Source organism: Shewanella sp. Sh95 (assembly GCF_001308045.1).
Lineage (GTDB): Bacteria > Pseudomonadota > Gammaproteobacteria > Enterobacterales > Shewanellaceae > Shewanella > Shewanella xiamenensis.
Window position 1 is genome coordinate 1 of record NZ_LGYY01000138.1, and the last position, 57,671, is coordinate 57,671.

Here is a 57,671-nt window from a genome sequence, read left to right on the forward strand (position 1 = left end):
ACATATTGCTATGAACACTCATTCATTGATTTAATTCTTTGATTACTCGCCAAACGGCAGAGTAATTTCGATTAACTCAACACCTGTGAGTGTCCACACAGATTTGCTTGATAAATTGTTAAAGAGCGTTGACCATCGCATTATCACAAGTGATTTCAGCGGGTCAGGGCTGCGTATTTTACGCATTCCCGTTTTTGCGTCAAGTAGTTTTTTAAACTTTCTTTTCGCTCATCAAGGACTGAATCACTTGATGAACTGGCACTTGCAACTGCGTATCGCTGTCTGCCGTGTCAGTGGATGCGCATTATAGGCAGCGGAACTTTTTGTGCAAGCGCTTTTTTGTATTTTTTCGATCTTTTTTCAATAGTTTCAGTTAGTCACAAAGTACCCACTAGTTACCCCCAACGTTATCCACAAAAGGCAATTTTACTGCTTTATTTGTGAACAAAGCATGACTTGCCATAACTGGAAGGCTGGAGATTCAAATAAGCTTTATATAGATGCAGACAGATTCAATGATTTGTATCTGGCTTTGAGTAGGTATGAAAAAGGCGACTATTACAGACGCCTTTTAGAATTAGGTGCACGTGTTGAATTAGCTTAGCTTACCGTGACACTGCTTATATTTACGGCCAGAGCCACAAGGACAAGGATCGTTACGGCCAACTTTATCGCCATCGCGGATCATTGGTGTGTGCGCCATCATCTCGTCGCTACCATCATCCCCACCAACTAAGGCTTCGGCTGCTGCGTGCTGGTAGTCGCGTTGGATCTTAGCATCTTCTTCACGACGACGAGCTTCCATTTCTTCAACATCAGATTGGGCTTGCACTTGAACTTTAGACAACACGCTAATCACGTCATGTTTCAGCGTATTCAGCAATTGTTGGAACAGTTCGAATGACTCACGCTTATACTCTTGCTTTGGATTCTTCTGTGCGTAACCACGTAAGTGGATGCCTTGGCGTAAATGATCCATTGCGGCTAAATGCTCTTTCCACAAGCCATCGAGGGTTTGTAGCATCACTGCTTTTTCGAATTGGCGCAGTACTGAGGCACCGACCATTTCTTCTTTGGCTTTATAAGCATCTGACCAAGAAGTGATAATACGCTCACGCAGGCTTTCTTCGTGTAAGTCGTCTTCTTTATCGAGCCATTCTTGGATTGGCAGTTTAAGCATAAACTCTTGGTTTAGGCGCTGCTCTAACCCAGGAACATCCCATAACTCTTCTACTGATTGTGGTGGAATGTACTGATCGATTACCGCACCAATTACATCGTCTTGGATGTTTTTAATCGTGTCTTCAATACTTTCCGCATCCATCAACTCATTACGCTGGGCGTAAACCACTTGGCGTTGATCGTTAGCGACGTCATCGAATTCAAGTAATTGCTTACGAATATCGAAGTTACGCGCTTCCACTTTACGTTGAGCGTTTTCGATTGCACGGGAAACCCATGGATGTTCGATCGCTTCGCCTTCTTCCATGCCCAGCTTTTTCATCATGCCGGAGACGCGATCAGAAGCGAAGATACGCATTAAGCTATCTTCCATCGACAGGTAGAAACGTGAAGAGCCCGCATCACCTTGACGGCCCGCACGACCACGTAGCTGGTTGTCGATACGACGTGACTCGTGGCGCTCGGTACCGAGAATGTGTAAACCACCCGCGGCAACGACTTCGTCATGACGCACTTGCCAATCAGCTTTGATCTTGGCTTTTTGCTCTGGGGTAGGATTTTCCAGCGCCTCGATTTCCATATTCCAGTTGCCACCAAGCACGATGTCGGTACCACGACCCGCCATGTTAGTGGCAATGGTTACGGCGCCAGTACGGCCTGCTTGGGCAACAATCTCGGCTTCTTTTTCATGGAACTTGGCGTTAAGCACTTGGTGCGGGATCTTTTCCTTCACCATTAAGCGCGCTAACAGTTCTGACTGTTCGATAGAAACGGTACCGACCAATACCGGTTGGCCACGCTCGCGGCAGTCTTTGATGTCTTTAATGATCGCTTGATACTTTTCATTAGCGGTTAAGTAAACTAAATCCGCTAAATCCTTACGGACCATTGGACGGTTGGTTGGCACCACCACGGTATCTAAACCATAGATGTGTTGAAACTCAAACGCCTCGGTATCGGCAGTACCAGTCATACCTGCTAACTTCTCATATAAACGGAAGTAGTTTTGGAAGGTGATCGAAGCTAGTGTTTGGTTTTCGTTTTGAATACGAACGCCTTCTTTAGCTTCAACAGCTTGATGTAAACCTTCTGACCAACGACGACCAGGCATAGTACGACCAGTGTGTTCATCAACGATGATCACTTCGCCATCCTGAACGATATAGTCCACATCACGCTCAAATAAGGTATGAGCACGTAGTGCAGCGTTCACATGGTGCAGTAGCGAAATATTGGCTGCTGAGTAAAGTGAGTCGCCTTCGGCTAACATGCCACGTTCAATCAGCAGGTTTTCAACCTTCTCTTGACCGCGTTCAGTAAAGTGCACTTGTTTGGCTTTTTCATCAATGGTGTAGTCGCCTTCGCCCACATACTCTTCAGAGTCTTCTTTATCTTGACGGATAAGATTGGGGATAAGCGTGTTGATCTTGATGTATAGCTCAGAGCTGTCTTCCGCTGCACCAGAGATAATCAATGGCGTGCGGGCTTCGTCGATAAGGATTGAGTCGACTTCGTCGATCAGTGCATAGTGTAATGGACGTTGAACACGCTCTTGCGGTGAAAACGCCATGTTGTCGCGCAGATAATCGAAACCAAATTCATTGTTGGTACCGTAGGTAATATCGGCGTTATAGGCATCTTTCTTCGCCTGTTGGCTAAGGCCTGCAACGTTAATCCCAACAGTTAAACCTAAAAATTCGAACAGTGGACGGTTATTCTCAGCATCACGGCGTGCTAAGTAATCGTTGACGGTAATAACGTGAACGCCTTTGCCCGTTAAGGCATTTAAGTAAGCAGGCAGTGTTGCGGTTAAAGTTTTACCTTCACCCGTACGCATTTCAGCGATACGGTTACTATCAAGTACCATACCACCGAGTAACTGCACGTCGAAGTGACGCATTTCGAACACACGCTTAGATGCTTCACGCACGGTGGCAAACGCTTCCGCCATAATGCTATCTAATGAAGCGCCCGCAGCTAAACGCTCACGAAACTCTGCGGTTTTCGCTTTAAGCTGCTCATCGGTTAATTTTTCATAATCGGCTTCAAGCGCATTAATCTTATTAACTACTTTTTGTAACCCTTTAAGGGTACGGTCGTTGCGACTACCAAATACTTTTGTCAGTAATTTACCAAACATCTGAATCACTTATTTTCTGTAGGCCAAGTCCATGATGGAAACTAGAAGCCAATGTTTCAATTAACTTGCTTTGCGGTAGACAAACTTTTGTGGATCTATCTGCTGTCCGCCACGCAACACTTCATAATGCACATGAGCCCCTGTTGAGCGCCCAGTACTTCCCATACTGGCGATGGTTTCGCCTTTAGCGACCACATCACCTACAGCTACTGACAAAGCTTTATTATGGCCATAGCGTGTACGTAAACCGTTACCATGGTCGATTTCGACCAATTCGCCATAACCAAACATATTCCCAGCCCAAGTCACCACGCCTGCTGCAGTCGCGACAACTTTAGCCCCTTCCCGACCGGTAAAATCGATCCCTTTGTGCATGGTTCGACGACCGTTAAAAGGGTCATTACGTAATCCGTAGGGCGACGATAACCAACCTTTATCGAGTGGGAGCCCTGATACATAACGTTCAGCATCTATATGGTGGTTAGATGACACTGTTTCAAGTAGTGATAGTTGAACATTATTGTTGTCAATTCGTGACGCCAGTTTATCCATATCTTCGATAAGCTGACTAATTTCGATATTTGAGCCTAATTCGCTTAAACCACCAACCCCAACTTCAGATGAGAAATCAAAGTCTTCATCCAATTTGTTTTGTTTTGCGACTTGTTGACCTAAGGCCTCGAGACGGGTGATTTTAGCTTGCATGCGCGCGACATGGGTCGCCAGCATGGCTAGCTGTGACTCTGTGGCACTTTTAAGCTCTAAGACTTGCTTCTTTTGTTGTTCGCGTTGGATTCGATCGTTATCGACACTGGCTTGCTGATTTTCAAACCTAGCAGAGTTGTGTTGATAAATACCGGCACCAGTAGCTAACAATAGCATGGGAAGGATCAACCAGCGTTTACTGGGTTGCCAGCGCGTAACGCCATTCCGACCTTGAATAAATACTGTTACACTCATAGCCTAATTCAGCCATCTTATTATCATATGAAAAAGCCCCCTCAGGATCTCAGCCAATTACTACACCAATCAGGCACATTACCCGACATAGCTGAGAAAGCGGAACTACTTTTATATCTGGATCAGCACGTGAAGCAGATTGTCGCAGGTCCTGTTGCGGAGCAGCTGAAAGTCGCTAATTTCCGCCAGGGTGTTCTTGTGGTTGAAACCACTTCGGCAGCATGGGCCGCACGAATTAATTTCCAAAAGCCGAAACTACTCGCGCAGCTTCAAGCAGAAACGCTCCCAATCCTTACCGCAATTGAAGTTAAAGTCAACCCGAGATTAGCATTGTATGACGCAAAGCCGAAACAGGCGCATAAGGCACTGAGTCCAGCCGCTGCAGAACATATTGCCGCACTTGCAGAAAATGTGAGCGGGACACTAGGCGAAAAACTAAAACGGCTGGCCACATTGGCCAGCCGTAATAAGTAAACATCAGACGCAATTAAGCGAAGACCGCGCCACCAGGTACAGCAAAGCTAACGGGCACATCGGCTTCTTTCTCAAAGCTCACTAACTCCCACGCATCTTGCTGCGCCAATAAGGCACGTACTAACTGGTTATTCAGAGCATGACCCGTTTTATAGGCAGTAAACTCACCAAGAATGGCGTGTCCTGCCACATAGAGATCACCAAACGCATCTAAAATTTTGTGCTTAACGAACTCATCCTCATAACGCAGGCCGTCGGGGTTGAGGACGCGATATTCATCAAGTACAACTGCGTTTTCCATGCTGCCACCTAATGCTAGGTTATTCGCACGCAGATACTCAATATCACGCATAAAACCAAAAGTACGAGCGCGGCTAATGTCTTTAACAAAAGCTGAAGTAGAGAAGTCCATCACCACATGCTGTTGGCTGCGAGCAATTTCGGGGTGAGCAAAGTCAATTTTAAAGTTGACTCTAAAACCTTTGAAAGGCTTGAGCTCGGCCCACTTATCACCGTCTTCAACACGCACAGGGCGTTTAATCTTTAAGTACTTCTTAGGTGCAGACTGCTCTTTAATACCCGCAGACTGAAGTAAGAAGACAAATGGGCTCGCACTGCCATCCATAATTGGGATTTCAGGGGCGTCCACTTCGATTACGGCGTTATCAATGCCTAAACCCGCTAAGGCTGCAAATAAATGCTCAATAGTCGAAATACGAATACCTTCGTCATTGACAAGTGCCGTGCACATCGTGGTTTCGCGAACTTGTTCCGCCTTTGCAGGAATAGCAACGGCAGGACTCATATCGGTACGCACAAGTACGATCCCTGTATTGACTGGTGCGGGCATAATGCTCAAGGTGACTTTATTCCCAGAGTGCAAACCGACTCCGGTAGCTTTCACCATTTTTTGAACAGTTCTTTGAAATATCATTCAGTTACCCGTTTAGATTTCAATAATTAAGCCTAATATTTGCGCACACAGCGGCAGCAAAACGACCACATAGGTTCGACATAGTAACATAAGTTAGCTATGTCATACAAATGTCGTCATTGGGTGGTATTGCCGATAGAGCAATACATCACCCGATACGCTGGACTCAAATACCTGTTTTAATCAGCTTGCTTACGCAAAAACGCTGGGATATCTAAGTAATCCAATTCATGCTTTGTTGAAGGTGCTGGCGCAGGAGCAGGTGCTGGCGATGCAGGTAATACGTTACCCTTTGGCGCCGCATAGCTCACATGAGTTGCTTCTTCGACATAAGCTTCAACTTTTGGTTCCACAACCACAGGTTCTGGACGTGGTGCAGGCTTAGAAACCAATTGAATATCAGGACGCTTTTCAGCACCAATACCGGTTGCAACTACGGTTACGCGCAGTTCGTCGCTCATTTCTGGGTCGATAACCGCACCCACAACCACGGTAGCATTGTCAGAAGCATAAGCTTTAACATGGTTACCAACAGTTTCAAATTCTTCGATGCTCATGTCCATACCTGCGGTAATGTTAACTAACACACCACGGGCACCGGCTAAGTCGATGTCTTCTAATAATGGGCTGGCTACAGCAGCTTCAGCCGCTTCTTCTGCACGGTCTTCACCACGTGCAACACCAGTGCCCATCATGGCATTACCCATTTCAGACATAACGGTTTTCACGTCCGCAAAGTCGACGTTAATCAGACCTGGGCGAGTAATCAGCTCAGCAATACCTTGTACTGCGCCGAGTAACACGTTATTCGCTGCGGCAAACGCATCGAGTAATGACGTACCACGACCCAATACTTTTAATAATTTTTCGTTAGGGATAGTGATTAGCGAATCCACGTGCTTAGCAAGCTCAGCGATACCTTGCTCGGCATAAGCCATGCGCTTTTTGCCTTCGAAAGGGAAAGGCTTAGTCACGACCGCAACCGTTAAGATGCCTTCTTCACGAGCGATTTGAGCAACAACTGGCGCAGCACCTGTACCAGTACCACCGCCCATACCGGCGGCGATAAAGATCATGTCTGAGCCTTTGATCGCTGCACGAATGTTTTCGCGGTCTTCTTCCGCTGCGGCACGACCCACTTCTGGGTTGGCGCCAGCGCCAAGACCTTTAGTGACATCGCGACCTAATTGAATCGTTGAGCCAGCGCCAGATTTACGTAGCGCCTGTGCGTCTGTATTGGTAACGACAAACTCAACACCTTCAATGTTGTGTTTGACCATATGTTCGACAGCGTTACCGCCGCCGCCGCCAACGCCGATGACTTTAATCACCGCGTCGTCTGAGTGAGTGTCCATGATCTCAAACATTGTCTGATCTCCGTGTTGCCTGCGTTATTAAAATTCACCCTTAAACCAGCTTTGGACCCGATTCCAAGCACTGGTAACCCCTTGACGCTCAGGACGCTCGAATTGACGCTCAAGCACCCGTCTTGCACCGTAGTGGAGCAATCCAACCCCTGTGGAGTAAATAGACTGATCCACGTATTCGTATAACCCTTTAACTGGCAATGGTGAGGCGACGCGAACCGGCATACCAAAAGTTGCCTCCGCAATGTCCACCACGCCTTGAATCGACGCCGTACCACCTGTTAACACGATACCTGCGGCGATTTGATCTTCTAAACCACTGTCTTTCAGCTCCTTGAGCACTAACTCAAACAGCTCTTGATATCTTGGCTCCACCACTTCGGCCAGCGTGTGACGTGACATGCTGCGCGATGGGCGACCACCCACCGAGGGCACTTCGATACTGTCTTCGCGGCTCACCATGGAGCTGCGCGCACAGGCGAATTGCACTTTAATTTGTTCGGCATGTGACGACGGCGTGCGGAAAATCTTCGCAATATCGTTGGTCACTTGGTTACCCGCAACCGGCACAACTGCACAGTGACGTAGCGCACCATTGGTATACACGGCGATGTCCGTCGTGCCGCCGCCGATATCGACGATACACACACCTAAGTCTTTTTCATCGAAGGTTAATACCGCATCCGCCGATGCAATGCCAGAGAACACTAAGTCATCGACCTTCAAACCACAGCGCTCAACACTCTTAGTGATGTTCTTCGCCATATCATTGGCGCAGGTCACTATGTGTACCTTGGCTTCCATCCGCATGCCTGACATGCCGATAGGGCTGCGAATGCCGTCTTGTACGTCAATCGCGTATTCCTGCGGTAACACATGCAGAATACGACGTTCTGTCGGGATCTTCACCGAGCGCGCGGTGTGGATCACGTTGTCGACGTCTTCCTGTGTCACTTCTTCATCGTTAATCGACACCATGCCATTTTCGTTTTGGCAGGCGATATGTTTACCGGAAATGCTTAGGTAAACCGATGATACTTGGCAGTCTGCCATTAATTCCGCTTGATCGAGCGCGCGTTGCACACTGCGCACGATGGAGTCTAAATCGTTAACGCCACCTTTATCCATGCCCCTTGAAGGGTGGTTACCAAGGCCGACTATGCTGATTTCGCCATCGGGCAGAACTTCGCCTATGATCACTGCGACTTTAGAGGTTCCTATGTCCAATCCGACGATCAGATTTCTATCTTGGTTTTTGGTCATTAATTATCGGCTCTCTTGTTTGTGCATCGCCCCAGCCTACGGCCAACCCTGTGTCGTAGCGCAAATCCACTCTGGCAATCGGTTTATCTTGTTTCGCCAATAATGGGTAAACAGTGATAAACCTTTGTATCCTTGCCATTTTATCTTCTCGACCTAGGTCTAAAACAATACCGTTACCTAGTGTCGCGTGCCACGCATGACGTGGTGTTAAACTCAAATTGGCTAAGGTAAAACCATTAATCTTCAGTAGCGAGTTAACCTGCGCGTAGGCGGTTAACACTTCGGTCCCCATATCATCTGGCCCAGATAAATAAGGCAAATGCTCTAACTCAGGGTGCGATGGCGCTTCAAACACTTCACCATGCACATTGAGCCAAGCGGTACCATTCCAATGGGCGACCGGTTGTTGCTCCTGTAAATACACCCTGAGTTTCGCAGGCCATTCACGTCTCACTGACGCACGATACACCCAAGGTAAAGCTTCTAATGCCTGTTGCACTAAGGTGATGTCAGCACTAAAAAAACTCCGCTGCATTAAATCCTGTAGTGCAATTTGTATATCCCTATCTGTGGTGTAAGTCCGCTCACCTTTAATGGCGACCGCTTCAATGGGCAGAGTGCTGGCATCATTTAAAAACTTATGTAGCAGGTAGCCGCCAAAAACAAAACTACCAATGACTAACCATAAAAAACCAATCCCACTCCACAAGTACCAATTAACCCGTGACATCCTCGCCCGCCAGTGTCGCCTCTTATCACTCCAAGACACGTTTGTTTCCACCCTTCAACGACACTACTAAAAACCACAGAAAACCGGCCATTATATAGCGCTAAAACCTCGGATCAACATTTCCTTTAAATCCAAGTTGTCACGCAATTCATCAAGGTTTTACCTCGGTTGTCACAGCCGTGCTAAAGCCTAATTCAGTGGCGGCTAACTGGCGCGACAGGGCGCCTATATTACCCGCACCTTGGGTCAACAATAAATCCCCCTCCTGCAACACATCGGGTAGCACTTCGGCTAACTGATCTGGGCTGGCGATAAAGATGGGATCTAACTGTCCGCGCAAACGAATCGAGCGGCACAGTGCACGGCCATCGGCACCGGGGATCGGCGCTTCACCCGCGCTATACACCTCGAGTAACAGCAAGCAATCTACTTGAGATAACACTTCAATAAAGTCTTCATACAAGTCACGGGTACGAGTGTATCTGTGTGGCTGATAGGCCATCACTAAGCGTTTGTCTGGCCAGCCAGCACGTGCCGCTTTAATGGTCGCCGCCACTTCGCTGGGGTGATGACCATAATCGTCCACTAACATCACTTCGCCCTTTGGCGTCGCGAACTTGCCTAAGTGTTGGAAACGACGGCCAATACCCTGGAATTCAGCCAAGGCTTGAATGATGGCGCTATCATCGATTTCATCTTCTGTCGCCACGGCAATCGCCGCGAGCGCATTTAATACATTGTGCTGACCCGGCAGGTTTAGCAGCAGATCTAAATCTTCTTTACCTTTACGTCTGACGGTAAAGCGGCATTGGTGACCCTGCTGATGGAAATTCAGCGCCTGGACGTCGGCATCGTCACTGAAGCCATAGGTGATCATGTGGCGGCCAATACGCGGCATAATCTCGCGTACCACAGCATCGTCGATACACACCACAGCTACGCCATAGAATGGCAGGTTATGTAAAAAGTCCACGAAGGTCGATTTGAGCTTTTCAAAATCCCCACCGTAGGTATCCATGTGGTCGGCTTCGATATTCGTCACCACACTGACCATAGGTTGCAGGTGCAGGAAGCTGGCATCACTCTCGTCGGCTTCGGCAATCAGATAACGACTCGTGCCTAAGCGAGCGTTAGTGCCTGCGCTGTTGAGCAAGCCACCGATCACAAAGGTCGGATCGCGACCCGCTTGACCATACAAACTGGCAATCAAACTGGTAGTTGTGGTTTTGCCGTGAGTCCCCGCAATCGCCACACCATGGCGATAACGCATTAATTCCGCCAACATCTCGGCGCGGCGCACGATAGGAATACGCAATACCTTCGCCGCAATAATCTCTGGATTCTCAGGATTAATCGCGGTCGAGACTACCACCACATCAGCTTGCTGCACGTTATCGGCGCCATGGCCGATATGGATTTTAGCGCCCAGCAGGCAGAGTCTGTCCGTCACGGCGTTTTGCGCGATATCAGAACCACTGACGACATAACCTTCGTTTACTAATACTTCAGCTATCCCGCCCATGCCCGCGCCGCCAATGCCGACGAAATGAATACGCTTAATCCGGCGCATTTCTGGGATCATACTTCTTAGCTGTAAGTATCTTTCTGTCTTAGTCATACCTATCCTTTCTCGGCGAGAGCGATACACACTTGGGCCACCTGCTCGGTCGCATCCAACACGGCAACATCTCTCGCTCTTTGGCCCATTTGGGCTAATTCTGCTCTGTCATTGGCGAGTAACTGTAATTTACTCACCAGCTTATTCACGTCCAAGATGGCCTGCGGCAATAGGAAAGCGGCGCCAGCCTCAACCAATACTTGGGCGTTACGGGTCTGATGATCATCCACAGCATGGGGATAAGGCACCAGAATACTCGGAAGTCCCACCGCCGCTAACTCGGATACCGTCAGCGCGCCAGCGCGGCACAATACCACATCTGCCCAGCGATAGGCGGCTTCCATATCATCAATAAATTCGGCAACGTTAACGCCGCCCTCTTGTCCTTGCTGTTGATAAGCCGACTTCACTCCTGCCAGATTATCCTTACCCACTTGATGCCAAACCGTAATCGACTGCTGTTTACTGAGCGCAGCCACGACTTCAGGCATTAAGTCGTTAAAGACTTTGGCGCCTAAGCTGCCGCCTACCACCAAGACTTTTAAGGCATCATCCGCGGCTTGCTTAGGCTCGGCACCTAAGGCAATTAACTCGCGACGGATGGGGTTACCCACCACCTTTGCCTTAACCTGAGTGAAGGTATTTTTAAAGGCGCACAGTACTTGATTCGCAATTCGCGAGAGCAACTTGTTGGTCATTCCCGGAATGGCATTTTGCTCATGCAGCACTAAGGGCACGCCCGCTAATTTGGCCGCCACACCGCCCGGACCACTGGCGAATCCGCCCATGCCCAGCACCACATCGGGCTTGAACTCGGCAATCACGGCCTTGGCTTGCAGAATCGATCGCACCACTTTAAAAGGCGCCGCCAATTTACGTACTAAACCATTGCCACGCACGCCCTTGATGTCGATAAAATCGATATCGAAGCCATACTGAGGCACTAAGCGCGCCTCCATACGGTCGGCTGTACCTAACCAACGCACTTGCCAACCTTGCTGCGCTAAATATTTTGCCACCGCGAGTGCCGGGAACACATGTCCGCCCGTGCCGCCTGCCATGACTAAAATACGTTTACCCGCGTCGGTCATTACTTCAATCTCCCTTGCACGGCCTGAACTAAACTCATGCGCCGCTCATAATCGATGCGTAGCAATGTCATTGCGGCCGCCGTCATGACCCATAAACTACTGCCACCGTAACTCACAAAGGGCAGTGTTAACCCTTTAGTAGGTAACATACCAATGCTTGCGCCCACATTAACGACGGTCTGAAAACAGATCCAAATCCCAATGGCATAGGCCAGATAACCTTCGAAGGCTTTGTCCATCACCAGGCATAAATTGCCCAGACGAATGGCCCTTAATGCCACAAACAGCAACACGGATAGCACCGCGATAATGCCGATAAACCCTAACTCTTCACCAATCACGGCAAAGATAAAGTCGGTATGCGCCTCGGGGAGGTACTCCAACTTTTGAATACTGTTGCCAAGGCCCTGGCCGAACCAATCACCTCGGCCGTAGGCCATCAGCGATTGAGTTAACTGGTAGCCACTGCCAAACGGATCTTGCCAAGGGTCTAAAAACGATGTCACCCGGCGCATACGATAAGGCTCGAGCAGTACCAGCGCGACGAAAGCTAAAATGCCAGCAAAGATCAGCGCGAAAAAGTCCAGCAACCGAGCACCCGCGAGAAACAACAGTCCAACAGTGCCGACAAACAACACCACCACAGTGCCTAAGTCGGGCTGCATCAAAATCAAAATCGCGTAAATCGCAAATACCGCAATCGGCTTATAGAAGCCCTTAGCATTTTCACGCACTTCCTGATGACGGCGCACCAGATAGCCCGCCATGTACACAGAAAACGCAAACTTAGCGACCTCGGCCACTTGAATACGGATTGGACCGATTGATAACCAACGGGTCGCGCCGTTTACGGTAGTTCCCACGACCAGTACTGCCAGTAACATCAAAAATACAACCAGCAGCATGATAGGGCTCATCCGCTGCCAAGTTTGCATTTCAACCCTCAGCACAAATGCGGCAATCACTAAACATCCCAACAGATAACCCACATGGCGAGTCATAAAATGGAATGGGTTACCCGTCAGTGTTTGTGCCTCGGGCATAGAGGCCGACATCACCATTACAAAACCAAAGCCAATCAAAGACAAAACAGCAGTGAGCAAAGCCCGATCGTACAATTGCGCGCCCGGGACTTCGGTATCTCGTTGCCAGTTAGGCAGTGCATGCAGCACTCGCCCAAACAGGCTGAGCTGTCTTGCATCACTCGCCATCGAGTTGCTCCACTTGGCTTCTAAAATCATCACCACGGGCCATAAAGTTGCTGTACATATCCAGACTTGCACAGGCGGGCGACAACAACACAATATCACCCGAAGTCGCTAATTGAGCGGCCTTAGCAACAGCGGCAGCCATTGAATCAACCTTAATAGCGCCTTCTTTCAGCGCGGCAATCTTATTGCCATCTCTACCTAAGGTAATGAGGTGAGTCACTTTTGTTAACGGCTCGGCCAGTGGACTGAAATCCGCACCTTTACCATCGCCGCCAGCAATCAAAATAATGTCGCCGAGGTGATCGCTTAAACCATCAAGGGCCGCAACAGTAGCCCCCACATTGGTAGCTTTAGAGTCATTCACATAGGTCACACCACCTTTGACCCCAACCACTTCGCAGCGGTGGGAAAGGCCAGTAAAGGTGCGAGCGACTTTGGCCATCACTTGCTTATCCACACCCACGGCATAAACCAGCGCCATCGCAGCAAGTAAATTGGCATGGTTATGGCTACCAATCAGTGACACTTCGGTGATTGGCATGATTTCACTGTGGCCGTGATAAATCTTGCTGTCGCAAATGCCCCACTCGTCGCCTTCAGGCGGCGCTAAACCAAAGCTGTTTTGGTTCATGGGTTCAGTTGGGATAGTCAGCGCATCATCACGGTTAAAAATGATGGAACGACTTTGATGATACAAACGTAGTTTGGCCTTCCGATAGGCATCCATATCGCTGTACCTGTCCATATGATCTTCCGTCACGTTTAAACAGGTTGAGGCCACGCAATTCAAGCTATGGGTGGTTTCCAGCTGGAAACTCGATAACTCAAGCACAAAAATATCCGCATTCTCTTGCAGCAAATCCAGCGCCGGAGTACCAATATTGCCTCCCACAGCAACAGCAATGCCTGCTTCACGCAGCATTTCACCCACTAAGGTGGTCACTGTCGTTTTGCCATTTGAGCCCGTAATCCCAATCACACAAGGTTTACGATCGGCAATCTCACGGGCAAATAACTCAACATCACCAATGACTTCAATCCCCATATCCAGTGCCGCGCGCACTTCGGGAGTATCAATCGCAATCCCAGGGCTGATAATGATTTGCGTCGCCTGCACTAGATAACGGCAATCAAATCCGCCAGCAATTAATTGCACCTCAGGGAATGAACTTGCCAGTGTTTCGGCACCTGGAGGCTGGCGACGGCTATCCATCACCAACGGCGTAATGCCTTTTCCACACAAATAGCGCACTACCGAGAGCCCTGTGGCACCCAAACCTAATACTATGTGTGAATAATGACTTTGCATGAGTGATTACCTTAACTTCAACGTGGCTAAGCCGAGCAACACTAAGAAAATAGAGATAATCCAAAAGCGGACAATCACGCGTGGTTCAGGCCAACCTTTTAACTCGTAGTGGTGATGGATAGGCGCCATGCGGAATATCCGTTGACCGCGTAATTTGTAAGAACCGACCTGCAATATCACTGACACGGTTTCCATGACAAACACCCCGCCCATGATCACTAATAGAATTTCTTGGCGAACTAATACCGCAATCGCACCTAATGCAGCCCCTAAAGAAAGAGAACCCACATCGCCCATAAAGACCTGTGCTGGATAAGTGTTAAACCATAAAAAGCCTAAACCTGCGCCCACAATCGCGGTGCAAACGATCACCAGCTCACCAGAGCCAGGTAAATGCGGAATATGCAGGTAATTGGCAAACTGAGCATGACCAGACAGATAAGCAATCAAGGCAAATGCTGCTGCTACCATTACCGTTGGCATAATCGCCAAACCATCGAGACCGTCGGTTAAGTTCACTGCGTTGCTTGAACCCACGATAGTAAAGTAGGCCAATACGATAAACACAGCGCCAAGCTGTGGCATCACGTCCTTAAAGAAAGGCACGACTAACTGGGTTTCACCCGGGTTAGACGCTGTGGTGTAGAGGAAGAAAGCAATAATCAACGCCGCTAAAGATTGCAGAATATACTTCCAGCGCGCAATTAATCCCTTAGTATCTTTACGTACCACTTTGCGGTAATCATCAATAAAGCCAATCATGCCGAAGCTGCCTAAAACAAACAGCATCACCCAAACATAACGGCTACCAAGATCGCCCCATAACAGCACACTGATAAAGATGGCCGCAAGGATCAGTAAACCACCCATAGTCGGCGTTCCGCGCTTACTGAAATGCGACTCAGGCCCATCATTACGCACCACTTGACCAATTTGCATTAACTGCAAACGCTCAATAAGTTTAGGACCCCACCATAAACTAAATACTAATGCGGTTAACAAGCCCAAAATGGCTCGAAACGTCACATAGGAAAATACGTTAAACCCAGTGTGAAAACGGGTTAAATACTCGGCCAGATACACCAGCATCTACACTAACTCCCCACGCCCGAAGGCTACTGTTAGGCCATCCACGACCCGCTCCATTGCGGCACTTCGTGAACCTTTAACTAAAACCGTCACCTGTCCCGGCAACTGGTTGATGTGTTTTATGAGTTTTTCTACTAACGTCGCCACGCTGTCATGGTGCTCCGCCCCGAAAGCTTGGCTAGTATGCTGAGTCAAGGTGCCAGTACAGAACAGGGCATCAATCCCCTGTTGCTTTGCCAGTTGTCCCAGTTCAGCGTGTAAAAGGGGCGCATTGTCGCCTAATTCGCCCAAATCTCCCAGTACCAAACAACGATTTTCAGAAATTTCCTTTAACCAAGCGATAGCCGCCCCCACGGATACAGGGTTAGCGTTATAGCTATCATCGATTAAACGGACTCGGCCTAATTGAGTCGGCTGCATACGTCCCTTCACAGGGATAAGTTTGCTTAAGCCTTCGGCGATCTCTTTTAGACTTAATCCTAATGCGATACAAACACTTGCAGCAGCTAAGGCATTGCTGACTTGATGACGTCCCGCTAAAGGTAAGGTCACTTCGCAGGACTCACCCGCATAATTAAGGATAAAGCGGTAACAACCATCGCTATTGGCTTTATGGCCAGTCGCAATCACATCGATTTGGCGTTTCGCCGCGCCTTCCTGCTGGGAGAAGCTCAATTGCTTATAATGCTTGGCTTTAACACGCATCACATCAGCAAAGGCGTCGTCAGCATTAATAATCGCAGTGCCGCCTTGTTGTAGATGGTTATAGATTTCCGATTTCGCTTGGGCAACGCCGGCCTGTGAACCAAATCCTTCTAAGTGGGCACTGCCGACGTTATTGACTAACGCCACATGCGGACGGACCAAAGCAGAGGTGTAATCAATCTCGCCTTTATGGTTAGCCCCTAACTCAAATACCCCATACTTATCTTCGGGGGTTAAGCGCAGTAGGGTTAAAGGTACGCCGATTTCATTATTAAAATTACCCGCGGTGTAAAGTACTTGATGCTTAGCCGACAAAATAGTGGCAATCATCTCTTTCACGCTGGTTTTGCCGTTAGAGCCAGTTAATGCCACACAAATAGGATTCACTTGGTCGCGGACATAGGCGCCAATCGCGCCCATGGCCTTTTGGCAATCGGCAACAATTAGCTGCGGAATATCAAAGGCCAATTCACGTTCAACCAGTAATGCAATGGCGCCATTTTCAATTGCCGTGGCCGCAAAATCATGGCCATCAAACCGCTCACCCTTTAAGGCGACGAAAAGGGTCGCGGGGCCGATTTTACGGCTATCGCTGCTTAATGCTTGGATGGTGACATCGTCACCGACTCGATGCGCACCTAAGTATTGGCTCAGTGCCCCGAGGGAAATTGGGATCATTAGCGTTGCTCCGATAACTGACGTGCCAGGGCGCGTTCATCATAGTCATGACGCACACCTGCCGCCTCTTGGTAAGTTTCATGGCCTTTGCCCGCAAGCAAAATCACATCCCCAGATTTAGCCTGTGCGACGACTTGTTTAATCGCAGCCACACGGTCAACCTCGGTCAGCGCTCGCTCTGGGTGAGTCAGCCCTTGGATAATATCGGTAATAATTTGGTTAGGATCTTCGCTGCGGGCATTATCGCTAGTCACCATAATGCGATCGGCAAATTGCTCCGCCGCACGCCCCATTAAAGGCCGCTTACCCTTGTCACGGTCGCCACCGCAGCCAAACACGCACCAAAGCTCCCCTGCACAGTGACGACGCAGGGCATTAAGTGCCTGTTCAATCGCATCGGGGGTGTGGGCATAATCGACGACTAAGGTGATGTTGTCCGCGGTGGTAAAACGTTCCATACGGCCAGACACGGGCACTAAGTAAGGTACCTTGGCAGCTAATGCACGCATATCCATTCCCTGTAAATACAGGGCTGATAGTGCAGCGAGTAAATTCGAGAGGTTAAAGGCGCCTAATAACGGGGAACGAATATCGATTTCGCCCTCGGGCCAGACTAAGGTCGCCTGTACGCCTTGGTCGTTAAATTGGGCATTCTTAGTGTAAAACGTCGCATTGGTATGCGCTTCAATGCTAAAGCCCCACATCTTCGCAGGAACGTTTGCCAGCTCGGATAACCATGCGGCACCCACGGGATCATCAAGATTGACTAAGCCGTGACGCAGGGCGTTGAAACGAAACAGCATTTGCTTGGCCGCGGCATAGTTTTCCATATCGCCGTGGTAATCCAAGTGATCACGGGTTAAGTTAGTAAATACCGCCACATCGAAGGGCACGGCATCGACTCGCCCTTGGACTAAACCATGGCTCGAGACTTCCATCGCACAGGTATTTACACCTTTATCTGCAAATTCATGCAGTTGGCGCATTAAGGTAATGGCATCGGCAGTGGTATTGCCGCTATCGACTAACTCGCCCCACAGGCCATTGCCGAGCGTGCCCATCACCGCCGCTTTACCCTCAAGCAGCGTCACTAATTGCGCGCACAATTGGCTTGTCGAAGTTTTGCCATTAGTCCCTGTAATACCCACAATGGCCATAGATTGACCTTGGATAACAGGATAACGCACCGCAGCCACCACTGAAACGTGCTTCGCTAACTCATAGAAATAAATCTGTACCCCTTGCTCAGCGGGCATTGCAATTACTTTGCCCTGCTCTTGGGGATTATCCGTATGCACTAACACCGCAGCCGCACCTTGGGCTAAGGCTTTATCAATAAATTGACGACCATCTACCTTGTGTCCTGGCAGCGCTAAAAACACATCGCCGCGACGTATTGCGCGGCTATCTAGAGTCAAATCTTGGAAGGTTTGTTCACCCGCGTAGGGGAACCAAGGGGCGAGTAGATCCCTTAATAACATTATTCAGTTCTCCCGGCGAGACCCGCCAATTGCACCTGTTCTTTATCGGAAATGGGTTCAACATTTAACATTTGCAGTGCGCCTGACATCACCTTAGCGAAAGCAGGCCCTGCCACTGAACCACCATAATAGAGATCGCCCTTAGGTTCATTGACCACAACGACGATAGCGAGTTTGGGATTATTCACCGGCGCAACGCCTGCAAATAACGCAACATAATCATCACCATAACCACCGGCTACCGCCTTACGGCTGGTGCCCGACTTACCTGCGACGGGATAACCATCGATATGCGCAAGCGTACCTGTACCACCTTTTTCGGTGACACCCACCATCATTTGCAGCACGTCTCTAGCCACTTCTTCTGAAATCACCCGTTCACCTTCGGGCGGCTTTTTAAGTTTTAAAATCGATACTGGATATAAAGTGCCGCCATTGCCTAAAGTCGCGTACATCCGCGCTAATTGCAGCGTCGTCGCGGTTAAGCCGTAACCAAAGGATAACGTGGCACGCTCAAAGTCAGACCAACGGTGACGATCTTGGATAAGGCCTGCGCTTTCTCCCGTTAAGTTAATCCCTGAAAAACTACCTAATCCCATGGATTGATAAGTGCCGAGTAACTGCTGTACAGGAATCGACAGGGCTAATTTACTAATGCCCACGTTACTGGATTTGGCCAAAATACGCGCTAGCGTCATATCACCGTAGTTAGATGCATCACGCACTTGGCGTCCACCTAAACGCATCCAACCTGGAGAGGTTGGGATCACATCAGTGGATTTAACGGTGCCCGCTTCTAACGCCGCCGCAACAACAAAAGGTTTAATGGTCGAGCCGGGCTCGAAGGTGTCCGTCATCGCGCGGTTACGCATTCTGAAGGTTTGAAAATTATCACGGGAATTAGGGTTGAAGGAGGGCGTATTCGCCATCGCTAACACTTCACCCGTGTGGATATCGAGTACCACAATCGACCCTGATGTCGCTTGGTTCATTTCTGTGGTGCGCTTTAACTCTCGATAGGCAAGCTGCTGGATCCTATGGTCGATACTCAGGACAAGATCATTTGGGCTTTCGCCTTCTTGGACGATATCGAGGCGCTCAACCACATGACCATCACGTGACTTACGTACTTTCTGTTTGGATGGCGTACCAGTAAGCCAACTGTTATAGGCATTTTCAACGCCTTCAATACCCACATCATCGATATTAGTGATACCGATAAGTTGGGCAGTTATCTCACCACCGGGATAGTAACGGCGAGACTCAGACTTTAAAAATACCCCAGGCAATTTAAGCTGAGTTATGTAATCAGCCACCGCGGGAGTCACTTGACGCTTAAGGTAGGTAAAACGTTTAGTTGGATTGCTACGGACTTTATCGAGTACGTCTTCAACGGGTTCGTGTAATACGTCAGCCAGTGCTTGCCAACGACGCATATCTGTAAAGCCATTGCTATCGTTAACTTGCTTTGGATCTGCCCACACTGCACGCACTGGCACACTCACCGCCAGCATATCCCCATTGCGATCAGTAATTAAGCCACGCTGTACCTCACGACTGGTAGTACGTAACGTACGCATATCGCTCTCATGGCGAAGCTTATCAGGCTCAATAATTTGGATATAAGCAGCACGACCCACCAGGCTTGAAAACATCGCAAATACAAAACCAACCACGACGTATAACCGCCAATGGATCAGTTGTGGCTTTTGCTTTTTGCTTGCCTGTTTGGTTTTTGCTTGCCTAATCATATCTTCCCTATGTTCACGGCACCTTTACCACAACTTCTTCGCTGGGTAATGGGCGACTCATGTTGAGATCCTTCGATGCAATCCGCGTAATTCGGCTATGCTCCGTTTGGGATTGCTCTTCCAATAATAAATTGCGCCACTCGATATCTAACCTGTCACGCTCCTGCAATAGCAGATCCCATTCAGTAGTGAGTTTGCGACTCACATGGCTGGTATACACCACAGCCACTGCATTACTGAGCACGAGCAGGGCAAGTAACAAAATCCATTTGTGTTGCCAAAGGTCGTGTAATACAACCTGTGGTAGACTCAATGAGGGCTTACTCATTTGTTTGCCCTCTAGTAATCTAGTCGCTCGGCAATGCGCAATACCGAACTACGGGCTCTTGCATTGCGTTCAATTTCCTCATCGGATGGCATAATCGCCTTGCCAATGGCACGTAGTTTACGCGACTTATTAATCTGATCTTCAGTGATGGGTAAACCATGGGGCACACTCTCACCTTGACTGTGGCGGCGGATAAATCGCTTCACTATGCGGTCTTCTAAAGAGTGAAAGCTGATAATCGATAAACGACCCTGCGGAGCAAGCACGGTTAATGCACCTTCAAGTGCTTGATCAATTTGATCTAACTCACTATTGATATAGATACGTATTGCCTGAAACACGCGGGTGGCAGGATGTTTATTACGCTCTTTGTTTTTGGTGATCCGCGCAATTAAATCGGCTAAATCTTTGGTACGTAAAAACGGGGTTTTATCGCGGTCGGCAGCAATGCAACGGGCAATATGACGAGCATTTTTCTCTTCGCCATAGGTTTTGAATACCCATGCCATATCTTCAATTTCAGCACGGGCTAACCACTGGGCAGCGGTTTCACCTTGACTATTGTCCATGCGCATGTCGAGTGGACCATCACGCAAAAAGCTAAAACCACGTTCCGCATCATCGAGCTGCGGTGAGGACACGCCTAGGTCGAGTAACACACCATCAATCTTGCCAACCAGACCAAGCTCTTCGACGTAATCGGCTAACTGACCAAAGCCACCGTGTACGATTTGAAAACGGGGATCATCGGCAAATTGTTTAGCAGCTTCAATAGCCTGAGGATCGCGGTCGATCGCAATCAAGCGTCCGTTTTCACCCAGTCTTTGCAATACTTGTCTTGAATGACCACCGCGGCCAAACGTGCCATCAATATAGATGCCATCGTCTTTAATGTTTAAACCGCCAACCGTTTCTTCGAGCAAAACGGATAAATGGGCAAATTCTTGACTCATTAATTTCTTCTTATTTAATTATGCGACTCGTTAGAGTGAAAAATCCGCCAGACGCTCGTTGTTAGCAAGCTCCTCGCTTCGAATCGTTTCCTGACACTCATCAATTTGCTGCAGCCAAGCTTGCTCATCCCACAGCTCAAATTTGTTTAACTGTCCCACCAGCATGATGCGCTTATCTAAATTGGCATATTGCCTTAGCGGTGGTGGCAGTAATATGCGTCCGTTGCTATCGAGCTCCACCTCATGGGCATAGCCTAGCAACATGCGCTTAAGGGATCGTTGGGTTTTATCTGTATCCGAAAGCTTGAGCAACTTAGCCTCAATCAACTCCCATTCGTGGAGGGGATAAAGGAGCAAACACGCAGATTGAATATCGACTGTGATGACGATGCGGCCCTGGTGCTCTAGTTGCAAAGGTTCGCGGTATCGCACTGGAATAGCGATCCGTCCCTTTGTATCTAAGTTGATAGCACTGGCTCCACGAAACACGCTAATTCATCCTATCCTTTGCTTTTTGATCCACAAATATCCACTATTTCCCACAAATGCTAAGTTTAGGGATAGTCGACAAGCATTGTCAAGGGATGGGATCCTTTTATAAAGCCAGTCGGCAAGCGGGTTAGCAGCATGTTGACCCCATAACTTAGCGACAATGTTTTGACAAAATGAGCAGCTTAAAATCAGCTAAACGATGGAAACCATAGAAATAAAAAGCGGACAAAAAAACAGCAGCCTTTTGCTTTCAGGCAGTTGCAATGAAATTTCTGCCACAAAATTTCGGTAAATGTGGGATTTTCCTCATAGGTAAATCACGCTAGACTCACAACGCGTAACAAAACAAACCTAAAATTAACCTTTTTGTGATCCCGTAAAGTGTAAAATTTCAGCATAAATAGCTGAAATTTTATTTTTGGTTGTAGATTTATTCTGCAATTAGGTGAGTATTTTTATTTCACGATTGCGAGGAAGATCAAAACTCCCATGGGATTAACTCACAATAAATCGCCTATGACCGCAACTCAGATCCGCACCTACCACAAATGGTTTGCACTCCTCGCCGCCTTTCAATTGTTGATATGGGTTGCAACAGGTGCTTATATGGTATGGATGGATATCGAGTTTATCCGTGGCAAACCTTTGGCAAACAAGAACAATGCCGCAATTTTCCATGTAGAAGCTCCCGCTTATAGCTTGACGGATTTCATCAAAACTCACACAGATGCAACAGAAATCAATTTATATGCTCACCAAAGCACACTCTTTTATAGCGCCAAAATAGCGGGGAAATTACAGCGTTTTAGCACTGTGACGGGAGAATTATTACCCCTCTTAAATCAACAACAAGCACTCGACACCGCTCAGCAACTATATACGGGCAAGGCTAAGATCATCCATTCAACACTCCACCAGCAAACAGCACCGAATGAAATCTCCCTCCGCGCATTACCTGTATGGCAGTTGGAGTTGGACGATGCAATGAACTCGACACTCTATATCTCCGCGGTCACAGGACAATTGGTCAGCGCTCGACATAATTACTGGCGGCTGTTCGATATAATGTGGATGCTGCACATTATGGACTACAAGACTCGGGAGAATGTGCAGAATCCGTTACTCACGGTAATGAGTACACTCGCCCTATTGACCGCACTCTTTGGTATGGCGTTGAGCTATATCAGTTTTCGCAATACTAACTCCCAAGAGGAGCCAAAATGAGCTTCTCAAACAAACGGAATGCTGAGAGTAAACGCCATATCAGTTTAGTGATGCAAACTCTACACAAATGGCTATCACTTATTGTTGGCCTACAACTGTTGATTTGGATCGTAACAGGGCTGGCCTTTAACCTGATTGACGAGCGTTTTTTCGATGCGAACCCATATCGCACCACGCATCAAACAGCGAGTCCCACTACTGCACTCGCCCCCACGGCTAATCTACTGCAACAATACCAAGCAGAAGGCATTATCGAGCTTAAGTTGACTTCAGTACTTAGCCGCGCAGTGTATGCCCTCACAACAACTCAGCAAAACCGCTGGTTTTGGGCGGACTCACTCCAACCGCTATCCTTGAACGATGCCGATATACTCGCTATTGCCAAACAGAGTTACTCAGGCCCTGGTGAACTCAGCGCACCGCAAATCCTCACCCATGAAACGCCATTCGACGCCAGTGGCCCAATTGCAGTACTGACAGCCTCGGACGAAGTCGGCACTCGGATTTATATCGACACAGCCTCGGGCCTGATTCTTGCCCACCAAAATCGCCAATCGGATCTTAAAGATCTGCTCTTTATGCTGCATTTTATGGATTATGCTCCCGATAATGGCATTGGTTTTAACCACTTATTGGTACAACTCGTCAGCATTGCCGCGCTGTTATTAGGTCTTACGGGTATCTACATTCTTGGGCATAAATTCCATCAAAGTCAGTTATCACTCCCTTTCTTTAGACGTAAGGCCGCAACAGGAAAACTGGCGCTTTATACTCAGGACAATCAGCCTCTTGCCAAATTTACCGAGCTCAATGGCACTTATTTAGAAAGCATTAATCGAGGGAGTGAAAGGCTAAGAACCCAATGTGGTGGTGGCGGACGCTGCGGCCTGTGTAAACTAAGGTTTGTCGAGCAGGCGCCCAGTCCCAATGATTATGATCTGGATAAACTCACCATAGCAGAGCTTGAGCAAGGCATTCGCCTAAGCTGCCAACACAAGGCCAGCCCTAGCAAACTTGCACTCGTCACTAAGGCGCAACACAGATATTGGCCAAAGTCAGAGTGCCAGTAGAGTGTCGCGCATAGGCTTCAATCGGCGTATAGTCTAAATATTGAGCAGCCCCTGCCGATAAAGGGTTAAGTGGTCATAAACCAAGGAGGCGCTATGAGTGGATTGGACAGTCTTTACGCTATGCTGGCTCAGCCAGTAAAACCCGTACTAACCCCAAAGCGGATCGTTGATCAGGTGAGCAGTGCCACCGCCAATGCGCCCGATAGCCATGAAACGCCGCAGTCGCAATTGCCACCCACCCTAGATGCAAAAGTCAGGGAAAGACGTAAACAGGATAATGCCAGTCGCAATAAAAAACGCCGCGCAGCGGACAAACAAGATTTAAAAGAAGGAAAAGTACTTGAAGTCACTGACGATACCGCTGACACAGCGCAGCCAGCTAACAAACATATTATCGATATCGAAGTTTAACGTGCTGGCCGTTAAATAAATAAGGCGCAACCTCAGGGTGCGCCTTATGTGTTTCAAGCCTAAACGAAACTAAGAACGCGTTCTTGCCACCGCATCTTGCCAGCCAGCGTATAACCGCTCCCTTTTACTCGCATCAATATTCGGTTTGAAGTGTTTATCGATACAGGCCTTATGCTCCAGCTCAGTTACCGAGTGCCAAAATCCAACGGCCAGCCCAGCTAAGAATGCCGCACCCAAAGCGGTCGTTTCGCAAACACTCGGCCGTAACACTTCAACATCGGTAATATCTGCTTGAAATTGCATTAAAAAGTCATTCGCGACCGCGCCACCATCCACTTTCAAACGCTTTAGACTGACGCCACTGTCTTTGATCATGGCATCGAGCAAATCCTTGCTCTGGTAGGCAATCGACTCTAATGCCGCGCGGATAATATGATTACGGTTAGCACCGCGCGTTAATCCAAATAATGCACCACGGGCATTGGGGTCCCAATAGGGTGCGCCGAGCCCCACAAAAGCGGGGACTAAATACACCCCATTAGTATCCGCCACTTTAGAGGCAAAATATTCGGTATCGCTGGCGTCGCGAATAAGTCCCAGCTCATCCCGCAACCATTGAATAGTCGCACCGCCCATAAATACTGAGCCTTCGAGGGCGTAGTTCACTTCACCTTGCGCACCTACCGCCACTGTGGTTAATAAACCATGGGATGAACGCACGGCTTTGTTACCTGTGTTCATCAGCAAAAAGCAGCCTGTACCATAAGTGTTTTTGGCCATTCCCGGCTCAACACAGAGCTGGCCAAAGAGCGCCGCCTGTTGATCGCCCGCAATCCCCGCCAGTGGAATTTCACTGCCCTCACCGGCAATACGGGTTGTGCCATAGACACTGCAGGAAGGTTTTACTTCGGGCAACATGGCAGCAGGAATATCGAGCGCCTCAAGCAGCTTACTATCCCAACTCAAGCTATGGATATTAAACAGCAACGTGCGAGCGGCGTTGGTGGGATCGGTCACATGCACTTTGCCTTCCGTGAGTTTCCACAGTAACCAAGTGTCAACCGTACCAAATAACAGTTCACCTCGTTTGGCCTTCGCACGTGCATCCGGCACATTATCTAAGATCCATTTGATCTTAGTGCCTGAAAAATAAGGATCGAGTAAAAGGCCGGTATTCTCACGCACATAATCTTCTAAGCCGTGCGCTTTCAGTTGCTCACAGATCTCAGCGCTGCGGCGACACTGCCACACAATGGCATTGTAAACCGGTTTGCCTGTGGCCTTTTCCCAAACAACGGTGGTTTCCCGCTGATTGGTAATACCAATCGCCGCCACTTCATCGCTGTGAATCCCCGCTCGAGCCAACGACTCAATAAGCACTGAACTTTGGCTTGCCCAAATCTCCATTGGATCGTGTTCAACCCAGCCGGGATTAGGATAAAGCTGAGTAAACTCCCGCTGTGAAACACTGACAATATTGGCATCGTGGTCAAACACAATCGCTCTTGAGCTGGTTGTGCCTTGATCTAACGCCACTACATATTTTTTCTGCACACTCTTTCCTTTCTTCAAGCCAAATCAACGCCATTGAGATTTTATGGTCAACATTATCGCCACAAAATTCCCTTGGGGTGAATATATTCTTAATGGCTGTCTTTGACCAGCATCGGCCGAAACAGTGAATAAAATCAAATAAATCATTAAGAAGATACTCAGGTGTGTAGCGTGTCCGATGACATACTGTTTGCTAGGGCAGCACTATTATCCGTTTATCTAGAATAAGGACAGCACAAGTGCATACGCCCGCTTAATTGCAGCCAAAATGCCCCTAAAGCATCAATGCGCCCAACTCGCTTTGCAAATAAACAAATACCTTCTACGCTTTATATAATTAGAAAAATCTAATTGATAAAATTTAGATTATACAAAGACCAAGGCAGGTTCTTTGTTAACAATATCCATTCGGAGGAGTAGATAATGAAAAGAGTCATTGTAATTGGGGCGGGACTAGGTGGCGTATCGGCAGCATTTGAACTCAAACAGCGACTGCCTTCCGATTGTGAAATAGGTGTGATCAGTGAAGGGGCTGACTTCCAATTTGTTCCCTCAAATCCTTGGGTAGCACTCGGTGAACGTAAGCGCGAAGACATCAGTCTTCCAATTGGAACCTACTTAGCTAAACGTAAGATTAGTTATTCCGGTGAAGGGGTGACTCATATAGATCCCATGAATAGGCAACTCACCTTAGGGGATGGTACAACAGATAATTACGATTACTTAGTCATCTGTACTGGCCCAAAACTCGCCTTTGAAAACGTACCAGGTGCCGGTCCAGATGGTTTTACTCAATCTATTTGTACCATTGATCACGCCGAAAAAGCCTACGAATGCTTCCAACAACTGCTCGCTAAACCCGGCCCAGTGGTTGTCGGCGCACTACAAGGTGCAAGTTGCTTTGGGCCAGCCTATGAGTATGTGTTATCCCTAGAGAGCTTATTGCGTAAACACAAAATTCGTCAGCATGTACCTATCACTTTTGTCACCAGCGAGCCCTATGTGGGTCATATGGGCCTCGGCGGCGTGGGAGACTCTAAGTCACTTATGGAACACGAATTTAGAGAACGTAGCATCAAATGGATTTGCAATGCTAAAACGACCCACTTTGAATCAGGTATGGCTTATGTTGATGAATTAGATAGAAAAGGAGAAGTCGAATTTCAACATACCTTACCCTTCTCCCTTGCGATGTTTTTACCCCCTTTTAAAGGCAGTCCTGCGATAGCAGCAGTACCAGAACTGTGTAACGAGAAGGGCTTTGTACTCACCGACACGTTCCAGCGCTCACCACGTTATCCAGAAATCTATGCCGCTGGCGTGTGCGTAGCACTCCCACCATTGGAAAAAACTCCCGTACCCATTGGCGTACCTAAAACGGGTTTTATGATTGAATCTATGACCACTGCTATTGTGGATAATATTCTTTCCAGTTTAAAAGGCGAGCCTCCCAAGACCCATCCAACACTTAATGCTATTTGTTTGGCCGACATGGGAGATAAGGGTGCCGCCTTTGTGGCTCTTCCCCAAAATCCTCCCCGCAATGCTAACTGGACATCTATGGGTAAATGGGTACATGTGGCCAAAATTGCCTTTGAGAAATACTTTCTCTACAAAGTCCGCAATGGCACTAGCGAACCTATTTATGAAAAATATGTACTCGGCAGTTTAGGCATTCACCGCACCCACGAGCCTAAGGAACCGGAATAACAGATCAGCGTCAGACAAAAAAGCCCTGAAAATTCAGGGCTTTTTTAATCAAACTTGATATTACATCTTGTAGCTCATTTGGATACCAGCTAACCAAACATTACCGCTCGCTTCACCGTTAAAGTTAACAGTCGCTAGGTTTAACAGATTTTGCTGCTCGTTAATTGGCGCATCACCCGTGGCACGGATATAGGTCAGTGCAAAATCAACATTCAGGTTTTTAGTCGCCTGATAGCCCGCACCAACAGAGAACCACAGACGGTCTGAGTCAGGGATAGTTGTTGTACGCCATTCATTAGTTGCCGCCGTTTTATCTAAGGCCACACCCGCACGCACTAACCACTCATTGTTCACTTGATAAGTCGTACCTAACGCAAAGCGCCAGTTATCTTCAAAGTGCTCTTCTTTCACTAAGTCAGATTCTAAGTCGCCCTTTGGCTTAACTTCACCAGGGAAGTACGCCACTAACTGATCGAATACACTCCAATCAGTCCAGTTAACACTGGCGTGCATCGCCCAGTTGTCTGTCAATTGATGATAAGACGACAACTCGGCAAACGCAGGCAACTCAAGTGGTAAATAACCTTCGATTGACAGATTTTGACCACCATCATAAATCACCCCTGAAGCATGACCATCTAAGTCAAGCTGCACACCACTATGGTAAGCCAAACCTAAACGATGAGCAGGGTTAATTTGCCAGCTAGCACCGAGTTGCCAACCATAGCCAATGTCATCACCCTTCATGCTTTTCAGCTCAGTGCCACCCGACGGTAACATGCCTGCCACTTGTGGAGGTAAACCAGGTTTAATTTTATCCACCCAGCCCGGTAACGAAGCACCGATTTCACCTTCGCCATAAACGATACGCACACCACCACCAATACTAACAGCATCATTGATGCGATAGGCAATGTTTGGATTAAACTCAACAGTAGTGACCGAGGTCTTGTTACCAAAAATAGCCGCAGCATGGGTCGCAGGCAATTCAGTGGCGAGACCATAATTCGAGTTAACTGCCAGACCCCAAGTCCATTGGTCATTCAACTGATTGGAATAATAAAAGTTAGGTACCAAAGCGTCATCGGCTACGTCGATAGCATCACCGTTCATCACGATTGGATTTGGACCAAGCAGAGGCGAGCTTAGGCTCACGTCACCTTTCACATCTACATTGGGCATCACATAGATACCACCAGCAGATAACTGACGACCTTCTAAATAGGTCAGCATCGCAGGGTTGCGCGCTTGTGCCGAAGCATTATCAGCAATTGCGGCTTCACCGGCGAAGGCGCGGCCTAAGCCAGTTGCCGAGTATTCGGCAAGTTGAAAACCTGCGGCATACACTTGAGTCGTTGTGCTTAATAAGGCTGCAGTCACAGCCAAGGTCAGAAGACGTTTTTGCATTGTTATTCTCGAAAAATATTATTGTTATCTGTGCCAGTAACTTGGTCACAATGGCGTTCACACAAAATAGAGCAAACACTCCAGATTGAATGCACGGCAGTTTACCGATGCAGAAGATGTTTGCAACAAGCCGGAATAAAACAGATAAAAAAACTAGAAAAAACAACCTAATCAATATTTTTAGTGAGATAAATCACTTTTAAAACAAGAATAATCAGTATTTTTTCAACAAGATATTTGCTGAAAGCATTTTAAAAGCAACACCAAAAATACTTAAACCAATTTAAAAACAATACACTAAACCACAAAAAACCTATAAACACCTGTAAGCCATTTTACCTATTAAAATTCAGCATAAATCACTGGCATTCATTTTGTTTGCGAAACAGAAAAGCCGCCATCCATTTTAAATCAACAAATACAACACATTAGACATAAACACTTAAGCGTAGATAATAAAAACGCCTAGTTTTCGAACTAGGCGTTTAAGATTAACTTCTATTAAGGTACAAGTGTTCGCTGAATGCTTAACATCGCCAACTTGGGATTTGTGATTCGTATTCGCTGATCTGCATTCCGTGGGACAAGGTCAATCCAATGGCATCTAATCCATTCAGCAATTTATGTCGCGCCGACTCGGCCAGTGTAAAGCTAAACTCAGCCCCCGAAGGCGATGTCACCTTACAAGTGGTTAAGTCGACGGTGATTTGTGCGCCTTCTTCGCTCGCCACCTCATCCATTAACTGACGCACTTCATTCGCGCTCAGCTTCACCGGCAACAAACCGTTATTGATGGAGTTTCCATAAAAAATATCGGCAAAACTGGGGGCGATAATGGCGCGCAGGCCAAAATCCGCTAATGCCCACGGGGCGTGTTCACGACTAGAACCACAGCCAAAGTTTTCCTGTGCCAGCAGAATCGACGCACCGCTATAGCGAGGCTTGTTTAGAGTGAAATCAGGGTTAGGCACATCCCCGGCATCATCGAGATAACGCCAGTCGTGGAATAAGTGCACACCGAATCCATCCCGCGTCACCTTAGATAAAAATTGCTTCGGGATAATTTGATCGGTATCGATATTGGCGCTGTCGATCATGACCGCAAGCCCGGTATGGCAAGTAAAAGGTTGCATTAACTTCTCCTCTTGGGATGACGGTTAGTAAGGTTTACGGATATCGACAAAATGCCCAGCAATCGCCGCTGCAGCAGCCATCGCCGGACTCACCAAGTGCGTGCGACTACCACGGCCTTGGCGACCTTCGAAGTTACGGTTACTGGTCGAAGCGCAGCGATCGCCCGCCTCTAATCTGTCATCGTTCATCGCCAAACACATAGAGCAGCCCGGTAAACGCCATTCGAATCCGGCCTCGATAAAGATTTTATCTAAGCCTTCGGCCTCGGCCTGTGCCTTCACTTGGCCAGAACCCGGTACTACGATTGCCGTAACGCCCGCAGCCACTTTGCGCCCTTTGGCATGCTTCGCCGCGCTGCGTAAATCTTCAATCCGCGAGTTAGTGCAAGATCCGATAAAGACCTTATTGATCGCCACATCTGTCATTGGCGTGCCTGCAGTTAAGCCGATATAGTCCAGTGCTTTTTCCATGCTAGCGCGAATCGTTGGATTCACCTCATCGGCAGGATTAGGCACTGGCGCATCGATGGCAACGACTTGTCCAGGGTTAGTACCCCACGTGAGCTGCGGCGCGATATCGGCAGCATCCAACACCACGGTGGCATCAAACTCAGCGCCAACATCGGTTTTCAGCGCCTTCCAGGCGACGACGGCTTGTGCCCAATCTTCGCCCTTTGGCGCAAACTCACGACCTTCTAGGTAATCGAAAGTGGTTTGGTCCGGCGCGACCATGCCAGCCTTAGCGCCCATTTCAATCGCCATATTGCAGACTGTCATGCGCCCTTCCATCGACAATGCTTCAATGGCCTCACCACAAAACTCAACCACATAGCCAGTGCCGCCATCCATCCCAATCTTACCGATAATCGCCAGTACGATATCTTTAGCCGTTACGCCATCGGTGACCTGACCGCGGACTTCGATTTTCATGGTCTTGGCTTTTAATTGGCGCAGAGTCTGGGTCGCCAACACATGCTCCACCTCGGAAGTGCCGATACCGAAGGCCAAGGCGCCAAAGGCGCCGTGGGTCGCGGTGTGAGAATCACCACAGACGATCACAGTGCCGGGTAAGGTAATCCCAAGCTCAGGCCCCATAACATGCACAATTCCTTGATTAGGATGGTGAATATCATATAAGCGTACGCCGAAGTCTTTACAGTTTTGCGCCAAGGTCTCGACCTGAGTGCGCGCCATCGGGCTTAAGGCATCAAGACTAGCGCTGCGCGTTGAGGTGTTGTGATCCATGGTCGCGAAAGTTTTCTCCGGGGCACGTAATTTACGCCCAGCCACTTTTAAGCCACTAAAAGCTTGGGGAGAAGTCACTTCATGAACTAAGTGTCTGTCGACATAAATGATCGGTGCTTCACCCTCGGGAGTTGCTACAACGTGAGCATCCCACACCTTTTGATACAGGGTTTTCGGAGCACTTGATATTGAAGGATTAGTCATTACACACCTGCCTTAACTGCATCGGCGATAAAGTTGCCCATTTCGACCGTCGATTTAGCCTTATGGCGTTGGTCGCTACTTAATAGCTCACCGGTTAAATAGCCAGAATTCAGCGCCTTAGTCACAGCACGTTCAATCGCACTTGCCGCCTCTTCTTGCTTTAAGCTGTGGCGCAGCATCAGTGCCGCCGACAGAATTTGTGCAATCGGATTAGCAATACCTTTACCTGCGATATCCGGCGCACTGCCACCTGCGGGTTCAAACAAACCAAAGCCAGTGCTATTCATGCTCGCCGAAGACAACAAGCCCATAGAACCCGTCAGCATGGCGATTTCATCCGATAAAATGTCGCCAAACAAGTTAGAACACAGCATAACGTCAAACTCATCGGGGCGGCGCAGCAACTGCATGGTCGCGTTGTCGATATAGATATGTTCCAGCTCAACGTCGGGAAAATCGACCGCCACTTCTTCAACCACTTGGCGCCACAATACCGAGCAAGCCAATACGTTTGCCTTATCGACCGAAGTGACTTTTTTACGGCGTCCGCGAGCGGCTTCAAAGGCAATGCGCGCAATACGGCTAATTTCACGGCGGCTGTAACGCATGGTATCGAAGGCTTCTTCGCTCTCACCTTCACCTTGGCGCCCCTTAGGCTTGCCGAAGTAGATCCCACCCGTTAACTCACGCACGCAGAGAACATCGAAACCTCTTGCAGAAATATCACTGCGCAGCGGTGACATATGTTCTAAACCATCATGCAATTTAGCGGGGCGTAGGTTACAAAACAGTTCGAAGTGACCCCGTAGCGGCAACAGAGCACCACGCTCGGGCTGTTCATTGGGCGGCAGTTTCTCCCATTTAGGGCCACCGACAGAGCCGAACAGAATGGCATCGGCCGCCTCACAGCCCTTCAGTGTTGCCTCTGGCAATGGACAACCATGGTTGTCGATAGCGATACCGCCGACATCATATTCAGTGTATTCAATGTTAAGGCCAAAACGTGCCTCAACCGCCTTTAACACCTTACGCGCCTCGGCCATCACTTCTGGCCCAATACCATCCCCGGCTAATACTGCAATTTGATAACTCATACGCCCGCTCACTCCTTCAATGTGAAAACTTTATGCTCGATATTACCTTGGCTATACGCCGCCCAGCTCTTTGTTTTTATGCATATTCTGTTTGTAATCTGCAACCTTATCGGCGCGGCATGTCAGGTTCATCACGTGCACTAATGCACGGGCTGATGCCTCAACCACGTCGGTCGCTAACCCGACACCGTGGAAATTTTGCTCATGGTAAACCGCGGTAATATCAACTTGGCCGAGCGCATTTTGTCCTACGCCCTTAGCCCCCAATTTGTAGCTGATGATATCGATACGGCGGTCAGTCGCGCGGGCGATAGCATTATAGGCAGCATCAACAGGGCCATTTCCTGTAGCGGCCTCAGTTTTAATCTCACCGCCGACATCAATACGCACCGTCGCCGTGGCCACGCCTTCGGTTGAGTCAGATTGCACCACTAACTGCTGTAATTGATAAAAGTTATCTTCTGCGGCTTGTGTCTCCATGAAGGCTAAGGCTTCTAAGTCATAATCGAAGACTTGGCCCTTTTTATCCGCCAATTTTAAAAACTGTTCATACAGGGCATCCAAGTTGTAATCCTGCTCGCTGTAGCCCATTTCCTCCATGCGATGCTTAATCACATGACGGCCGGAGCGCGAGGTCATATTCAGATTGTTACGATTCAGGCCGATGCTCTCTGGCGTCATAATTTCATAAGTGTTTTGCGCTTTTAACATGCCATCTTGGTGAATCCCCGACGAATGGGTAAAGGCATTAGCGCCAACAATCGCCTTATTCGACTGGATTGGCATATTGCACAACTGGCTGACTAAATTTGAGGTTCGGTGAATTTCCTTCGCATTGATCCCCGTTTCAAACCCTAGCAGGTTCTTACGGGTCGCTAAGATCATGGCGATCTCTTCTAAAGAGCAGTTACCCGCACGCTCACCAATCCCATTCATGGTACATTCGATTTGGCGCGCGCCATGCTGCACAGCAGTAATCGAATTGGCGACCGACAGACCTAAGTCATCGTGGCAGTGAACCGAAATAATGGCTTGGTCGATATTCGGTACGCGATTAAACAAAGTTTGAATAATGCTGCCAAACTCGCTTGGCACTGTGTAGCCCACAGTATCTGGGATATTGATGGTGCGAGCCCCCGCGTGAATCGCCGCTTCCACCATACGGCACAAATTATCAATCGGCGTACGCCCCGCATCTTCGCATGAAAATTCAACATCATCGGTAAAACGACGGGCATATTTCACTGCACCGACCGCCATTTCCAACACTTGCTCGAATGAACGTTTTAATTTGCTCTCAACATGGATGGTCGAGGTGGAGATAAACGTATGAATGCGGAACTGATCAGCCACCGATAATGCTTGAGCGGCAGCATCAATATCTTTTTCCAAGGCGCGGGATAATGCGCACACTCGGCTATTTTTAATGGTGCGAGCAATGGTTTGCACCGACTCAAAATCACCGGGGGAAGATACGGGAAAACCGACTTCCATCACATCGACACCGAGACGTTCCAACGCCATGGCGATCTGTAACTTTTCTTTGACCGACAAGCTTGCCGCTAACGCCTGCTCGCCATCACGTAAGGTGGTATCAAATATAATGACTCTGTTAGACATCGGGTTTCTCCATGGAACGTCACCGTTCATTATTTAACTTTTGCCGTATTCAGATACAAAAAACCCCGCAACATTGGTGCGGGGTTTTTGAGTGTTTTGCCTATCTATCGAGCGAGCAACACTAAGACCTCCGCGTTTGTGGCGCGAGAGAGAGAAGGAGGAGGTCGAGTTTGCTGCTAATTCTATTCATTTAAATTAAATATTTATTCTGTTGATTGAATATTGCTTTGGTTAATATTTAACTTGCTTGACTAAATGTGTCAACCCCAATTTTTTTCATGTTACTTAATATATCTGCTGCAAAATGGCAGAAACAGATATGTTTGTCTCAAGGTTGTATTGTTAATCCCTTGCAATACAAGATAAATAAATTAAATGCTGCACCTCAAACTTTTAACAAAAAAATCATTTTTTATGCAAAAATAACCTGATACACGTTATAATCCTCGCCCGAAGTTACGGATACTAGAATAAATGCACGGTATGGAGCAAAAAATGGATTTTCGCGTCTTAGCGCTGAGCCTATTATTGTGGCTTGTGCCATTATGGGCTTGCGCTAATGAGCAGTTAGATAAATTGACATGGGAAGTTTATCAGTATCCAACCAAGGCTTTGGCACAAATTACCGCATTAGAAAAGCAGCAACAAACTGATAATACCAGCAATATTGATAAGCTTCGCCTCAGTATATTGAAGTGTCAAAACCTGTTACAACTCGGTGAAAATGAAGCGGCGATTAATCTTGCGCAAATGGGTGAAGCCCATGCTAAACAGCTTAAGTTAGATCAAGCGCGCCCCTATTTTTTGAATTGTCAGGCCGATGCCTATCTAAATTACGACAATATTAAAGATGCATTACCCATACTGGACTCCGCAATTACTCTTGCTAGACGCTACCAGCAGCCACAAGCCCTTATCGATGCACTCCGCTTAAGAGGGCAACTGGATACCAATACGGAGAATTTTTCCTCCGCAATTGAAGATTTACGCATCGCTATTGATATCTATCCCGATATCCATACTCAAACGCAAAATTGGGTCTGGCCGCCAGAGGGTTATGTCTATGCTGCGATGGGGAGTTTACTCTATGCCACCGAAGATTTACCCCAAGCCATGTATTACACTAGATTGGCATTAAAAAGTGCTGATGCCCAAGGAAAAGTCCGGCATGTACTGCTGAGCAATGCCGCGCGGATTGCACTAGATAATGGTGAGCGTGAATATAGTGATCAACTAGAAAAACAAGCCAAAACTTTACTACCAGAAATAGGCTCCCCACTTGAACTCGCCTACAGCTATGCCATTCTGGCTTCAATTTCTCTTGATAAAGGCAAAATTGATACGGCCGAAGAGTATATCTCCATTGCAATGAACACTTTTAAGCAGCAAAAGCAACAGGTTGCCATGATGCGTTCGACTCGTTTACTCGCTCAAGTACGATTTGCACAACATAGGGATGAAGCAGCGCTAACACTCATGCACTCTGCCATTGAACAAGGCGAAACGCTTAAGCAATACACTGATCTTAAATGGTTTTATGGTATATTGAGTGATTATTACCACACTCAAGATAACTACAAACTCGCCTACGAATTTTTACAAAAGCGCTTCGATGCCGCAGAACTGGCTAACGAATCAATAAACAACATGCGAATTTTGCAGTTTAAAGCCAGATTAAATCAGCAGGGATTACAGCAACTCAGCGCAGATGATCCACAGAGCAATCCCACCTTACTGGATGAGCTGAATGTAGATTGGGCCTTTAGCACCTTGTTTTTAGTGAGCATGACACTCTTAGGTGGCGCCATTTGGTACTTTATTGATAAGCAAAATAAACACGCCCCATCACCTGACACCAAATCCAAGCGCCTTGCACCTATTCAGCAGCTTGAGCTCACCCTGCATAGTGCCAAACAGGGCGCTTATCCACTGACATTATTACTTTTTAATGCTAGCCAAATTCGCCAAGTCGATCTGCCAACCTTGATCGATAAATTACAAGATAAACTCCGTGAGCAAGACATACTATTACGGTATTCGATGGATGAAATTGTGATAGTGCTACCTTACACCTCCGCCCGCGGCGCACAACGAGTCGTCAACCAATTAACGCCCACAATTCAAACATCACAAGGATCAAGCAAGGTCAATATCGGGATTGCAGTGATGCAACAGTTTGATACGTTGGATTCTTTAGTGAAACGTGCCAACATCAATCAACTCAGCAAACTCAAGGTGACCGATACACAAAACGACTACTCCCCCGCTAAATAAGCGGCTATTTCGTCGAGGAACTCACCGCCAAATCGACTGAGTTTACGTTCCCCCACGCCATTAACTGCCAGCATTTCCCCAGGGCTTGTCGGCATCATAGCCGCCATTTCCGCTAAAGTAGCATCGTTAAACACCAGATAAGGCGGCACATCCTGCTCTTCGGCAATGGTGCGGCGCAGTGTTTTAAGGCGGGCAAATAACTTGCGATCATAGTTAAGCGGCACTCTCGACTGTGTCGTTTTACGCTTTATGCTGGTGAGTTGGATACGCGGCTCTGCCAACATCAGCGCCACCTCGCCCTTAAGGATCGGTCTTGCCGAAGGATTTAAAGTAATGGACGAGCCTCGAGTAATATCTTGACTCGCTAAGCCCAAATGGATCAGTTGGCGAATAACACTCAGCCAATATTCATGGCTCTTATCTTTACCAATCCCCCAAGTGCTGAGCTTATCGTGGCCACGATCAACAATCGCGGCGCCCTTGGAGCCACGCAATACTTCAATCAAATGATTAATACCAAAGCGTTGTCCGAGTCGATAAATACAAGAAAGCACCTTCTGCGCATCCTCGGTGCCGTTATAACGCTTAGGCGGGTCAAGACAAATATCGCAGTTCCCGCAGGGCTCTAACGCGCTCTCATCGAAGTAATGCAACAGCACTTGGCGCCGACAGGTTTGTGCCTCGGCAAAGGCGGCCATGGTATTGAGTTTATGGAAATCTACCTGCTGCTGCGGCCCTGGCTCCGATTGCTCGATAAGATGGCGCACTCGACCAATATCAGCGGGATCGAACAACATAAAGGCTTCGGCCTCGAGTCCATCACGGCCCGCTCGGCCAGTTTCTTGATAATAGGCTTCGATACTCTTCGGGATATCGTAATGCACCACAAAGCGCACGTTGGATTTGTTAATCCCCATACCAAAGGCGACGGTCGCAACGACAATATCTATTTGATCTTTAAGGAAGCTATCCTGCACTTCGCCGCGCTCTTCTGCCGTCATGCCCGCATGGTAAGCCTTAGCATGAAACCCTTGCAGGGTGAGCCTTTCTGCCACCTCATCCACGCGGCGTCGACTGCTACAGTAGACTATGCCGCTACTGCCATTTTGTTGCAGTAAAAACTGTCGTAATTGATTCGCGGCATTGAGCTTTTCGGCAACCGTATAGCGAATATTGGGCCGATCGAAACTCGATAGTAATTTAAAGGGATTAATCCCTAGGCGCTCGCAAATATTTTGTCGCGTCGCCTGATCCGCGGTGGCGGTGAGCGCCATCATTGGCACATGGGGAAAGAGCTGCTTTAACTGCCCAAGGGCGGCATATTCAGGTCGAAAATCATGCCCCCATTGACTGATGCAGTGCGCCTCATCAATGGCAAACATGGATAGCGGCAGGGAGCGCATGCGCTCGATAAAATCGCCAGTAAGTAAGCGTTCAGGAGACACATAAAGCAGTTTTAGCTCGCCTCTATGCAGCTGCCTCAGCACCTCTACACTCTGCTCCCGCGGCTGCGAGGAGTTTAAATAGGCGGCATTGACCCCCGTCTGCAACAGGCTGTCGACCTGATCTTTCATTAATGAAATCAGTGGTGAAACCACGATAGTAATGCCAGGCATCAGCAGTGCGGGCAATTGGTAACACAGACTCTTACCGCCGCCAGTGGGCATGATCACCAGGCAGTCCTCACCACTGCATACACGTTCGATAACCTCGCGCTGACCGTCCCTAAAGTCACGGTAGCCAAACACCTGCGCTAGGCGTTGCGACAGCGGATCATCATGTATGTCGAGTAACTGAGTTTCCATGGATCTTCTAGCTAAAAAGTAAGGGCGCTTATTCTAAAGGACAGAATCGCTCCTGTCTTGCGCCATCTTGCCCAAACTGGCCCACGCCAACAATCAGATAATAGGTTTAGCCTACATCCACAGCTCATCACAACACCTAAGACGATTTGCCTGCACAGCGGCTTAAGTTGCATTAGACATAGGCTTAGCGGTAGATTAATTGCTCTAAGTCGAATGCCCATTCAACCTGTCCCGACTCTTATTATAAGAAGCCGAATAATTAACAAGGACGAATAACATGAGCAACCCCATTCAAGCCGAAGTACTCAAACGTGTTGCCGAAGTGTTTGACCAACATGTGCCTTTTCATAATTTATTGGGTCTGGACATTAAGCGTTACGACATCAATGGTGTTGAAGTGGCGATTAATATGAAGCCAGAACTCATAGGCAATATTCACCAGCAAATTCTCCACGGCGGCGTAACCGCAACGGTACTCGATGTCGTAGGCGGGCTCACGGCCTTTGCAGGTCTCGTTGCCAGCCGTGATGATTGGACAATTGAAGAATTACAACAACGGCTGCAAACCTTGGGCACTATCGATATGCGGGTGGATTACCTCAGGCCTGGGCGCGGGCAAGTGTTTACTGGCACAGGCAGTGTGATCCGAGCGGGTAATCGCGTCTCGGTTTGCCGAATGGAGTTACACAATGAACAAGGAACCCATATTGCCTTCGGCACAGGTACTTATATGGTTGGCTAATCTGTTATCAGGCGAATCTGTTATCACACATGGTTTTTTAAGAAATTATTTACCGCATTCGACAGCAATAAACTAAAGGGAAATATCTAGATTAATCAGATATTTTCCCCTTTTTAATCGCTAGCGTTCGCCATTAGAGACATCCTGTAACGAAAAAGGAGGCTGCACACACCTTGAGTCGAGCGGCGTACACTCCTACAATCGCCGTCCTGTTGTTTTTCGAAGATTTCTCATGCCTGATACTGAATACCGCAAAGGGATCCTACTCGCCGTCAGTGCTTACTGTATGTGGGGGTTTGCGCCTTTATATTTCAAACTGCTTCATCATGTTTCTGCGACCGAAATTTTATTGCATCGGGTGATCTGGTCATTTGTATTTATGGTGATCATCATGATGTTTATTGGCGGTTTTGGCAAACTGCGCCAACTATTTAAACAACCAAAACAACTGCTTGTACTGACAATCACCTCCCTGTTAATTGCTGGGAACTGGCTGCTTTTTATCTGGGCCGTTAATAATGATCATATGCTCGATGCTAGCTTAGGCTACTTTATTAACCCACTGCTTAATGTATTGCTGGGCATGCTGTTTTTGGGAGAAAGATTACGTAAGCTGCAATGGTTTGCCGTTGCGCTAGCCAGTACTGGAGTGCTAATTCAGTTGATTTCATTTGGCTCAATCCCCATTGTCTCCCTCGCCTTAGCGGGCACCTTCGGGGTATATGCTCTGCTACGTAAAAAGGTCAACGTGGATGCTAAATCGGGTCTGCTAGTCGAAACCGCCATTCTGCTACCGGTCGCATTGGTTTATCTGGTTGCGACCTTAGATAGCGCCACGGCGAATATGCTCACCAACGATTGGCACCTTAATTTATTGTTGATGGCAGCCGGGATTGTTACCACGATTCCACTATTGTGTTTTGCTGGTGCAGCGGTACGCATTCCATTGTCTATGCTCGGCTTTTTCCAATATATCGGCCCGAGTATTATGTTTATCCTCGCGGTAACCTTATTCAATGAATCCTTCGATGCAGAGAAGAGCATTACCTTTGGTTTTATCTGGAGCGCCCTGCTAGTGTTCACCTTCGATATGGCCTATAAACGCAAAACGGCGCGATAATATCGCGCCGTATCCAATGGTTACAAAAGTAGTGGTAAGTGTACTGGACCTGCTACTTTTGTAGTTGGGCTAAAAATTTCTCGCCCTCGGGTACAGATAAGAGCAGATTGTAGCCTCGCGTCGTTGGCACTAACACTAGCTCGGATTTATCCGTCACTGCCACAAATGCCTTGCCCTTCCCCTTCAAATTAAACCAGCCAAGTTGATACCCTGGCATACCGATACCATTGGTTTTAAAGCTGGGCGCTAAATCCGCCTCCTGCTTCAAGTCGATAAGACGCGCCTGCTCGACCAGCAGTTCGGAACGCGCTAATTGCACTTTATAGAAGGGAATATCGAGTTTTAGCTCGGTGTCGGTTAGCGCGATTTCAGCATTATGGGATTGATAAAACACCCAAGAAAATCCACCAATCATCACTAACAAGATGCCTAAGCTCGCCGATTTAGCCACTTTCGGCATAGGTTTAACCCACAACATCCACAGTAAGCCAGCTAAACCTAACAGCAAGATAATAAAGCTTAAAATTGAAGTTTGAGTCAGAGGCGCGAGGGAGAAAAACTGAGTCACCATGGTGGGCAGTCCTTAAGGAAGAAAAGCTTAATCTGCCAACAAAGACATATTATGTCAACAAAAATGCCAGCGCTAGGCTGGCATCTTATCAAGCGTAAAAAGCTTACAGATCAAGGGCGAGAATTTTAGAGCGGCGCTGATAGTTATACAGCTGCTTTTTCTTCTGCGGCAATGCATCCACATCTTCAATCACAAAGCCATGTTCTAAGAACCAGTGAATGCTGCGGGTAGTCAAGGCAAACAAACGGGAATAACCCCGATGACGCGCCTGACCTATGATGTTTTTCAGCAGCAGACTGCCCCTATCCGCATCGCGATAATCTGGATGCACCACTAAACAGGCAAACTCACCGGCGTTATCCTCCTCGAACGGATACAGAGCCGCGCAGCCAATCACTAAGCCGTCTCGCTCAATCAACATAAACTGCTCGATCTCAATCTCAAGCTGCTCACGGCTTCGGCGCACTAAAATGCCTTGCTCTTCCAGAGGACGGATTAAATTCAATATGCCGCCAATATCGCTAATCGATGCGCGGCGCAGGCGCTCAGCGCTTTCTGTCACGATTTGCGTGCCTATGCCTTCGCGGGAGAACAACTCCTGCAGCAAGGCACCATCATCAAGATAGCTAACCAAATGACAACGGGGTACCCCATTACGGCACGCATCAATACTCGCCTTGAGGAAAGCCATCGTGCCCACACAGGCAGAACCTTGCTCAGCAAGCTTAGTCAGAATATTTTGCGCATCATTTGGCATTAATTCGGCAATCACATCGCCATTGCGATCGAGGATGCCATTTTGCGAACTAAAGCCAATCATCTTGTCGGCCTTAAGCTTGATAGCAACCTGAGTGGCAATCTCTTCGGCCGTGAGGTTAAAGCTTTCGCCAGTGACGGATGCAGCAATCGGCCCCATCAACACGATACAGTGGTTATCGAGCTGACGCTTAAGCCCTTGAGTATCGATACGGCGCACTTTGCCGCTTAGACAAAAATCCACACCATTATCGACGCCCAGTGGCTGAGCAATCACAAAGTTACCGCTGACTAAGTTAATTTGCGCACCTTGCATCGGCGTATTGCTTAAACTCATCGATAAACGCGCGGTAATATCAAACTGTAATGCACCCGCGACTTGCTTAATGACTTTGAGTGAGTCTTCATCCGTGATACGTACACCTTCGTGGTAGGCGGGTTCAATCCCATTGGCGGCTAACGCTGCATCGATTTGCGGCCTCGCGCCATACACCAACACCACTTTAATACCCAAACTGTGTAACAACGCCACGTCATTCAAAATGCCGCGAAATTGATTTTGTGCTAAAGCCTCGCCACCCAACATCACCACAAAGGTTTTCCCTCTATGGGCATTAACGTAAGGGGCAGAATGACGAAATCCATCAACCAGTTCAGTGGTACGCACGCGTTGTTTACACCTCATATTTAAGCTGGTACCCCCAAAATGGCTTACCAGGAGTGAATAACGAAAACCCGCGTATAGTATTGCATTTTAATTCACCAATAAAGAATTTATTCTCATTAAAATGCAGTTTTAATACAACAAAGTGCTTATATTTTCAAAAAATTGCACTTTTGATAAATGATTACATTTTTTTAACCAAATATGATTTAGTCGCAATCGCCAAATATGGGACAGATTTATCTCATCTTGATGACGAAAAGCCAAAAAAAAAGCCCCTTAGATAAGGGGCTTTTCTCGAAACACTAAACAAGGATTACTTGATTTTTGCTTCTTTGTAGATAACGTGCTGACGAATAACTGGATCAAATTTTTTGATTTCCATTTTTTCTGGCATGTTACGCTTGTTTTTTTCAGTTGTGTAGAAGTGACCAGTTTTAGCTGTAGAAACTAATTTGATCTTCTCACGATTACCTTTAGCTTTAGCCATGATCTATTACACCTTCTCGCCACGGGCACGAAGTTCAGCAACAACAACTTCAATACCTTTCTTATCGATCAGACGGATACCTTTAGTAGATACACGTAACTGTACGAAACGTTTTTCTTCTTCTAACCAAAAACGGTGGTTTTGTAGGTTAGGTAAAAAACGACGACGGGTCGCGTTTTTTGCGTGCGAACGGTTGTTACCAACCATCGGCTTCTTGCCAGTAACTTGGCATACTCTTGACATGTCAATCTTCTCCAAAAACAATTTTAACGCTCGAGCATTAATGTGCCTCGTATGGCCGTCGCCCGAGGCACAAAGAGGGCGCATTTTATACACGATCACAGAGTGAAGATCAAGTGTTAGATTAATTAATCCAGCCTCGTTCCGCGAAGGAAACTATCTCTCGATCACCAACAACCATATGATCCAACAGGGATACATCTATGGTTGCCAACGCATTTTTTAATCGCTCAGTTATTCGTCTGTCAGCCTGACTGGGCTCGGCAATACCAGACGGATGATTGTGACACACTATGACGGCAGCAGCCTTTTTCTCCAGCACTAAGCTCACCACTTCACGTGGGTACACTGAGGCTGAATCTATTGTTCCGCGGAATAATTCGACGAACTGAATCACTCTATGCTGGCTATCCAGCAGCAAAATTGCGAACACTTCATAGGAGCGGTCAGCTAATTGTCTCATTAAATAATCCCGAGTTAAATCGGGATTTGTCAAAACCTGACCTCTCTGCAGGTTTTCTTGTGCCACACGCCTCGCTAATTCAGCCGCGGCTTGAAGCTGGGCGTATTTTACAGGTCCCACGCCAGGAAGTCGACACACCTGATGCTTTGGTGCGCAAAGTAAGCTTCTTAAACCACCAAATTCTTGAATAAGTGAACGGGCAAGGTCTACGGCATTCAGCCCTGACAGGCCATTACGCAACAACACCGCCAGTAATTCGGCATCCGAGAGATGACTAGCGCCTTTTAGCAATAACTTATCCCGCGGCCCTTCTCCCTCTGGCCAATCCTTAATCGCCATGTGACCTCCTGTCGTCGCATATTTTTACTTTAGCAAGTATGGACGAGATTTTTTGAACTGGGACAGTCACGCCAATTCATCGCTTTGTGGTATGGTTGGCGACATTATTTCAATCTCGGATGATGTCTGTGAGCCTGATAACGAAAAACGTCCTGCTGGGTATTGGTGGCGGCATTGCGGCCTACAAAAGTGCGGATTTAGTGCGCCGCTTAAAAGAACGCGGCTTTGATGTACGTGTGGTCATGAGCCAAAGTGCGATGGAATTTATTACCCCACTCACACTGCAAGCCTTATCAGGGCATCCGGTATCATCGAGCTTACTCGATCCCGCTGCCGAAGCGGCGATGGGCCATATTGAACTGGCGCGCTGGGCCGATTTAGTGATTATCGCCCCTGCTACAGCAAATCTTCTCGCCCGTATCAATGCAGGCATGGCAGATGAATTAATCACAACCACTTGTCTTGCCACTGAAGCGCCAATTGCGCTCTGTCCAGCAATGAATCAGCAGATGTATCGTAATCTCGCCACTCAAGCCAATTTAGCCAGTTTACAAAGCCGTGGTTACACCCTGTGGGGACCGGCAAGTGGCAGTCAAGCTTGCGGTGAAGTGGGCCCTGGCCGCATGCTCGAACCGCTCGAAATTGCCGAACTTGCGAGTCGCTTTTTTGCAACAAAAGATGTCTATGCTGAACAGGAGTCACAACCGCTAGCAGGCCAATCGGTACTGATCACCGCAGGCCCAACCCGCGAAGCCATCGATCCTGTACGCTATATCTCTAATCACAGCTCAGGCAAGATGGGCTTTGCCTTAGCGAAGGCCGCGGCCGATATGGGCGCCGATGTGACCTTGGTCGCAGGACCCGTAAATTTAGCCACCCCAGAAGGGGTGACACGAATCAATGTTGAATCGGCACAGAATATGCTCGATGCTGTGATGGAGAATGTTGATAATAAAGATATTTTTATCGGCTGTGCGGCGGTTGCTGACTATCGCGTCAGCGATATTGCCACCAGTAAAATCAAAAAGTCAGCGGAAGAAATGCAACTTGCGCTGGTGAGGAATCCTGATATCTTAGCGACGGTCGCAAGCTTGGCAAACCGTCCTTTTATGGTGGGATTTGCCGCAGAAACCCATGATGTAGAAGCCTACGCCCGCGATAAACTCAAACGTAAAAATTTGAATATGATCGCGGCAAACGATGTATCCGTTGCTGGTCTAGGCTTTAACGCCGATGCCAATGCCCTGCGCGTATTCTGGCCACAGGGTAGTCAAGATTTGCCTGCTACCGATAAACTCACGTTGGCTCGGCAATTACTTTCGTTGATAGTGAAAGAAAAACAACACAAATGAAAACACCGATTGAATTAAAGATCCTCGATTCCCGTATTGGCTCTGAATTCCCGCTGCCTGCCTATGCCACACCAGGCAGCGCAGGCATGGATCTTCGCGCCATGATAGATACCACCATGACGATAGCCCCGGGAGAAACTCAGTTAATCCCAACGGGTATCGCCATCCATGTAGCAGATCCAGGCCTTGCAGCAGTGATTTTACCGCGTTCAGGCCTTGGGCATAAGCACGGTATCGTCCTTGGAAATCTGGTTGGGCTTATCGATTCGGATTATCAGGGGCCCTTAATGGTCTCTTGTTGGAACCGCAGCGATACCCCATTTACCTTAGAAATCGGTGATCGTCTCGCACAACTGGTGTTTGTCCCTGTGGTACAAGCACAATTCAAACTCGTTGATGAGTTCGATAGCTCAGACCGTGGTGAAGGTGGATTTGGCCATTCTGGCACTAAATAACCTGAATCGTTATTGAGCGAAGGATACTGCAATGGCTGTAAGCCCAAAAATTAATCGTCGTGAACACATACTGCAATGCCTAGCACAAATGCTAGAAACCAGCCCAGGACAACGTATTACCACCGCTAAACTCGCCTCAGAAGTCGGCGTATCGGAAGCGGCACTCTATCGCCACTTCCCGAGTAAGGCACGGATGTTCGAAGGGTTAATTGAGTTTATTGAAGAGTCATTACTCTCTCGTATCAACATCATCATGGATGATGAAAAAGACACCATGAAACGCTGTCAACTGGTGCTGCAACTACTGCTGATTTTTGCCGAGCGTAATCCAGGGATCTCGCGCGTCCTCAATGGTGATGCGCTTTTAGGTGAAAATGAGCGTCTGCGTAGCCGCATTAGTACGCTATTTGCAAAAATAGAAACTCAACTTAAGCAAATTTTGCGGGAAAAGACCCTGCGAGAAGGCAAAGGCTTTAATTTAGATGAGGCTATTTTAGCTAATTTGCTGTTAGCCTTCGCAGAGGGGCGAATTGCTCAATTTGTCCGCAGTGAGTTTAAACTAAAACCCACACAACACTTCGATGAACAGTGGCGCTTTATTCAGCATCAGCTGTTGCAAAGCTAATGATTTATCAACATAAAGGACGGTAATCACCGTCCTTTCTTTTATCCCCTACTCCTTGTATCGGTATTTCTTTTGTTTTAATCTCGAGTAAACATTTACAAAACAAAAACCACAATAATATTACAAGGATGTCAGATGAAATCTTTGCCATTTGCTGCATTGGCCGTAATTTGCTTGCCTATTATGCCTTTCAGCACATTAGCGGCCGAAACCTCGGCCACAAATGCCCTGTCACAATCCCAATTATTCAGTCGCGGTAACGAGTACTCTAACGTCAAAATCTCGCCTACCGGCAAATACTTAAGTGCAATCACCAGTGTCGAAGGCAAGAATGTCCTCTTAGTACTCGATGCACAAACCAAAAAATTGCTTAACGCAATTCGCTTCCCGAGCAACGCGCAGGTAGGCACCTATGAATGGGCCAATAGCGAGCGCATAGTACTGGCAAAAGAATACCTTAAGGGCTGGAGCGATGTGCCCCAATACTACGGCGAATTAATGGCGGTTAATGCCGATGGTTCTCGCCCAAAATATTTATTTGGTTATAAAAGTAGCGAGCAACAAACAGGATCGAATCTCAAGAAAAATACTCCTATAAGTGCTACCGCCTTTATTCTCGATCCCCTGCCTGATGACGAGCGTTATATGTTAGTCAATGCGATCCCATGGGGTGGTGCCCCCAACTTTACTGAAACACTTCAGGATGTTTACCGCGTTGACTTATTTAGCGGGGTTCGTAAACGTATAACAGGCTCCCCCATTGGCCGAGCACGCTTTATGACAGACCATGAGGGTGAAGTCCGCTTTGTGGCAGGGGAAGATGGCAAAAACATCACTAAAGTCTTTTACCGCAAAGATGGCGAATGGATAAACACCGACAAACTTAACCTTGGCTTAAGTGATTTTACGCCTATCTCTTTCGCTGATAATAAAAATACCATCTATGCTGCGGGTCGCGTGGGCACTGAAACCTTAGGCGTCTATCGCATCAACCTCGAAACAGGCGAGAAGGCCGAGATCATTCAAGATGAGGTTGTAGATCCGAGCAACTTCTGGATCAATGGCACAAACAAACAGCTCTATGCCGTTGAATTTGAAAATGGCTATCCCAGTTATGCATTTGTCGATAACAACGATAGCCACGCCAAACTACTCAAGGATTTAATTGCAGCTCTACCCGGGCATCAAGTACGGATTGTCAGCGAAACCCGTAATGGCGAGCAACTGGTGGTGATTGCATTTAACGACCGCAATCCCGGTGATTACTATTTGTTTGATACTAAAAAGCTCAAGCTAGAGTATCTAGCCACCGCTCGCAAATGGCTCGACCCAGAGCAAATGGCGGAGGTTAAACCCATTAGCTTCACCAACCGCGATGGCCAGAAAATCCATGGCTACTTAACCTTACCCTTCGGCAAAGAAGCCAAAAATCTCCCTTTGGTCGTCAATCCCCATGGTGGCCCCCATGGTATTCGTGACTGGTGGGGCTTTGACCCTCAAAATCAATTACTCGCCCAAAATGGTATCGCGGTATTACAGGTTAACTTCCGTGGCTCAGGTGGTTATGGCAAGCGTTTCGAGCGAGCTGGCTATCAAAAATGGGGCTCGGATATTCAGCACGATATTATCGATGCGACTCAATATGTGATTGACCAAGGCTTTGCCGATAAAGAACGAGTTTGTATCGCAGGCGGTAGCTTTGGCGGCTATAGCGCCCTACAAAGCGCAGTATTAGCCCCCGATATGTTTAAATGCGCGGTTGGGTTTGCTGGTGTGTATGATCTGGAGTTGATGTTTGATGAAGGTGACGTCGCCAGAACACGTTCAGGCACAAGCTATCTTAAGGACGTACTCGGCCAAGACAAAGCCACCCTAAAAGCCATGTCTCCCTCAGAGAACGTTGCTAAATTAAAAGCGAACCTCTTACTGGTTCACGGTGGTGACGATGAGCGAGCGCCGATTGAACAATTAGAATCACTAGAAAAAGCCCTCAAAGCCCATAATTATCCTTACCAAAAACTGGTGATGGATAACGAAGGCCATGGTTTTTATAACGATGAGCATAGAGCCAAATATTACGATCAGATGCTGAGCTTCTTAAAAACCAACTTAAAACTTTAGTACTCACTAAAATAACTAGGGCGTGTTGACGTTTCGAGATTAAATTTTGTTCGTTCTGGCAAGCACGTGCTCGCGAAACGAGGAATGATGTGTAGTTATTCTACTCAAATGACGAGCGGCTCTTATGACAGAAAGTAAGAGCAAGGGCTTGCCAGACGACCCCTTCGGGCAGCATTTGGCTGGCTTTTCTGCCGCGTTATCGTCCGTTTATGTAGAATAACTACACAGCACGGACTTTGCCTTGCATAAAAGCCAGCCACATTGCTGCAAAAATAATCCTGAAACGTCAACACGCCCTATTATCTTCATCAAGATAATAATGTTTTAACGCCCCGAGGAGCCGATAATCGATAAGGACTATCGGCTTTTTCATCTTCAGCGTGAGCGTTTTTTGGTATGAATTATCCGCAATTCGCGCTATTCTCCCCCACCTTGTTCTTACCCAGATAAGAACCAGTCGATTTGTACCTGAGTTCACCCATTGTACAAACTCAGTTTAGGGTGCTAGGTTTTCAGTGATAGCCGCTACTGAAGTAGTGGAGGATAAAAATGTCATTAAGTGAAGCAGCAGTAAAAGTACAAGCCGCCCTGCAAGAGCGCGGACTTGAAACCCCCATGCTCCCCAGTGTGTTTACTCCTGAAGAGCGTAAGGACAAGATTGAACACCATATGAAGGAAATTCTGACGCTTATGTCACTGGATCTTTCTGATGACAGTCTTGCCGATACCCCACGCCGCATCGCCAAAATGTATGTCGACGAAATCTTCTCCGGTCTAGATTATGCTAACTTCCCGAAGATCACTGTGATTGATAACAAAATGGGCTTTGATGAAATGGTGCGCGTACAGGATATTAGCCTGACCAGTACCTGTGAACATCACCTTGTCACTATTGATGGCACAGCAACCATTGCGTATCTTCCACGTAAAAAAATTATTGGTTTATCAAAGATTAACCGCATTGTACGTTTCTTTGCCCAACGTCCTCAGGTACAAGAGCGTTTGACTCAGCAAGTGTTAGTCGCGCTGCAGACCTTGCTCGAAACTAAAGATGTTGCGGTTAAAATGGATGCGGTGCATTACTGCGTAAAATCCCGCGGCGTAATGGACTCCACTAGCTCCACCACCACTACGGCCTTAGGTGGCATTTTTAAATCCAACCCCGCGACCCGCGCCGAGTTTTTACACCAGTCGAAGTAAGACCTTACTTTGTGTGAGATATAAAAAAACGCTGCCATTCTTATTGAATTGCAGCGTTTCTGTTTTAGCGGTTTATAACACGCTTAAGCCTTATTAGGCCTCGATGCCATACTGCTCACGGTATTGGCTTACCGCTGCTAGTTGCGCTTCCATACCTGGTTTTTCAGATAAATAGCGGATCAGATCCGCAAGCTTGATGATCGCCACAATACCACAGCCAAAATCACGCTCGACCTCTTGGATGGCTGACAATTCGCCCTTGCCCTTTTCTTGCCTATCCAGCGCAATTAATACGCCTGCCAGCTGCGCTTGATGAGCTTCGATGATTTCCATCGACTCACGGATCGCCGTTCCCGCAGTGATCACATCGTCCACCAGCATCACCCGACCTTTAAGCTCGCTACCGACTAAGCTACCGCCCTCACCGTGATCTTTTTTCTCTTTACGGTTAAAGCAGTAGGGAATATCGATATCGTGATGTTCGCACAAAGCCACCGCTGTCGTGGTCGCAATCGGAATACCTTTGTAAGCTGGGCCAAACAACAGATCGTACTCTATGCCAGAATCCACTAACGCCGCCGCATAAAAACGCCCTAAACGGGCTAAATCACGGCCAGTATTGAATAAACCCGCATTAAAGAAATAAGGACTGATACGGCCCGATTTAAGGGTAAACTCGCCGAATCGCAACACCTGACGCTCTAGGGCAAATTCAATAAACTCACGTTGATAGGCTTTCACAATCTCTCCTTACGACTTTAACGTTCTATTTTTATTGGGTTATAGCAAAATTGATTTAATAAAAAGCCCCATAACGGGGCTTTTTATCAATAACAATTAATTTAATGCGGCTTTCTGCACATCGACGATTTCGCGAATACTGTTCTTCGCTAAACCAAGTAGCTCAATCAACTCTTCGTGAGTAAACGGTTCACCTTCGGCAGTACCTTGAATTTCGATAATCTTACCGGTTTCTGTCATTACCACGTTCATATCGGTTTCGGCTGCGCTGTCTTCAACATACTCTAGGTCGCTTATCGCTTCACCGTTGTAGATACCCACGCTGACCGCAGCGATTAAGAACTTAAGCGGGTTAGATTTAATAATGCCTTTACCACGAGCCCAGTTAAGCGCATCCACTAAGGCGACACAAGCACCAGTGATTGACGCGGTGCGAGTACCGCCATCAGCTTGGATCACATCACAATCGATGACAATGGTGTTTTCACCCAGCGCTTTCATATCCACACAGGCACGCAACGCACGGCCGATAAGACGTTGAATTTCTTGCGTGCGGCCAGATTGTTTACCACGAGCGGCTTCACGATCCATACGGCTATGGGTTGAGCGTGGCAACATGCCGTATTCCGCCGTTACCCAGCCTTGGCCCTGACCTTTAAGGAAACGCGGTACACCCTCAGTAAAACTGGCGGTACAAAGCACTTTAGTTTCGCCAAATTCGACTAACACAGAACCTTCGGCATGGGCCGTAAATTGGCGAGTGATAGTAATGGGGCGTGTTTGTGCTGGCGTTCTGTTACTTGGACGCATGCGAAATTCCTGTATTCTGAGTCATTGACCGATTTTGGCTGCATATTATAGGGTTTTGTGCCTATAGATGCCATGCTTAGGGTGATTCTCTAGCAAACTCGTCACACAAACACCTAATCCTCCTCGCGAGTAGTGGTATGCCTTTAATCCTAAAGCCATTGACTCTATAATCGCCTCTCATTATGACGATTAAACCACTAGGACAACCCATGATCCAAAGCATGACAGCCTACGCTCGCATTGAGCACAAAGCACAATGGGGCACTGCCTCTTGGGAAATTCGCTCAGTCAACCAGCGTTATCTCGAAACTTACCTACGTCTGCCAGAACAATTCCGCAGCTTCGAGCCCGTTTTACGCGACCGCCTGCGTAAACGCTTAAGCCGCGGTAAAGTCGAGGTCAATTTACGCTACGAATTAGCCGATAACAGCAATAACGAACTTAAATTAAACCAAGGGTTAGCCAAACAGCTACTCGACGCCGCTAGTTGGCTCAAACAAGAAGCCGGACAAGGCGAAGTCAACCTCACCGATATTTTGCGCTGGCCAGGAGTACTTTCTAGTGCTGAGCAGGATATGGACGCGGTTGGTGCCGATTTAATGACCGCCTTCGACTTAGCTATCGACCAATTCATTGAAGCCCGAGGCCGTGAAGGCGCAGCCATCAAAGACATGCTCTTAAGCCGTTTAGACGGCGTCAGCGAGCAAATCGCCGTTGTACGCGAGCATATGCCTAAAGTCATGGAATATCAGCGCGATAAACTCACCAATCGTCTCGCCGAAATCAAAGGTGAACTCGATCCCGCCCGCATCGAGCAGGAGATGATCTTGTTAGCGCAAAAACAAGATGTGGCAGAGGAAATGGACAGGCTCGAAGCCCATGTTAACGAAGCCCGCCGCATCCTCAAAAAAGGCGGCAGCGAAGGTCGCCGTTTAGATTTTATGATGCAAGAATTTAACCGCGAATCGAACACCCTCGCCTCTAAATCCATCAGCACCGAAATCACCGCCGCCGCCGTCGAGCTCAAAGTGCTCATCGAACAAATGCGCGAGCAGATCCAAAACGTTGAATGATATCCATAGGCATCCATAAAGCACCATTAACCATTGTTTTTGATTGGTTTTAATATTTAACCCGTCTACTAACATCCATCTATACCCACCACTACCCACCGCCATATGGTGGGTATATTGGTGGGTATGCTACAATAACTCCGATCGTCAGTGGTGGGTATTATTGGCTTTCATAAAAGCAACCTTAAGGTCATGATGGGGAATGGATTTATGGGAAACCTGACAGTAAAAGAGATTGAGTCCAAGGCTAAAGGAGAACCTGGCCGGTATGCAGATGGAGCCGGTCTGTATTTTGTTGTCCCAAAGCTTGGCGTTCCATATTGGATGCTCCGTTACACGGCGCAATCCAAACGCAAGGAAATGACCTTAGCAAAATACAGTGATATGTCTCTTGCGGATGCGCGTGCGGAAGCTGCTACCAAAATGAAACAGTTTCGCGATGGTCTCGACCCGCTCATAGCCAAAAAACGTGCAGAGCAATCCAAAATCAAAACCGTTGATGATCTCTTTGCCGATTGGCATTTAGGTAACATTAAAAGACTCAAGCACCACGAAATCCCCGAACGTATCTACCGTAAAGACATTGCTCCCCATATAGGCAGCTTCAACGTCGATAGCGTCACAGCCAGAGACATAAAGGCTGTATTACAAGCCATTGCAGCCACTAACCGCCCAGCAATAGCTAACGATGCTCTAATGTACTGCAAGCAGCTTTTTAATCACGGCATAAAGCTGGATCTGCTTGGCGCAAATCCCGCAAGTGCATTTTCTATATCAGATGCTGGTGGCTTAGAAAAAAGTAAAGACCGCGCTTTAACGCGAGAGGAAGTCACCACGTTTTTTAAAATCGCTAGGGAAAATAGTAACAGCTTTAGCCGTGACAACTATCTAGCATGTGCACTACTGATTACATTGGGAGTACGTAAGTCTGAGTTAGCTGAAGCGCCTTGGAAGGAGTTTAATCTTGATGAGAAGGTGTGGAATCTGTCAAAAAACAGGAGCAAATCTGGAGTGGGTATTGCGATTCCATTGCCGCCCATAGTGATGGAATGGCTATATGAGCTAAAAATCAGAGCATATGACTCCGAGTATGTCTTCCCCAGCAGACGCTCAAGTAAAAATCCCCATATGGGTCCTGATACGCTAAACCGAGCAATCACTAAACTATTTGGCCACGAAGCCGGTAAGAAAAAACAACCCCCAAACTTAATGGGTGATATGCCCCACTTCACTGTGCACGATCTACGTCGTACCTGCCGCACCCTGCTTGCAAAACAAGGAACGCCAGGGCACGTTGCAGAGCGTTGCCTTAACCACAAACTAAAGGGTGTTGAAGGGATTTATAACCAGCATGATTATTTCGATGAGCGAAGGGAAGCGTTAGAAAAATTGTCACAATATTTAAAATTGATTATAAACACCTAATACTGAAATAATAACTATTTAGATCTAGCTCAGTTAAAGGCTTTTTAACTGAGCTTAGTATCTCAAATATCAATAGTAATATCTTACCTAAACTGGGTAAATCCTAACACATTGACCATAAATCCTTCACACGCCATAAAACCAATTAGTCCGCCAATAAATTGAGGTCCAACACTCCAAAATATACGTTTATAAAATGCATCCATAGCACCTGATGTAAAGTATGCATCTGGCCTAACAAAGCTTAAAAATACTCCACCTATAAAGGAGCCAATCGTCATAAACAGAGTTCCAGATAAAATGAAAGCTATCCATCCCCAAAAACCAAGTTCAACGTTGCTCTTGAATATTGTCAACAAAGCCATTGATAGTACTAATAAAAAACAAATTATCAGATATTTAATAAACCGGTCCATTTTTGAAACTCTCCTAACTGCTTTAAAATTAAGAGATTAGTAATAGCTATAACAAGTCATCTCGAAGGTGAGCGGATAGAGAAAATATATTAGATTTACCCCATCAACTGGTTCAGTCAGATTTGATGCAATAACCAACCTCCAAACTCATATTAGAAACCCTAATACATAACCAAAATATCCCAAAATGGGATATTTTACAACTTCGTCTACTATCGGCCCATGAAACAAAAGCTATGGTCGGATAGAGAAGAAGCCTTACGTAATGAATTGAAAGCTATGCGTAAAAATGCAGGCCTCAGTCAAAGTGAGCTCGCTCTTAAATTAGAAAAGCCCCAAAGTTTCGTATCCAAGTACGAGAGCGGGGAGCGTCAACTCAAAATCTTAGAACTTGAGCAGGTTTGCCTTGCCTGTGGCACATCAGCGCATGCATTTTTGAAAGGTTTTAGTGAGCAGTATCTAGAAAAAAACGAATAAAAAAGCCTCACTAAAGAGGCTTAACGCTATTAGGTCGCTTCAACGAACAACAAATCAAACTTGTGCTTTAGCTACAGTAAAACTTGGCTAGCTTTCTAAGCCGCCTGTGAAGTGGTGAATAAAAGCCGTCGGCTGCGCCCTAGTCCTCGCGTTTCTAAGCTGCCTGTAAGGCAGTGAACAGGTGCAAAAGGCCACAGAAAACCTTTCATTTTTTCTAAGCTGCCTGTAAGGCAATGAACTATGTAGGCATTTTAGTTCACCATCGAATATATTTCTAAGCTGCCTGTAAGGCAGTGAACATTTAAAACGCCGCCGCGAAATGTACCCATCATTTCTAAGCTGCCTGTAAGGCAGTGAACGGGGTCGTTGGCGGTCACCATGTGGTTTTCACTTTCTAAGCTGCCTGTAAGGCAGTGAACGGGGTCGTTGGCGGTCACCATGTGGTTTTCACTTTCTAAGCTGCCTGTAAGGCAGTGAACAGCAAGACGAATCCAACCGCATTATGCAGCAATTTTCTAAGCTGCCTGTAAGGCAGTGAACTCATGGCTCGTTGTATCGAAACCGATGTTCTTTTTCTAAGCTGCCTGTAAGGCAGTGAACCCACGCGATATAGGGTCGCCTAACTTATCGCATTTCTAAGCTGCCTGTAAGGCAGTGAACAGGTACACGGGCAGAACTCGCGATTACTGGCGTTTCTAAGCTGCCTGTAAGGCAGTGAACACCTGGGCCTTGCTTATTTAATGCCTCAAGCATTTCTAAGCTGCCTGTAAGGCAGTGAACCGCAGGGCATTGAGCCAGCTCTCTGGGTTGTTTTTCTAAGCTGCCTGTAAGGCAGTGAACCATCTGAGGCTTTTTGCGCCATGTTTACCATTTTTCTAAGCTGCCTGTAAGGCAGTGAACCCTTGTAAAAAGGATGATGCTTTTCCTCTGGATTTCTAAGCTGCCTGTAAGGCAGTGAACGCTTTCCAGCAACTATAGATATTGGACAAAATTTTCTAAGCTGCCTGTAAGGCAGTGAACTTAATATCCCATTATTACCACCTTTTGAAACTTTTCTAAGCTGCCTGTAAGGCAGTGAACTTAATGTTGTGCCTTTTGTTTCTGCTGGGAATTTTCTAAGCTGCCTGTAAGGCAGTGAACGGATTAAGGGTTTTAACCTTGGGCAACAACTCTTTCTAAGCTGCCTGTAAGGCAGTGAACTTGCATGCCATCAAAAACAGCAAGTCTATAACTTTCTAAGCTGCCTGTAAGGCAGTGAACATGTGAGGACGTTGCCGAACTGGCTAAAGAGCTTTCTAAGCTGCCTGTAAGGCAGTGAACTCAATGATTTAGTGGCTCGTTTGGCTGTGTTATTTCTAAGCTGCCTGTAAGGCAGTGAACTTCCAACATTGCACAGCGCAGTGCTTCTATATTTTCTAAGCTGCCTGTAAGGCAGTGAACATTTTGTCGCTTTTTATGGCAAACGGCCATGAATTTCTAAGCTGCCTGTAAGGCAGTGAACGCTTCGCCGTGCGAAGGCTTTGAGCCGCTTTATTTCTAAGCTGCCTGTAAGGCAGTGAACTGACGGCAAAAAATGAAGTGATACGGGATAACTTTCTAAGCTGCCTGTAAGGCAGTGAACTTAACGAACACTGTGTCAGTAGCCGCATCAAATTTCTAAGCTGCCTGTAAGGCAGTGAACGATTAGTGCTTGGGACCTATGTTGATCCGGTTTTTCTAAGCTGCCTGTAAGGCAGTGAACGCATGCAACAATGGCGCGCACTGGGATTTGCTTTTCTAAGCTGCCTGTAAGGCAGTGAACGTTCTGCGCGCTTCAACTTCAACATCTAACGCTTTCTAAGCTGCCTGTAAGGCAGTGAACTCGGGTGTGATAGGGCCCGTTATTTGGGTAAATTTCTAAGCTGCCTGTAAGGCAGTGAACGCGGCTATCAGCTGCGCCGCATTCAGGTTGCATTTCTAAGCTGCCTGTAAGGCAGTGAACGCCGAATATCACCCACTGGAGGACTTCAATGATTTCTAAGCTGCCTGTAAGGCAGTGAACTGGTTTGTGGAACAGTTAACAGATTAAACCATTTTCTAAGCTGCCTGTAAGGCAGTGAACTTTTCTCGCCAGCTCAACTTGCAAAGGCGTTGTTTCTAAGCTGCCTGTAAGGCAGTGAACGAGGAAGTTCATCCGTTAATTCGCGGTATTGCTTTCTAAGCTGCCTGTAAGGCAGTGAACGCCGCCGTGTTTTTATCAATGCTCGCTGAAACTTTCTAAGCTGCCTGTAAGGCAGTGAACAGGCAACCTCGTTTTCAACTGCAGGGACGCCATTTCTAAGCTGCCTGTAAGGCAGTGAACGGTTTTTTGCCAGAATACGGAGTCTTGTGGATTTTCTAAGCTGCCTGTAAGGCAGTGAACGAAGCTCAGGTGTTGGCGCAGTTTCCGTGACTTTTCTAAGCTGCCTGTAAGGCAGTGAACAGAGGAATTTCATTAAATCACGCCAATGGCACTTTCTAAGCTGCCTGTAAGGCAGTGAACTTTTCATCGGTTAATAAATCAGGGGTGGTAAATTTCTAAGCTGCCTGTAAGGCAGTGAACTTTCAAATGGTTCATTAAAGTGAGAAACCGCATTTCTAAGCTGCCTGTAAGGCAGTGAACGTGGTGGGTATCCCTGCTTCACAGGGCATATTTTTCTAAGCTGCCTGTAAGGCAGTGAACAGCCAAGCCAAAGCGATAGACGGATCACTGAGCTTTCTAAGCTGCCTGTAAGGCAGTGAACACCACAGTACCCTCAAGTAAAAACAAGCAATGTTTCTAAGCTGCCTGTAAGGCAGTGAACCATGTGGTTTTGACGGTTGTATTCCACTTCACTTTCTAAGCTGCCTGTAAGGCAGTGAACGATTAAATTGATTTGACCGCTTAGGCGCTCAATTTCTAAGCTGCCTGTAAGGCAGTGAACTGTTTGTTGTTGATGAAGCTCACTTATCAATATTTCTAAGCTGCCTGTAAGGCAGTGAACTGGGCTTTTTATTTTGGTTTGCTTATTCCATTTTTCTAAGCTGCCTGTAAGGCAGTGAACTCTCGGATAAAACCTACCCGCT

48 protein-coding genes and 1 CRISPR repeat array (1 of these 49 running past the window's edge) are annotated in these 57,671 nt (G+C 47.4%); of the genes, 16 read left to right on the top strand and 32 right to left on the bottom strand.

What is annotated here, in order from left to right:
• Nucleotides 1-595: 595 nt before the first annotated feature.
• Nucleotides 596-3,322: a preprotein translocase subunit SecA gene (gene secA / locus AEA42_RS10165; RefSeq protein WP_055647661.1), complete on the bottom strand. Its 2,727-nt coding sequence runs from the start codon at nt 3,320-3,322 to the stop codon at nt 596-598.
• Between the two features lie 60 nt (nt 3,323-3,382).
• Nucleotides 3,383-4,282 (bottom strand): M23 family metallopeptidase, encoded by a 900-nt coding sequence (locus AEA42_RS10170; RefSeq protein ID WP_055647662.1) that lies wholly within the window; start codon nt 4,280-4,282, stop codon nt 3,383-3,385.
• Between the two features lie 27 nt (nt 4,283-4,309).
• On the opposite strand from AEA42_RS10170, the gene AEA42_RS10175 reads away from it, so the two are divergent.
• Entirely contained in the window at nt 4,310-4,756 is a 447-nt protein-coding gene (locus AEA42_RS10175) for a DciA family protein (protein WP_037422811.1), read from the top strand.
• A gap of 13 nt (nt 4,757-4,769) precedes the next feature.
• Here AEA42_RS10175 and lpxC read toward each other — a convergent pair whose 3' ends face one another.
• From lpxC to mraZ, 15 genes are all read right to left on the bottom strand, one after another.
• Nucleotides 4,770-5,690 (bottom strand): UDP-3-O-acyl-N-acetylglucosamine deacetylase, encoded by a 921-nt coding sequence (gene lpxC, locus AEA42_RS10180; protein WP_037422814.1) that lies wholly within the window; start codon nt 5,688-5,690, stop codon nt 4,770-4,772.
• A gap of 179 nt (nt 5,691-5,869) precedes the next feature.
• Nucleotides 5,870-7,057 carry a cell division protein FtsZ gene (gene ftsZ / locus AEA42_RS10185; RefSeq protein WP_011624294.1) on the bottom strand — a complete coding sequence of 396 codons (1,188 nt, stop codon included), beginning with the start codon at nt 7,055-7,057 and terminating at the stop codon, nt 5,870-5,872.
• Between the two features lie 27 nt (nt 7,058-7,084).
• Nucleotides 7,085-8,320: a cell division protein FtsA gene (gene ftsA, locus AEA42_RS10190; RefSeq protein WP_011073897.1), complete on the bottom strand. Its 1,236-nt coding sequence runs from the start codon at nt 8,318-8,320 to the stop codon at nt 7,085-7,087.
• Complete coding sequence (locus tag AEA42_RS10195; RefSeq protein WP_037428855.1) at nt 8,301-9,050, bottom strand: cell division protein FtsQ/DivIB; 750 nt, start codon at nt 9,048-9,050, stop codon at nt 8,301-8,303. The genes ftsA and AEA42_RS10195 overlap by 20 nt, the downstream gene beginning before the upstream one ends.
• A 151-nt stretch (nt 9,051-9,201) precedes the next feature.
• Entirely contained in the window at nt 9,202-10,668 is a 1,467-nt protein-coding gene (gene murC, locus AEA42_RS10200; protein WP_055647663.1) for a UDP-N-acetylmuramate--L-alanine ligase, read from the bottom strand.
• 2 nt (nt 10,669-10,670) lie between these two features.
• Nucleotides 10,671-11,759 carry an undecaprenyldiphospho-muramoylpentapeptide beta-N-acetylglucosaminyltransferase gene (gene murG / locus AEA42_RS10205; RefSeq protein ID WP_055647664.1) on the bottom strand — a complete coding sequence of 363 codons (1,089 nt, stop codon included), beginning with the start codon at nt 11,757-11,759 and terminating at the stop codon, nt 10,671-10,673.
• Nucleotides 11,759-12,970 (bottom strand): cell division protein FtsW, encoded by a 1,212-nt coding sequence (gene ftsW / locus AEA42_RS10210; protein ID WP_055647665.1) that lies wholly within the window; start codon nt 12,968-12,970, stop codon nt 11,759-11,761. The genes murG and ftsW overlap by 1 nt, the downstream gene beginning before the upstream one ends.
• Nucleotides 12,960-14,279, bottom strand: coding sequence for a UDP-N-acetylmuramoyl-L-alanine--D-glutamate ligase (gene murD, locus AEA42_RS10215; protein ID WP_055647666.1), 1,320 nt, complete (start codon nt 14,277-14,279; stop codon nt 12,960-12,962). The genes ftsW and murD overlap by 11 nt, the downstream gene beginning before the upstream one ends.
• A gap of 6 nt (nt 14,280-14,285) precedes the next feature.
• Nucleotides 14,286-15,368 carry a phospho-N-acetylmuramoyl-pentapeptide-transferase gene (mraY, locus tag AEA42_RS10220; RefSeq protein ID WP_037422832.1) on the bottom strand — a complete coding sequence of 361 codons (1,083 nt, stop codon included), beginning with the start codon at nt 15,366-15,368 and terminating at the stop codon, nt 14,286-14,288.
• Nucleotides 15,369-16,751, bottom strand: a complete 1,383-nt coding sequence (gene murF / locus AEA42_RS10225; RefSeq protein WP_055647667.1) for a UDP-N-acetylmuramoyl-tripeptide--D-alanyl-D-alanine ligase — start codon at nt 16,749-16,751, stop codon at nt 15,369-15,371.
• Complete coding sequence (gene murE / locus AEA42_RS10230; RefSeq protein ID WP_055647668.1) at nt 16,751-18,235, bottom strand: UDP-N-acetylmuramoyl-L-alanyl-D-glutamate--2,6-diaminopimelate ligase; 1,485 nt, start codon at nt 18,233-18,235, stop codon at nt 16,751-16,753. Before murE ends, murF begins: the two co-directional genes overlap by 1 nt.
• Nucleotides 18,232-19,983, bottom strand: coding sequence for a penicillin-binding transpeptidase domain-containing protein (locus tag AEA42_RS10235; RefSeq protein WP_037422838.1), 1,752 nt, complete (start codon nt 19,981-19,983; stop codon nt 18,232-18,234). Before AEA42_RS10235 ends, murE begins: the two co-directional genes overlap by 4 nt.
• Before the next feature lie 13 nt (nt 19,984-19,996).
• On the bottom strand, nt 19,997-20,311 hold the full coding sequence (gene ftsL / locus AEA42_RS10240) for a cell division protein FtsL (RefSeq protein ID WP_037422840.1): 315 nt from the start codon (nt 20,309-20,311) through the stop codon (nt 19,997-19,999).
• Nucleotides 20,312-20,322: 11 nt separating this feature from the next.
• Nucleotides 20,323-21,264, bottom strand: coding sequence for a 16S rRNA (cytosine(1402)-N(4))-methyltransferase RsmH (gene rsmH, locus AEA42_RS10245; RefSeq protein ID WP_011624305.1), 942 nt, complete (start codon nt 21,262-21,264; stop codon nt 20,323-20,325).
• Between the two features lie 30 nt (nt 21,265-21,294).
• Nucleotides 21,295-21,753: a division/cell wall cluster transcriptional repressor MraZ gene (mraZ, locus tag AEA42_RS10250; protein WP_037428867.1), complete on the bottom strand. Its 459-nt coding sequence runs from the start codon at nt 21,751-21,753 to the stop codon at nt 21,295-21,297.
• 492 nt (nt 21,754-22,245) lie between these two features.
• Here mraZ and AEA42_RS10255 point away from each other — a divergent pair, with 492 nt between their 5' ends.
• The 3 genes from AEA42_RS10255 (at nt 22,246) to AEA42_RS10265 (ending at nt 24,461) form a co-directional block, all read left to right on the top strand.
• Entirely contained in the window at nt 22,246-22,980 is a 735-nt protein-coding gene (locus AEA42_RS10255; protein ID WP_231640379.1) for a peptidase, read from the top strand.
• A complete protein-coding gene (locus AEA42_RS10260; RefSeq protein ID WP_055647669.1) occupies nt 22,977-24,050 on the top strand; it encodes a PepSY domain-containing protein in 1,074 nt (357 codons plus the stop codon). The genes AEA42_RS10255 and AEA42_RS10260 overlap by 4 nt, the downstream gene beginning before the upstream one ends.
• A 93-nt stretch (nt 24,051-24,143) precedes the next feature.
• Nucleotides 24,144-24,461 (top strand): hypothetical protein, encoded by a 318-nt coding sequence (locus tag AEA42_RS10265; RefSeq protein WP_037422850.1) that lies wholly within the window; start codon nt 24,144-24,146, stop codon nt 24,459-24,461.
• A gap of 69 nt (nt 24,462-24,530) precedes the next feature.
• Here AEA42_RS10265 and glpK read toward each other — a convergent pair whose 3' ends face one another.
• Nucleotides 24,531-26,015 carry a glycerol kinase GlpK gene (gene glpK, locus AEA42_RS10270; RefSeq protein WP_037428871.1) on the bottom strand — a complete coding sequence of 495 codons (1,485 nt, stop codon included), beginning with the start codon at nt 26,013-26,015 and terminating at the stop codon, nt 24,531-24,533.
• 423 nt (nt 26,016-26,438) lie between these two features.
• Here glpK and AEA42_RS10275 point away from each other — a divergent pair, with 423 nt between their 5' ends.
• Complete coding sequence (locus AEA42_RS10275; RefSeq protein WP_055647670.1) at nt 26,439-27,725, top strand: FAD-dependent oxidoreductase; 1,287 nt, start codon at nt 26,439-26,441, stop codon at nt 27,723-27,725.
• A 60-nt stretch (nt 27,726-27,785) separates the two neighbouring features.
• Here AEA42_RS10275 and AEA42_RS10280 read toward each other — a convergent pair whose 3' ends face one another.
• From AEA42_RS10280 to leuA, 5 genes are all read right to left on the bottom strand, one after another.
• Nucleotides 27,786-29,132 (bottom strand): outer membrane protein transport protein, encoded by a 1,347-nt coding sequence (locus AEA42_RS10280; RefSeq protein ID WP_055647671.1) that lies wholly within the window; start codon nt 29,130-29,132, stop codon nt 27,786-27,788.
• 527 nt (nt 29,133-29,659) lie between these two features.
• On the bottom strand, nt 29,660-30,265 hold the full coding sequence (gene leuD / locus AEA42_RS10285; protein ID WP_023265756.1) for a 3-isopropylmalate dehydratase small subunit: 606 nt from the start codon (nt 30,263-30,265) through the stop codon (nt 29,660-29,662).
• 24 nt (nt 30,266-30,289) lie between these two features.
• Nucleotides 30,290-31,714: a 3-isopropylmalate dehydratase large subunit gene (gene leuC, locus AEA42_RS10290; RefSeq protein WP_055647672.1), complete on the bottom strand. Its 1,425-nt coding sequence runs from the start codon at nt 31,712-31,714 to the stop codon at nt 30,290-30,292.
• Nucleotides 31,714-32,808: a 3-isopropylmalate dehydrogenase gene (leuB, locus tag AEA42_RS10295; protein ID WP_055647673.1), complete on the bottom strand. Its 1,095-nt coding sequence runs from the start codon at nt 32,806-32,808 to the stop codon at nt 31,714-31,716. The genes leuC and leuB overlap by 1 nt, the downstream gene beginning before the upstream one ends.
• A 51-nt stretch (nt 32,809-32,859) precedes the next feature.
• Nucleotides 32,860-34,428, bottom strand: coding sequence for a 2-isopropylmalate synthase (gene leuA, locus AEA42_RS10300; RefSeq protein WP_055647674.1), 1,569 nt, complete (start codon nt 34,426-34,428; stop codon nt 32,860-32,862).
• 495 nt (nt 34,429-34,923) lie between these two features.
• Between leuA and AEA42_RS10305 the strand changes: the two genes are divergently transcribed.
• Complete coding sequence (locus tag AEA42_RS10305) at nt 34,924-36,702, top strand: diguanylate cyclase (RefSeq protein WP_055647675.1); 1,779 nt, start codon at nt 34,924-34,926, stop codon at nt 36,700-36,702.
• On the opposite strand, the gene recQ is transcribed toward AEA42_RS10305, so the two are convergent.
• Nucleotides 36,684-38,507, bottom strand: coding sequence for a DNA helicase RecQ (recQ, locus tag AEA42_RS10310; RefSeq protein WP_037422886.1), 1,824 nt, complete (start codon nt 38,505-38,507; stop codon nt 36,684-36,686). The genes AEA42_RS10305 and recQ overlap by 19 nt on opposite strands.
• A gap of 277 nt (nt 38,508-38,784) precedes the next feature.
• On the opposite strand from recQ, the gene AEA42_RS10315 reads away from it, so the two are divergent.
• Both AEA42_RS10315 and rarD read left to right on the top strand, forming a co-directional pair.
• Entirely contained in the window at nt 38,785-39,249 is a 465-nt protein-coding gene (locus AEA42_RS10315) for a thioesterase family protein (protein ID WP_055647676.1), read from the top strand.
• A 232-nt stretch (nt 39,250-39,481) separates the two neighbouring features.
• Nucleotides 39,482-40,369 (top strand): EamA family transporter RarD, encoded by an 888-nt coding sequence (rarD, locus tag AEA42_RS10320; protein ID WP_055647677.1) that lies wholly within the window; start codon nt 39,482-39,484, stop codon nt 40,367-40,369.
• Nucleotides 40,370-40,421: 52 nt separating this feature from the next.
• On the opposite strand, the gene AEA42_RS10325 is transcribed toward rarD, so the two are convergent.
• The 5 genes from AEA42_RS10325 to radC all read right to left on the bottom strand — a co-directional run bounded on the left by AEA42_RS10325 (nt 40,422) and on the right by radC (nt 43,892).
• Nucleotides 40,422-40,940, bottom strand: coding sequence for a PH domain-containing protein (locus AEA42_RS10325; RefSeq protein WP_055647678.1), 519 nt, complete (start codon nt 40,938-40,940; stop codon nt 40,422-40,424).
• Nucleotides 40,941-41,043: 103 nt separating this feature from the next.
• Entirely contained in the window at nt 41,044-42,363 is a 1,320-nt protein-coding gene (argA, locus tag AEA42_RS10330) for an amino-acid N-acetyltransferase (protein ID WP_055647679.1), read from the bottom strand.
• Between the two features lie 313 nt (nt 42,364-42,676).
• The gene (rpmG, locus tag AEA42_RS10335) at nt 42,677-42,850 is read right to left on the bottom strand and encodes a 50S ribosomal protein L33 (RefSeq protein WP_006079871.1); all 174 of its coding nucleotides are present in this window, start codon (nt 42,848-42,850) and stop codon (nt 42,677-42,679) included.
• A gap of 6 nt (nt 42,851-42,856) precedes the next feature.
• A complete protein-coding gene (gene rpmB / locus AEA42_RS10340) occupies nt 42,857-43,093 on the bottom strand; it encodes a 50S ribosomal protein L28 (RefSeq protein WP_006079870.1) in 237 nt (78 codons plus the stop codon).
• A 121-nt stretch (nt 43,094-43,214) separates the two neighbouring features.
• Nucleotides 43,215-43,892, bottom strand: coding sequence for a DNA repair protein RadC (gene radC / locus AEA42_RS10345; RefSeq protein WP_011073923.1), 678 nt, complete (start codon nt 43,890-43,892; stop codon nt 43,215-43,217).
• 119 nt (nt 43,893-44,011) lie between these two features.
• Between radC and coaBC the strand changes: the two genes are divergently transcribed.
• From coaBC to folE, 5 genes are all read left to right on the top strand, one after another.
• Nucleotides 44,012-45,244, top strand: a complete 1,233-nt coding sequence (gene coaBC, locus AEA42_RS10350) for a bifunctional phosphopantothenoylcysteine decarboxylase/phosphopantothenate--cysteine ligase CoaBC (RefSeq protein WP_037422903.1) — start codon at nt 44,012-44,014, stop codon at nt 45,242-45,244.
• A complete protein-coding gene (gene dut / locus AEA42_RS10355; protein ID WP_011624324.1) occupies nt 45,241-45,699 on the top strand; it encodes a dUTP diphosphatase in 459 nt (152 codons plus the stop codon). Before coaBC ends, dut begins: the two co-directional genes overlap by 4 nt.
• Before the next feature lie 31 nt (nt 45,700-45,730).
• Entirely contained in the window at nt 45,731-46,324 is a 594-nt protein-coding gene (gene slmA / locus AEA42_RS10360) for a nucleoid occlusion factor SlmA (protein WP_011073926.1), read from the top strand.
• 135 nt (nt 46,325-46,459) lie between these two features.
• Nucleotides 46,460-48,445 carry a S9 family peptidase gene (locus AEA42_RS10365; RefSeq protein ID WP_055647680.1) on the top strand — a complete coding sequence of 662 codons (1,986 nt, stop codon included), beginning with the start codon at nt 46,460-46,462 and terminating at the stop codon, nt 48,443-48,445.
• 549 nt (nt 48,446-48,994) lie between these two features.
• Complete coding sequence (gene folE / locus AEA42_RS10370; protein ID WP_037422910.1) at nt 48,995-49,645, top strand: GTP cyclohydrolase I FolE; 651 nt, start codon at nt 48,995-48,997, stop codon at nt 49,643-49,645.
• Nucleotides 49,646-49,738: 93 nt separating this feature from the next.
• Here folE and pyrE read toward each other — a convergent pair whose 3' ends face one another.
• Together pyrE and rph are read right to left on the bottom strand one after the other, a co-directional pair.
• Entirely contained in the window at nt 49,739-50,386 is a 648-nt protein-coding gene (gene pyrE, locus AEA42_RS10375; RefSeq protein WP_037422911.1) for an orotate phosphoribosyltransferase, read from the bottom strand.
• A gap of 96 nt (nt 50,387-50,482) precedes the next feature.
• On the bottom strand, nt 50,483-51,196 hold the full coding sequence (gene rph, locus AEA42_RS10380) for a ribonuclease PH (protein WP_011073930.1): 714 nt from the start codon (nt 51,194-51,196) through the stop codon (nt 50,483-50,485).
• 209 nt (nt 51,197-51,405) lie between these two features.
• On the opposite strand from rph, the gene AEA42_RS10385 reads away from it, so the two are divergent.
• Nucleotides 51,406-52,269, top strand: a complete 864-nt coding sequence (locus AEA42_RS10385) for a YicC/YloC family endoribonuclease (RefSeq protein WP_037422912.1) — start codon at nt 51,406-51,408, stop codon at nt 52,267-52,269.
• 210 nt (nt 52,270-52,479) lie between these two features.
• Nucleotides 52,480-53,694, top strand: a complete 1,215-nt coding sequence (locus AEA42_RS10390) for a site-specific integrase (protein WP_037430658.1) — start codon at nt 52,480-52,482, stop codon at nt 53,692-53,694.
• 83 nt (nt 53,695-53,777) lie between these two features.
• Here the strand turns inward: AEA42_RS10390 and AEA42_RS10395 are convergent, their stop codons facing one another.
• The gene (locus AEA42_RS10395) at nt 53,778-54,110 is read right to left on the bottom strand and encodes a membrane protein (protein WP_011071658.1); all 333 of its coding nucleotides are present in this window, start codon (nt 54,108-54,110) and stop codon (nt 53,778-53,780) included.
• 222 nt (nt 54,111-54,332) lie between these two features.
• Between AEA42_RS10395 and AEA42_RS10400 the strand changes: the two genes are divergently transcribed.
• Nucleotides 54,333-54,587, top strand: coding sequence for a helix-turn-helix transcriptional regulator (locus AEA42_RS10400; protein ID WP_037430643.1), 255 nt, complete (start codon nt 54,333-54,335; stop codon nt 54,585-54,587).
• Nucleotides 54,588-54,679: 92 nt separating this feature from the next.
• Nucleotides 54,680-57,671: a CRISPR direct-repeat array (repeat unit 24 nt; unit sequence TTTCTAAGCTGCCTGTAAGGCAGT); it runs 6,221 nt beyond the window's last position.

What these genes read in the sequence shown, in the direction of transcription:
- ftsL (WP_037422840.1), bottom strand. Translation starts at nt 20,311, where the DNA reads ATGAGTAAGCCCTCATTGAGTCTACCACAGGTTGTATTACACGACCTT.
- rsmH (WP_011624305.1), bottom strand. Translation starts at nt 21,264, where the DNA reads ATGAGTCAAGAATTTGCCCATTTATCCGTTTTGCTCGAAGAAACGGTT.
- leuA (WP_055647674.1), bottom strand. Translation starts at nt 34,428, where the DNA reads ATGTCTAACAGAGTCATTATATTTGATACCACCTTACGTGATGGCGAG.
- AEA42_RS10265 (WP_037422850.1), top strand. Translation starts at nt 24,144, where the DNA reads ATGAGTGGATTGGACAGTCTTTACGCTATGCTGGCTCAGCCAGTAAAA.
- lpxC (WP_037422814.1), bottom strand. Translation starts at nt 5,690, where the DNA reads ATGATATTTCAAAGAACTGTTCAAAAAATGGTGAAAGCTACCGGAGTC.
- AEA42_RS10315 (WP_055647676.1), top strand. Translation starts at nt 38,785, where the DNA reads ATGAGCAACCCCATTCAAGCCGAAGTACTCAAACGTGTTGCCGAAGTG.
- rarD (WP_055647677.1), top strand. Translation starts at nt 39,482, where the DNA reads ATGCCTGATACTGAATACCGCAAAGGGATCCTACTCGCCGTCAGTGCT.
- rph (WP_011073930.1), bottom strand. Translation starts at nt 51,196, where the DNA reads ATGCGTCCAAGTAACAGAACGCCAGCACAAACACGCCCCATTACTATC.
- AEA42_RS10175 (WP_037422811.1), top strand. Translation starts at nt 4,310, where the DNA reads ATGAAAAAGCCCCCTCAGGATCTCAGCCAATTACTACACCAATCAGGC.
- murG (WP_055647664.1), bottom strand. Translation starts at nt 11,759, where the DNA reads ATGACCGACGCGGGTAAACGTATTTTAGTCATGGCAGGCGGCACGGGC.
- AEA42_RS10260 (WP_055647669.1), top strand. Translation starts at nt 22,977, where the DNA reads ATGAGCTTCTCAAACAAACGGAATGCTGAGAGTAAACGCCATATCAGT.
- recQ (WP_037422886.1), bottom strand. Translation starts at nt 38,507, where the DNA reads ATGGAAACTCAGTTACTCGACATACATGATGATCCGCTGTCGCAACGC.
- murF (WP_055647667.1), bottom strand. Translation starts at nt 16,751, where the DNA reads ATGATCCCAATTTCCCTCGGGGCACTGAGCCAATACTTAGGTGCGCAT.
- AEA42_RS10235 (WP_037422838.1), bottom strand. Translation starts at nt 19,983, where the DNA reads ATGATTAGGCAAGCAAAAACCAAACAGGCAAGCAAAAAGCAAAAGCCA.
- AEA42_RS10325 (WP_055647678.1), bottom strand. Translation starts at nt 40,940, where the DNA reads ATGGTGACTCAGTTTTTCTCCCTCGCGCCTCTGACTCAAACTTCAATT.
- murC (WP_055647663.1), bottom strand. Translation starts at nt 10,668, where the DNA reads ATGACTAAGACAGAAAGATACTTACAGCTAAGAAGTATGATCCCAGAA.
- AEA42_RS10390 (WP_037430658.1), top strand. Translation starts at nt 52,480, where the DNA reads ATGGGAAACCTGACAGTAAAAGAGATTGAGTCCAAGGCTAAAGGAGAA.
- AEA42_RS10395 (WP_011071658.1), bottom strand. Translation starts at nt 54,110, where the DNA reads ATGGACCGGTTTATTAAATATCTGATAATTTGTTTTTTATTAGTACTA.
- AEA42_RS10170 (WP_055647662.1), bottom strand. Translation starts at nt 4,282, where the DNA reads ATGAGTGTAACAGTATTTATTCAAGGTCGGAATGGCGTTACGCGCTGG.
- AEA42_RS10365 (WP_055647680.1), top strand. Translation starts at nt 46,460, where the DNA reads ATGAAATCTTTGCCATTTGCTGCATTGGCCGTAATTTGCTTGCCTATT.
- rpmB (WP_006079870.1), bottom strand. Translation starts at nt 43,093, where the DNA reads ATGTCAAGAGTATGCCAAGTTACTGGCAAGAAGCCGATGGTTGGTAAC.
- ftsZ (WP_011624294.1), bottom strand. Translation starts at nt 7,057, where the DNA reads ATGTTTGAGATCATGGACACTCACTCAGACGACGCGGTGATTAAAGTC.
- AEA42_RS10255 (WP_231640379.1), top strand. Translation starts at nt 22,246, where the DNA reads ATGGGATTAACTCACAATAAATCGCCTATGACCGCAACTCAGATCCGC.
- AEA42_RS10385 (WP_037422912.1), top strand. Translation starts at nt 51,406, where the DNA reads ATGATCCAAAGCATGACAGCCTACGCTCGCATTGAGCACAAAGCACAA.
- AEA42_RS10305 (WP_055647675.1), top strand. Translation starts at nt 34,924, where the DNA reads ATGGATTTTCGCGTCTTAGCGCTGAGCCTATTATTGTGGCTTGTGCCA.
- coaBC (WP_037422903.1), top strand. Translation starts at nt 44,012, where the DNA reads ATGATGTCTGTGAGCCTGATAACGAAAAACGTCCTGCTGGGTATTGGT.
- AEA42_RS10275 (WP_055647670.1), top strand. Translation starts at nt 26,439, where the DNA reads ATGAAAAGAGTCATTGTAATTGGGGCGGGACTAGGTGGCGTATCGGCA.
- mraY (WP_037422832.1), bottom strand. Translation starts at nt 15,368, where the DNA reads ATGCTGGTGTATCTGGCCGAGTATTTAACCCGTTTTCACACTGGGTTT.
- murD (WP_055647666.1), bottom strand. Translation starts at nt 14,279, where the DNA reads ATGCAAAGTCATTATTCACACATAGTATTAGGTTTGGGTGCCACAGGG.
- radC (WP_011073923.1), bottom strand. Translation starts at nt 43,892, where the DNA reads ATGGCGATTAAGGATTGGCCAGAGGGAGAAGGGCCGCGGGATAAGTTA.
- slmA (WP_011073926.1), top strand. Translation starts at nt 45,731, where the DNA reads ATGGCTGTAAGCCCAAAAATTAATCGTCGTGAACACATACTGCAATGC.
- leuB (WP_055647673.1), bottom strand. Translation starts at nt 32,808, where the DNA reads ATGAGTTATCAAATTGCAGTATTAGCCGGGGATGGTATTGGGCCAGAA.
- ftsW (WP_055647665.1), bottom strand. Translation starts at nt 12,970, where the DNA reads ATGGCGAGTGATGCAAGACAGCTCAGCCTGTTTGGGCGAGTGCTGCAT.
- folE (WP_037422910.1), top strand. Translation starts at nt 48,995, where the DNA reads ATGTCATTAAGTGAAGCAGCAGTAAAAGTACAAGCCGCCCTGCAAGAG.
- leuC (WP_055647672.1), bottom strand. Translation starts at nt 31,714, where the DNA reads ATGACTAATCCTTCAATATCAAGTGCTCCGAAAACCCTGTATCAAAAG.
- ftsA (WP_011073897.1), bottom strand. Translation starts at nt 8,320, where the DNA reads ATGACCAAAAACCAAGATAGAAATCTGATCGTCGGATTGGACATAGGA.
- leuD (WP_023265756.1), bottom strand. Translation starts at nt 30,265, where the DNA reads ATGCAACCTTTTACTTGCCATACCGGGCTTGCGGTCATGATCGACAGC.
- AEA42_RS10400 (WP_037430643.1), top strand. Translation starts at nt 54,333, where the DNA reads ATGAAACAAAAGCTATGGTCGGATAGAGAAGAAGCCTTACGTAATGAA.
- rpmG (WP_006079871.1), bottom strand. Translation starts at nt 42,850, where the DNA reads ATGGCTAAAGCTAAAGGTAATCGTGAGAAGATCAAATTAGTTTCTACA.
- secA (WP_055647661.1), bottom strand. Translation starts at nt 3,322, where the DNA reads ATGTTTGGTAAATTACTGACAAAAGTATTTGGTAGTCGCAACGACCGT.
- dut (WP_011624324.1), top strand. Translation starts at nt 45,241, where the DNA reads ATGAAAACACCGATTGAATTAAAGATCCTCGATTCCCGTATTGGCTCT.
- AEA42_RS10195 (WP_037428855.1), bottom strand. Translation starts at nt 9,050, where the DNA reads ATGTCACGGGTTAATTGGTACTTGTGGAGTGGGATTGGTTTTTTATGG.
- AEA42_RS10280 (WP_055647671.1), bottom strand. Translation starts at nt 29,132, where the DNA reads ATGCAAAAACGTCTTCTGACCTTGGCTGTGACTGCAGCCTTATTAAGC.